The organism is Planomonospora alba, from assembly GCF_039534085.1.
In the GTDB taxonomy this organism is placed as follows: Bacteria; Actinomycetota; Actinomycetes; order Streptosporangiales; family Streptosporangiaceae; genus Planomonospora_B; species Planomonospora_B alba.
On the sequence record NZ_BAAAUT010000048.1, the window covers coordinates 1 to 55,016 of the forward strand.

A 55,016-nucleotide genomic window follows, 5' to 3' on the forward strand; every position below is an offset into this window, starting at 1 on the left:
GGCCGTCCCGGCGTCCGCGAGCCCGGCCGCGGCCAGGACGACGCCGGCGGGCCGGACCGCGGCGGCGGGCCCGGCCGTGGCGGTGCCGATCCGGCGGTCGGAGGCGACGCCCGCGACGGCGGGGTCCCCGGCGAGCTCCTCGACGAAGCGGTCACCGGGCCCCGCCGCGACGACGTAGCCCAGCCTGGGCTCGGTGGACAGGGCCGTGCCGCCGGCCCCGGTGATGGCCCGCAGCGCCCGCGCCTGGGCGCCCGGCGTGTGGAAGACCAGGTACTCGCGGGAGCCCGCGCCCCGCTCGGCGGCGGCGGGGCCCGCCGCCGCGAGGGCGCCCGCCAGTGCGGCCGCCGCCGCGGCCGTCCGGAGCCCGCTCCCCCGCCTCATCCACCCTCCATGCCCCGGACGACCTCGGATGAGCATCTTCCAGGCATGCATCCCGCAAAGCAACCCGGCCTCCGGGCCCGCGTACGGCGTGCGGGCCCGGGGGCCGGACGGCCCGGCGGGGGCGTCAGACGAGCGGGCGGGCGGTCGGCGGGATCGCCACCGGGAGCGCGGTCCGGCCGGTGAGGTACCGGTCGACGGCCGAGGCGGCGGAGCGGCCCTCGGCGATCGCCCAGACGATCAGCGACTGGCCGCGGCCCATGTCCCCGGCGACGAACACGCCCTCGACGGCCGACATGTAGCCCTTGTCCCGGGCGACGTTGCCGCGGGCGTCGTAGAAGCCCTCCCCGGCCTCGGCGGCCAGGTCGGTCAGGAGCGGGCCCTTCTCCGGGCCGGTGAAGCCCATCGCCAGGGTGACCAGCTCGGCCGGGATCTCCCGCTCGGTGCCGGGGACCGGCGCGAAGCCGCTCGCCGGGCCCTCCACCTCGACCAGGCGCAGCGCCCGGACGTTGCCGTCGGCGTCGCCGACGAACTCGGTGGTGGAGACGGCGTAGACGCGCTCGCCCCGCTTGTCGGCCAGCTCCTCGTGGGCGCTCTCCATCTTGAACAGGATGGGGAACGTGGGCCACGGCTGGCCCGCCGGGCGGGACGCCGGGGGCCGCGGCATGATCTCCAGCTGGGTCACCGAGGCGGCGCCCTGGCGGATCGCCGTGCCGATGCAGTCGGCGCCGGTGTCGCCGCCGCCGATCACCACGACGTGCTTGCCCGCCGCGGAGATCGGCGAGTCGGCGAGGTCGCCCTCCTGCACCTTGTTGGCCAGGGGCAGGTACTCCATCGCCTGGTGGACGCCGTTCAGCTCGCGCCCGGCGACGGGCAGGTCCCGCCACTGGGTCGCGCCGCCGGCCAGGACGACCGCGTCGAACTCCTCGCGCAGCTGCGCGGCGGTGACGTCCACGCCGACGTTGACGCCGGTGCGGAACTCGGTGCCCTCGGCCCGCATCTGCGCGAGCCGCCGGTCGATGTGCCGCTTCTCCATCTTGAACTCGGGGATGCCGTAGCGGAGCAGGCCGCCGATCCGGTCGGCCCGCTCGAACACCACCACGTCGTGCCCGGCGCGGGTCAGCTGCTGGGCGGCGGCCAGGCCCGCGGGGCCCGAGCCGACGACCGCGACACGCCTGCCGCTGCGGACCGCCGGGGCCTGCGGGGTGACCCAGCCCTCGGCGAAGGCGCGGTCGATGATCTCCACCTCGACGCGCTTGATGGTGACCGGGTCGGAGTTGATGCCGAGCACGCACGCCGCCTCGCACGGGGCCGGGCACAGGCGCCCGGTGAACTCCGGGAAGTTGTTCGTGGCGTGCAGCCGCTCGGCCGCCTCGCGCCAGCCGTCGCGGTAGACCAGGTCGTTCCACTCGGGGATGAGGTTCCCCAGCGGGCAGCCGTTGTGGCAGAACGGGATGCCGCAGTCCATGCAGCGGGACGCCTGCGTGGTCAGCTTGGCCGCCGGGAAGTCCTCGTAGACCTCCCGCCAGTCGCGGATGCGCACGTCCACCGGGCGGCGCGCCGGCAGCTCGCGCCCGTGGTTCAGGAAACCCTTCGGGTCAGCCATCGGTGTTACCCCCCTCATCCCTGGACCGCGGCCGTCATGACCGCCTCGTCGATGTCCCGGCCCTCCAGCCGCGCCGCCTCGGCGGCGCGCAGGACCCGCTTGTAGTCGGTCGGCATGATCTTGCTGAAGCGCGCCGGGTCCCAGTCGGCCAGCAGTTCGGCGGCCTTCACCGAGCCGGTCTCCGCCAGGTGCGACTCGATCATCTTGCGCAGCTCGGCGGAGTCGCCGGAGCTCAGCGGCTCGATCTCCACCATCTCGCGGTTGACCCGCGCGGGGTCGAGGTCGAGCAGGTAGGCGATGCCGCCGGACATGCCGGCCGCGAAGTTGCGCCCCGTCGGGCCGAGCACGGCGACCCGGCCTCCGGTCATGTACTCGCAGCCGTGGTCGCCGACGCCCTCGACGACCGCGGTGGCGCCGGAGTTGCGGACGCAGAACCGCTCGCCCACCACGCCGCGGACGTAGAGCTCGCCGGAGGTCGCGCCGTACAGGGCGACGTTGCCGGCGATGATGTGGCCGTCCAGCGGGGCGCTGTCGTGCGGCCGCACGGTGATGCGGCCGCCGGACAGGCCCTTGCCGAGGTAGTCGTTGGCGTCCCCGGTCAGGCGCAGCGTGATGCCGCGCGGGACGAAGGCGCCGAACGAGTTGCCCGCCGAGCCGGTGAACCGGACGTCGATGGTGTCGTCGGGCAGGCCGGTCCCGCCGTACCGCTTGGTCACCTCGTGGCCGAGCATGGTGCCGACCGTGCGGTTGACGTTGCGGATGGGCAGGTCCAGGGTGACCGGGGCGCCGTCCGCCAGCGCGCCCTCGGCCAGCTGGATGAGGGTGTTGTCCAGGGCGGCGTCCAGGCCGTGGTCCTGCTCGCGCACCTTGCGCACCGCCGTGCCCGCGGGCAGCTGCGGCCGGTGCAGGATCGGGGCGAGGTCCAGGCCCGCGGCCTTCCAGTGGTGCTCGGCGCGGGCGGTGTCGAGCAGCTCGGCGTGGCCGATGGCCTCGTCCAGGGAGCGGAAGCCCAGCTGCGCGAGGTACTCGCGGATCTCCTCGGCGACGAACTCGAAGAAGTTCACCACGAACTCCGGCTTGCCGCTGAAGCGCCGGCGCAGCTCGGGGTTCTGGGTGGCGACGCCGACCGGGCAGGTGTCGAGGTGGCAGACCCGCATCATGACGCAGCCGGAGACGACCAGCGGCGCGGTGGCGAAGCCGTACTCCTCGGCGCCGAGCAGCGCGGCGATCACCACGTCGCGGCCGGTCTTGAGCTGGCCGTCGACCTGGACGGTGATGCGGTCGCGCAGGCCGTTGAGGAGCAGCGTCTGCTGCGTCTCGGCCAGGCCCAGCTCCCAGGGGGCGCCGGCGTGCTTGAGCGAGGTCAGCGGGGAGGCGCCGGTGCCGCCGTCGTGGCCGGAGATGAGCACGACGTCGGCGTGGGCCTTGCTGACGCCCGCCGCGACCGTGCCGACGCCCACCTCGGCCACGAGCTTGACGTGCACGCGGGCGGCCGGGTTGGCGTTCTTCAGGTCGTGGATGAGCTGGGCGAGGTCCTCGATGGAGTAGATGTCGTGGTGCGGCGGCGGCGAGATGAGGCCGACGCCCGGGGTGGAGTGCCGCGTCTTGGCGACCCACGGGTAGACCTTGTGGCCGGGCAGCTGGCCGCCCTCGCCGGGCTTGGCGCCCTGAGCCATCTTGATCTGGATGTCGTCGGCGTTGACCAGGTACTCGCTGGTGACGCCGAACCGGCCGGAGGCCACCTGCTTGATCGCCGAGCGGCGCTCGGGGTCGTGGAGCCGCTCGGGGTCCTCGCCGCCCTCGCCGGTGTTGGACTTGCCGCCCAGCCGGTTCATCGCGATCGCGAGGGTCTCGTGCGCCTCGGCGGAGATCGAGCCGTAGGACATCGCGCCGGTGGAGAAGCGCTTGACGATCTCGCTGACCGGCTCGACCTCCTCGATCGGGACCGGCTCGCGCACGCCCTCCTTGAACCTGAACAGGCCCCGCAGCGTCATCAGCCGCTCCGCCTGGGAGTCCACGAGGTCCGTGTACTCCTTGAAGATCTCGTAGCGGCGGGTGCGGGTGGCGTGCTGCAGCTTGAAGACGGTCTCGGGGCTGAACAGGTGCGGCTCGCCCTCGCGGCGCCACTGGTACTCGCCGCCGACCTCCAGGCGGCGGTGGGCGTTGGCCACCCGGGGGTAGGCTCGGCGGTGCCGCTCGGCGGTCTCGCGCGCCAGCACGTCGAAGCCGACGCCGCCCAGGCGGGAGACGGTCCCGGTGAAGCAGGCGTCGACGACCTCCTGCCCGAGGCCGAGCGCCTCGAAGATCTGCGCGCCGGTGTAGGAGGCGACCGTGGACACGCCCATCTTGGACATGATCTTCAACACGCCCTTGCCGTACGCCTTGATGAGGTTGCGCACGGCCTTGTGCCGGTCGACGTCCAGCACGCCGGCGTCGACCATCTCCTCGACGGTCTCGATGGCGAGGTAGGGGTTGACCGCGCCGGCGCCGTACCCGATGAGCAGCGCCATGTGGTGGCACTCGCGCGCCTCGCCGGTCTCGACGACCAGGCCCACCCGGGTGCGGGTCTTCTCGTTGATGAGGTGGTGGTGGACCGCGCCGGTGAGCATCAGCGACGGGATCGGCGCGAGCGCGGCGGAGGAGCCGCGGTCGGACAGCACGATGATCCGCGCGCCGCCGGCGATGGCGGCGGAGACCTCGGCGCGGATCTCCTCCAGGCGGTGCACCAGCGCCTCGCCGCCGCCGGCGACCTCGTACAGGCCGGAGACGACGTACGGCTGGAAGCCGGGCAGGGCACCCTCGTCGTTGATGTGGACGATCTTCGCGAGCTCGTCGTTGTCGATCACCGGGTACGGCAGGACCAGCTGGCGGCAGGAGGCCGGGCCGGGGTCGAGCAGGTTGCCCTCGGGGCCGATGGTGCTGGCCAGGGAGGTGACGAGCTCCTCCCGGATGGCGTCCAGCGGCGGGTTGGTGACCTGGGCGAACAGCTGGCTGAAGTAGTCGAACAGCAGCCGGGGCTTCTCGCTGAGCACGGCGACGGGCGTGTCGGTGCCCATCGAGCCGATCGGCTCGGCGCCGGTCCTCGCCATCGGCGCCAGGATGACCCGCAGCTCCTCCTCGGTGTAGCCGAAGGTCTGCTGCCGCCTGACGAGCGCCTCGTGGCTCGGGACCTCCCGGGACCGGGCGGGCAGCTCCTCGAAGCGGACCAGCCCGGCGTGGAGCCACTCGGCGTAGGGCCGCTCGGCGGCGAGCTCCGCCTTGATCTCGTCGTCCTCGATGATCTTGCCGCGGGCGGTGTCGACCAGGAACATCCGGCCGGGCTGCAGGCGGCCCTTGCGGATCACCCGCTCGGGGTCGATGTCGAGCACGCCGGCCTCGGAGGCCAGCACGACCAGGCCGTCGTCGGTGACCCAGAACCGGCCCGGGCGCAGGCCGTTGCGGTCGAGGACCGCGCCGACCAGGGTGCCGTCGGAGAAGCTGATCGAGGCGGGGCCGTCCCATGCCTCCATCAGCGAGGCGTGGAACTCGTAGAACGCCCGCCGCGCGGGGTCCATCTCGGTGTGGTTCTCCCACGCCTCGGGGATCATCATCAGCACCGCGTGCGGCAGCGGCCGCCCGGCGAGGTGGAGCAGTTCCAGCGCCTCGTCGAAGGAGGCGGTGTCGGAGCCGTCGGGGTCGCAGATCGGGAAGAGCCGCGACAGGTCGCCGGGGATGTTCGCGGTGGCCAGCATGGCCTCGCGGGCGCGCATCCAGTTGCGGTTGCCCTTGACCGTGTTGATCTCGCCGTTGTGGGCGACGTAGCGGTACGGGTGGGCCAGCGGCCACGACGGGAACGTGTTGGTGGAGAAGCGCGAGTGGACCAGCGCGATCGCGGTCTCGTAGCGCTCGTCGGTCAGGTCGGGGAAGAAGAGCTCGACCTGGCCGGGGGTGAGCATGCCCTTGTAGACGATGGTCCGCGACGACAGCGAGGGGAAGTAGACGTCCGCCTCGTGCTCGGCCCGCTTGCGCAGGCAGAAGGCCAGCCGGTCCAGCTCCAGGCCGGCCTGGCCGCCCGGGGAGGAGACGAACAGCTGGCGGAAGAACGGCATGACGGCGCGGGCGCTCGGGCCCGGCAGGCCCGGGTCCACCGGGACGTCGCGCCAGCCGAGGACGGTCAGGCCCTCCTCGGCGGCGATCTCCTCGATGCGCCGCACGGCGGCGGCGCGGGCCTCGGGGCCGGCCGGCAGGAAGGCCGCGCCGGCGGCGTAGGAACCCGCCGGGGGCAGCTCGAAGCCGGCCACCGCGCGCAGGAACCTGTCGGGGATCTGCGTGAGGATGCCGGCACCGTCACCGGTGTCCGGCTCGCTACCCTGGGCTCCCCGGTGGTCGAGGTTGCACAGCGCCGTCAGGGCCTTGGCGACGATGTCGTGGCTGCGGCGACCGGCCACGTCCGCGACCATGGCGACACCGCAGGCGTCGTGCTCGTGCGCGGGGTGGTACAGGCCCTGGGGCTCGGGAAAGCCGAGGCGGGCAGCAGGCATTGAATCCCTCCCGTCGTCTTCGTCTGCTTCGTTGGAATAAGCAAAGGGACGACGTTGGCCCTGCTGCGTGGTGCGTAAAGGTTACCGTACCCTGCCGGAAACCTCCCTACCCGCCCTCTAACACCGTGTTTTCCTGCGGGTCCGCCGTTTTCGTCAACGGAGAAAACGAGCACTCCATTCCTGCCGTGCCGTCCGCCCGCCCGGCGCCCGCACGAGCCGCCGCCGGCCCCGGCGGTCCGCCCCTCCCGGCGGGACGGGCGCCGCCCGCGGGCCTCTAGGGTGGTGACCATGGAGGCGATCGAGGAGCTGCTCCGGAGCGCGGGCGTGGACGGCAGGCGGTTGCGCACGGCGCTGGCGCTGCTCGCTGACGGCGGCTGGTGGACCCTGGCCGACCTGGTCCGCGAGACCGCCACGTCCCGGCGGGCGGTCGAGGCCCTGCTCCGCGCGGCCGACCTGGAGCGCTCCGGTGACCGGTTCCGGCTCCGCGAGCCGCTCCCCGGACTCGCCGCCGTGCCCGCCGCGCCCGCCGACCCGGTGGCGCACCTGCTCGGCGGGCACGCCGGGCTGCTGGCCCGCATGGAGGAGCTGGTCGCCGCGGCCCCCCGGGGCCGGCAGGCGCTGGACCACGTGGCCGCGACCGCCGAGACCGTGGTGCGGCGCGCGCTGCTGATGGACACCCGGTTCTGGCTGCCCGGGGCCCGGCTGCTGTTCGTCGGCGACCACGACCTGACCTCGCTGGCCACGGCGCTGCTGCGCCCGGACGCGGAGGTCGCCGTGGTGGACCTCGACGAGCGCGTCCTGGCCTACATCGCCGAGCAGGCCGACCGGCTCGGGGTGAGCGTCCGCACCCGCTGGGCCGACCTGCGGCTGGGGCTGCCCGCCTCCGTGCGCGACTGGGCCGACCTGGCCTTCACCGACCCGCCGTACACGCCGGAGGGCATCGGGCTGTTCGCGGCCCGCGCGGTGGAGGGCCTCGGCGACCGCGAGCGCGGCCGCGTCCTGCTGGCGTACGGCGCCGGCGAGCACACCCCGGCGCTGGCGCTGAAGGTGCAGCACGCGCTGGGCGCCCTCAACCTGGTCAGCGAGGCGATCTACCCGGACTTCAACCGCTACCACGGCGCCGAGGCCATCGGCTCGGCCGCCGACCTGTACGTCCTGCGCCCCACGACGAAGACCTGGCCCGCCGTCGCCGCCCGGGTGGACGGCCTCGGCGCCGCCATCTACACCCACGGCCCCCAGTCCGTCGAGTCCCGCCCCGCCGGCGTGGTCCCCGACCCGCTCCCCGCGGACTTCGCCCCCGGTGTGCTGGTGGGCGAGTGGCCGCGCGACGTGCTGCCGAAGACGCCGCGGGCCCGCCTGTCGACCTGGCTCGCCAAGCCGTACGCCGCCGAGGCCGCCGAGGTCGCGATCGCCGTGCCGGCCGGCATGGAGGCCGTGCTCCCCCGGCTCCTGCTCGCCACCCGGGCCCGCCGCGTCCGGGCCTGGACGGCCGCGCCCGCCGACCCTCCCGCCGGGCCGCTGACGGCCGTCTACGAGGTGACCGCGCGGGGCCGCAGCGTCGAGGCGGTACGGCGGCCGCTCCCCGAGGGGCAGCGGGAGCGGGTCCTGCGCGGCATCCTCGACAACGCCCACGGCAAGCTCGCCAACACCTGGCGCGAGGCCCTCATCCGGGCCCGGGGCGACCTGACCAAGCGGCAGGCCAGGGCCCTCGTCGCGCAGGCCGCGCCCTGGGCGGGGGACGCCACCGTGCTGGAGCTGCCCGCCCACCGGCTGGCGGAGCTGCCCGCCGCGGTGGCCGCCTCCCTCGCTACACCAGCCGCCGCTGGATCGCCAGGCTGAGACCGTCGACGGCCAGCTGCGGGTGGGTCAGGTCCACCCGGCCCCCTCCCACGGGGGCGACCCAGCTCACCGTGACGTAGTGGCCCAGCGCCCGCGCCTGCGCCCAGCCGCGGGCGCCGTCGAACGCCTCGGGCAGCCCTGCCGCCGGCCGTACGAAGCCGTCGCGGGACAGGGCGGTGACGAGCCGGTCGGCGGCGGCGGAGTCGGGCAGGTTGAAGATGACGAACTGCCCTGCGGTCCGGCCGTCCGCACTCGTGTATCCGGCCCGCAGCGCCTGGGTGCAGCCGGCCACGGCCGCCTCGGCGCTCCCCCACACGGCCGAGGCGCAGTCGGCCAGCGACTCCGGGCGCGCGCCCGTCAGGACGGCCTGTTCGGAGGAGACCCGGTCCCCGGGGAAGATCTCGGCGGCGGTCAGCGGCTCCGGGTCGAGCGCGCGGGTGGCGATCGGGTCGTAGTGCGCGGTGTTCAGCTCGCTCCTGACGGTCGCCGGCCGCACCCCGTCCGGCTCGCGCAGCAGCCACCAGGACGCCGCTCCCCCGGCGGCGAGCACGGCTGCGGCGGCGACGGCGATCCACTTGCGCATGGTCACCGAGCTTACTGCGGCGCCGGGGCGCGCGGCGGCGGTCCGCACGGACGCCCCGGTGTCCCGCCGGGCGGCTACGGGGCCGGAGCGGCCTCGACGACCCGGCGGAACACGGCCTTCTCCGCACCCCGGACGGCCAGGGACAGGGAGACGAAGTCGTCCTGCGCGCCCGGCTCGGCGCCGTCGGCGCGGGCGAGCCAGACCAGGCCGGCGTAGTGCCCCATGGCGTGGCCGCTGCCCTCGGTGTGCCCGTCCGCCCCGGGGAAGACCGCCTGCGCCGAGTCCAGCGTCCGGACCCAGCCGCCCCGGTGCAGGGAGGCCAGCGACTGCACGAGCCCGTCGGCGGCGGCCTTGTCCCGCAGGTTGAACAGGGTGTACTGGGCGACGTGGCGCCGGTCGGCGCTGACGTAGGAGCCGCGGACGGCCTGGGTGCAGCCGGCCTCGGCGAGCCGCTCGGCCAGCGCCTGCCCCCACACCGCGGCCGCGCAGTCGGCGTCGATCCCGGTGTCCGCCAGCCTCAGCGTGATCCGCCCCTCCTTGAGGGTCTTCTCGGCGAAGACCTCCTTGACGGTCAGCGGCCGGGGGTCGGCGGTGCGCTGCGCGATCGGCTCGAACACCTTCGAGGAGGGCCAGCCGCGGTAGACGGCGGGCCGGGGCTGGGTGCCGACGGCCGAAGAGGCGGCCCGCTCCGGCACGTAGTCGCCGCCGATGGACTGGACCGTCAGCACGAACGCGCCGAGCGCGGCCAGCGCGCCCACCGCGGAGGCGGCGACCACCAGCCGCCGCTGCCGTGCGGCGCTCCATCCCCGCTCCGCCAGCCAGGGGATGCTCGCCTCCTCCTCCGGGCCCGCCGGGGCGTCGGAGCGCCTGCCCGCCCGCGCCTTCCCGGCCTTCCCGGACCTCGGGGTCTTCCCGGCCCGCCCGGCCCCGGCCGTCTCCCGGGCCTCCTCGCCGGGGGTCCCGGACGGACCGGGAGCCTCGGACGGGCCGGGGTCCCGTTTCGCGGAGCGCCGCGCCGCGCGCCTGCCCGCGGAGCGTCCGCCCGGCTCCGGTCCGGCCGGTTCCGGTCCGGCCGGTTCCCGCTCGGTGGCCGGCCCGGTGGCGGGTGGACGCCCGGGGAAGGCGGACCCGGCGGTCCCCGGACCGGGGAAGCCGGGCCCGGCCGCCGGCGCGCCGGTGAAGGCCCGCTCACCGGGGGCCGCGTACCCCGCGTGCTCCGGGGGGGCCGCGGGCTGCCCGGCCGCGAACCACCCGGCCGGGGGCTGCTCGGGGAAGGCGTGCCCGGCGGGCGCGGGTCCGGGGGCGGGGCCCTGCTCCGCGCCGGACGGGCGCTGCTCCGCGGCGGGCCGTTCGGCGGGGGCGCGCCGGGCGGAGGCCCGGCGGCGTTTGCGGCCGCCGGGAGGAGGCGTCGTCACAGCGCGGCTCCTCCCACGAGGCTGCCCAGCCCGTACGTCAGGGCCGCGGCGCCCCCGCCCACGGCGAGCTGGCGCAGCCCGCTGTACCACCAGCTCCGCGCGGTGACCAGGGAGACCAGGACGCCCGCGCCGAACAGGGACGCGCAGGAGAGCAGCGCCGAGGCCGCCAGTCCGGCGATCCCCAGCAGGTACGGCACGAGCGGCAGGGCCGCGCCGACGGTGAAGGAGGCGAACGAGGAGCCCGCGGCGAGCCACGGCGAGGGCAGGTCGCCCGGGACGACGCCCAGCTCGGCCCGGGCGTGCACCTCCAGGGCCGTGCCGGGATCGCGCGAGATCTGCCGGGCGACCTCGGCGGCGAGCTCCGGCTCGACGCCCTGCGCCTCGTACATCCGCGCGAGTTCCTCCTGCTCGGCCCGGGGGTGGCGCTGGAGCTCGCGGCGCTCGACGTCGATCTCGGCGAGGGCGAGTTCCCGCTGGCTGGCCACCGAGACGTACTCGCCGCCGGCCATGGAGAACGCGCCCGCCGCCAGTCCGGCCATCCCGGCCAGGACGATGACGTCGGTGTCGCCGGTGCCTCCGGCGACACCGGCGATGAGGGCGAAGTTCGAGACGAGCCCGTCCATCACGCCGAACACCGACGGCCGGAGCCAGCCTCCGCTGACGTCGCGGTGCTCATGGTGGATCTCGGCGCGCCGGCGCGAGCCGTCCCCGCTCATGACTTCTCTTTCCCCCTGCCGGCGACGGCGCCGTCCGCCGTCCCGGAGGAGGAGCCGCCGTCCGCGGCCGGGCCGTCGCTCCCGGCGTCCCCGGCCTCCTCGGCCGCGTCGGCCTCCCCGGCCGGATGCGCCGGGTCCACCGGCTCCTCCGGGTCCGCGGGATCCGCCGGGTCGCCGGACCGCTCCGCCCGCTCCCCGGCCGCTCCGGCGTCCGCGGCCGTGCTCCCGGCGGCCGTGTCATCGGCCCCGGCGCCCCCGTCCCCTGCGGTCTCACCGGTCCCACCGGTCCCCCGCGCGGGTTCCGCCGGCTCGTCGCCGTCCCCGCCGCCCGCGGTCCCCGGACCGCTCCCGTCCGCGGCGGCCGTGCCCAGCGCCTCCTCGGCGGTCTTGTTCCGGGTCCACCAGAAGTACGCGAGCGCGGCGGCGAACAGGACGATCGAGGTCCACTGGTTGAGCCGCAGGCCCAGGATGTGGTGGGCGGTGTCCACCCGCAGGCCCTCGATCCAGAACCGGCCCAGGGTGTAGCCCGCGACGTAGAGCGCGAACAGCCGGCCGTGGCGGAGCGCGAACCTCCGGCCCGCCCAGACCAGCACGAAGGCCAGGCCGAGGTCCCAGACCGACTCGTACAGGAACGTCGGGTGGTAGGTGTCCTCGTCCGGCACCGTGCCCGGGCGGCCGGGATCGATCTCCAGGCCCCACGGCAGGTCCGTCGGGGAGCCGAACAGCTCCTGGTTGAAGTAGTTGCCCCAGCGGCCGATGGCCTGGGCCACCGCGATGCCGGGGGCGACGGTGTCGGCCACCGCGGACAGGGAGATCCCCCGGCTGCGGCAGCCGAACCACACGCCCAGCGCGCCGAGCGCGATGGCGCCCCAGATGCCCAGCCCGCCCTGCCAGATGAACAGCGCCTCGATCGGCTCGTTGGGCGCGTCCTCGGCGAAGTAGAGCTGCCAGTCGGTGATGACGTGGTACAGGCGCCCGCCGACCAGGCCGAACGGCACGGCCCAGACGGCGAGGTCCACGATCGTGCCCGGCGCGCCGCCGCGGGCGCGCCAGCGGCGCTCGCCGATGACGACGGCGACGATGACGCCGAGCACGATGCACAGTGCGTAGGCCCGGATGGGGACCACGCCGAAGAGGTGCCAGACCCCCTGGGAGGGGCTGGGAATCGAGGCGAGGGGCATGTCAGGTGACGTTACCGTGTCCCGGCTGTCCCGGCCTACTTGGCGGCGTCGAGGATCGCCTGCCGGAGCTCCGCCGGGGTGAAGGCCACGTTGTTGTCGACCTCGGTGCCGTTGATCTTCAAGGTCGGGGTGCCCTGGATCCCGGCGGCCTCCAGTGTCTTGTCGCTCGCGGCGAGGTGCTCGGCGGCCTTCGCCTGGCTGGTCACGCACTCGGCAAAGCCGGGGTCGGTGACGCCGGCCTCCTCGCCCCAGGCGACGAGGTCATCGATCTTGAAGCCCTCGGCGGTCTCCGAGGGCTGCTCCTCGAACAGCTTGTCGTGGTAGGCCATCCACGCGGGCCCGGCGGGCACGCAGCGGGCCGCGGCCGCTGCCCGGACGGAGTTGGCGCGGGTGACGCCGTTGTTCATCTGCTCGGGGAAGATCGTGACCGTGTGGAAGACCACCTTGGCCTTGCCCTCGGCCGCCAGGTTCTTCAGCGTGGCGGCGCTGGTCTCCTCCAGCGCCTTGCACGCCGGGCACTGGAAGTCCTCGTAGACGTCCACCACCGGCTTGTCGACGCCGGCCTTGGCCATCACGACCGTGCCGTCGGCGGCCCGGCTGATCGGCGCGAGCGCGGCGGTGGCCTCCTCGGGCTTGCTGCTCTGGGCGGAGAACCACCACCCCGCGCCGACGGCGGCGATCGCGACGACCGCCACGGTCACGATGGTCGCGACGCGCTTGCGCTGCTCCTGCCTGCGCTCCGCCTCGCGCTGCGCCTTGATCCGGTCACGGGCTGACTGGTCCCGTGCGGCCTTGCCCATCAGCGGCTCTCCTTCTCCAGGGGCGCCTCGCCGCCCGCTGCCTCGTCGATGTCATCGTCGTCGTACGCCTCGGCCTCCCGGGCGGCGGTCACCCCGAGCACGGAGTCCAGCGCGAACCGGCCGGGCGGGGCCCAGGCGACCAGCACGCCGAGCGCGAAGAACCCGAAGTCCCGCAGGATGTCCACCAGGTAGCTGGGCTCCTGGCCCGCCGCGAGCTGACCGCCGCCGCCGAAGCAGCCGCAGTCGATCCGCAGGCCGCGCGCCCAGGCGGAGGCGATGCCGATGACGAACGCCAGCATGAGCAGCGCGGAGACGACGCCCGCGACCCGGGTGAGCAGGCCGACGATCAGCAGCACCCCGATGACGATCTCCGCGATGGGCAGGCCGTAGCCGACCGCCGTGGCGACCGATTCGGGGAGCAGCTCGTACGCCTTGACCGCCTGGACGGAGAGGACGGGCGCGCCGATCTTCCCCCAGCCCGCGGCGATCAGCACCCCGCCCAGCACCAGCCGGGAGACGGTCGTCACCCAGGGTAGCGCCGTCCGCAGGACGTGCGGCCGCGGCGGCGCGGTCTTGTCAGAAGTCACGGGCACCATCGTCTCCTATACGGGTTCCGGTCGTGACAGGTCCCCCCCGGCGGGAAGCACCGGGCATCCACGGAAAACCCCATCATGGCCTGAATAAGCGCCGAATAAGAGCGGAGAGGGTGCCGGACGGGGGCGGGACGGGTGTCCCCTCCCCGGGTACGCCGCCGTCGCCGTGACGGAACGTGATGGACGTACGGCGGGCCCCGGAGGCACCGCCGATCCGGTCAGGAACGGAAAAACGGCCGCCCGATGGGCGGCCGTTCCCGGGCGCGGAGCGCCGCGCCCGCAGGCTCAGGCGCGCACGCCCGCCGCGAGCTCGGCCCCGAGCGCGCGGACCGCGGCCAGGCCGGAGGTCTCGTCGGCGGCGTCCAGCAGGCGGCGGATGAACGCCGACCCCACGATCACCCCGTCGGCGTAGCCCGCGACCTCGGCGGCCTGCCTGCCGGTGCCGACCCCCAGGCCGACGCAGACCGGCAGGTCGGTGTGGGCGCGGGTCCGCTCGACCAGGCCCCGCGCGGCCGAGCTGACCGTCTCGCGGGCACCGGTGACGCCCATCAGCGAGGCTGCGTAGACGAACCCGGTGCAGCACTCGACGACGGCCTCGATGCGCTCGTCCGTGGAGCTGGGGGCGACCAGGAAGACGGTGTCGATGCCCGCCGCGGCGCTGGCCTCGCGCCAGGGGCCGGCCTCCTCCGGGGTCAGGTCCGGGGTGATGGTGCCCACGCCGCCCGCGTTCGCCAGATCGCGGGCGAAGCGCTCGGCCCCGTAGCGGTCGATCGGGTTCCAGTAGGTCATGACCAGGGTGGCCGCGCCCGTCTTCGCCACACCCTCGACCGTGCGCAGCACGTCGGCGATGCGGGTGCCGTTGGTCAGCGCCCGGTGCACGGCGTCCTGGATGGTCGGGCCGTCCATGAGCGGGTCGGAGTACGGCAGGCCGATCTCGATCACGTCGCAGCCCGCCTCCACCATGGCGGTGGCGGCCGCGATCGCGCCGTCCTTCGTCGGGAATCCGGCGGGCAGGTATCCGACGAGGGCGGCGCGGTCGTCCGCCTTCGCCTTGGCGAACACCGTCTGGAGAGTCGTCATGGTTCGGTTCCGTTGCGGATCGGGGCCTCGGGGCCCCTCCGGCGCGGGCCGGAGGGGCGGCGGGTCGGCCGTCAGGGTTTCGTCAGAGGTTGAAGTACTTCATCGCGGTGCCCATGTCCTTGTCGCCGCGGCCCGAGAGGTTGACCAGGATGGTCGCCTCGGGGCCCAGCTCGCGGCCGAGCCTGAGGGCGCCGGCCAGGGCGTGGGAGGACTCGATCGCCGGGATGATGCCCTCGGTGCGGGCCAGCAGCGCGAACGCCTCCATCGCCTCGGCGTCGGTGACGCCGTGGTAGGTGGCGCGGCCGGTGTCCTTCAGCCAGGCGTGCTCGGGACCGACGCCGGGGTAGTCGAGGCCGGCGGAGATCGAGTGCGACTCGATCGTCTGCCCCTCCTCGTCCTGCAGGACGTAGGTGCGCGAGCCGTGCAGCACGCCGACCGAGCCCGCGGTGAGGGTCAGCGCGTGCTCGCCGGTCTCCAGGCCCCGGCCGCCGGCCTCGTAGCCGTGCAGCGCCACGCCCTCGTCCTCGATGAAGGCGTGGAAGATCCCGATCGCGTTCGACCCGCCGCCGACCGCCGCGCAGACGGCGTCCGGCAGGGCACCGGTCAGCTCCAGCATCTGACGGCGGGCCTCGACGCCGATGATGCGGGCGAAGTCGCGGACGATCTCGGGGAACGGGTGCGGGCCGGCGATCGTGCCGAACAGGTAGTGCGTGGTGTCGACGTTGGTGACCCAGTCGCGGAAGGCCTCGTTGATGGCGTCCTTGAGGGTCTTGCTGCCGTTGTGCACCGGGACCACGGTCGCGCCGAGCAGCTTCATCCGCGCCACGTTCAGCGCCTGGCGCTCGCAGTCGACGGCGCCCATGTAGATGACGCACTCCAGGCCCATCAGGGCGGCGGCGGTCGCGGTGGCGACGCCGTGCTGGCCGGCGCCGGTCTCGGCGATCACCCGCTTCTTGCCCAGGCGCTTGGTGAGCAGGGCCTGGCCCAGCACATTGTTGATCTTGTGGGCGCCGGTGTGGGTCAGGTCCTCGCGCTTGAGGACGATCCGGGCGCCGCCCGCGTGCTCGGAGAAGCGCGGCACCTCGGTGAGCGTGGTCGGCCGCCCGGCGTAGGTGCGCAGCAGGTGGTCGAACTCGCGGAGGAACTCCGGGTCGTTCCTGGCCCGGTCGTACTCGGCGGCGACCTCGTCCAGCGCCGGGATCAGCGCCTCGGGCACGAACCGGCCGCCGAAGACGCCGAACTTGCCGTGCGGGTCCGGGTCGTCGCCGTGCACGCCGTGCCCGGCCAGGTCGGCCGCGGTGAGGATGGTCTCGTGCGTCGCTGTCACTTGTCCTACTGCCCCTCGGGTCGGGATGCGGGGTGGGCTCCGGCGGTGACCAGGTCCACCACGGCGGCCCGCGGGTCCCTGCCGGTCACCAGGCTCTCGCCGACCAGGACGGCGTCGGCGCCGGCCCTGGCATAGGCGAGCAGGTCGTGGGGGCCGCGCACGCCGGACTCGGCGATCTTGATGATGCCGTCGGGGATCTTCGGCGCCAGCTTGGCGAACACCTCGCGGTCGACCTCCAGGGTCTTGAGGTTGCGCGCGTTGACACCGATGATCCTGGCTCCGGCGTCCAGCGCCCGGTCGAGCTCCTCGGCGGTGTGCACCTCCACCAGCGGGGCCAGCCCGATCGACTCGGCCCGCTCGATGAGCGAGACGAGGGCGTTCTGGTCCAGCGCGGCCACGATCAGCAGCGCCAGGTCGGCGCCGTGGGCGCGGGCCTCCCACAGCTGGTAGGAGGTGACGATGAAGTCCTTGCGCAGCACCGGGATGTCGACGACGGCGCGCACCGCGGCCAGGTCGTCGAGGCTGCCGCCGAAGCGGCGCTGCTCGGTCAGCACGCTGATGACGTGGGCGCCGCCGGCCTCGTAGTCGGCGGCCAGCGCCGCCGGGTCGGCGATCGCGGCCAGCGCGCCCTTGGACGGGCTGGAGCGCTTGACCTCGGCGATGACGGCCACCTGGTCGCCGCCGAGCGCCTTGTAGGCGTCGCGGGGCGCGGGCGCCCGCTCGGCGCGCTCCTTGAGCTCCGCCAGCGACACGGTCCGCTGCCGCTCGGCCAGGTCGGCCCTGACCCCTTCGATGATCTCGTCCAGCACGCTCATGCGGCCTCCCCCCGGTGCCCGCAGGCCGCTCCCGCGACCGTCGCCGTGCCCGTGGTCCGCCCGCTCCGCTCGCTCACGAGACCTCCCCGGGTCTCCTCCGCCGCCCTCGTCCGCAACCTGCTGCGTCCGACGGCTCGCTCGCTCCGCTCGCTCACGGGTCAGGTCCCTCCCGATCGGTTGCCTTGTCCTGCCGATGCTATCGGCCTGGCCGAGGTCGCACCGCCACAGGGGCGGACGTGTGTTCCCCCGCGGAGCGGACCGCGGACCGCTATGGGGCCAGGAATTCCCCCATGGGCAGGTTTCGCCCTATCCAGAACGTCACCATCGATACGAGAAACGCCCATGCGTACCCGGGACGCGCGATCTTTACCGGGAAGCCCGTCCCCCGCCAGGCCGTGACGGCCCACCATCCCCAGAGCACGACCAGCACCGCGGCCGCCGGGACCAGGGCCGGGTTGAGGTCGAACGCGGCGGCCACGTCCCCCCGGGTGAGGGCGTGCACGGCCCGCAGCCCGCCGCAGCCGGGGCAGTAGAGCCCGGTCAGCGCCAGGAACGGGCAGGCCGGATAGCGGCCCGGCTCGTTCGGGTCCACCGCGCCCACGAGGGCGACCCCCGCGACCGCGGCCGCCGCGACGCCCGCGGGCAGCGGCAGGGCGCGCCATCCGCGCCGCTCCGGCCGCCGCGCCCCGCCGTCCGTCCCCGTCATCCCGCTCACCCCGTTCCCGCCGCCGCCTCGCCCGGCCTGCCGCCCCGCCGGCCGCCTCCGGGCCCGCGCCGTCCGGGCGGGCCGTCCGCCGCTCCGCGGCGGGTCAGACCCCGGAGTACGCCGCGCCGAAGACGAGCCCCAGCATCCCCAGGTAGAGCAGGGCCACGAGCACCCAGGCGGCCACCCCGAAGTAGGACAGGACCAGGCCGGCCACGGCCATGCCCCGGCCCTCCTCACCCGTCCTCTTGATCTGGCTCATCGAGACGTGCCCGAGGATGATGCCCACGACCGAGGTGACGCCGCACGTGAACAGCCCCACGATGCCCAGCACGAGGGAGGCGATGGCCATCCCGTTGCTGGGCCGGGCCGGGGGCGGCGGGGCGCCGTAGCCGTAGGGGTCGTACCCGTAGGGGTCGTAGCCTCCGGCGGGCGGCCCGCCGTACCCGCCGTTCCCTCCGGGAGGACCGTAGCCCCCGCCCTTCGGCGGCCCGTACCCGCCGGACTGGTTCCCGTAGCTCATGGAATTCCCCTTATCGCACGTTGCGGGCGCAAAGCTTAGTGACAACGTATCCGTCCCCGGAGGTCCGGGACCGCGCCGTGGGCAAGTTGTGACCGGGCGCCCGCAGCCCTCCCGGTGCGCGGCGCCCGGGCCCGCGCTCCCCGGGCGTCCGGTTCCCGGCGCCCGCCGCGGGCGCGGGGAACCGGCGCTCAGCGCCCGGGGTCCCCGAGGTCCACCGCGGGGTCCGCGGTGGGGTCCGCGCCGCTGTCGATCGCGTCCCACATCGCCCGTTCGGTGGCCCGGCCCCCCGCGGGGGCGCCCCCGTCCCGGCCCCCGCGCTCGTAGCGGCCGGACATGCCGGGCCATCGGGGCCCCCTCAGCATCGCGGCCGCCCCGGCGGCCAGCAGCACCAGCCCGCCCGCCGCCGCGGCGGCGGGCCAGGCCCAGCGGACCGTGACGGCGACGGCGTCCGGGCCCGCGGCCACGGCCGCGTTCAGGTGCGCCTGCGCGGCCTCGGCCGGCGCGCCGTCCCCGGTCCCGTACCAGACGCCGGCGAGCAGGCCCAGCCCGCACAGCGCGATCACCGCGCCGACCGCGCGGCGCACCGCCCCGCCCGTGGCGAGCACGGCGACCACCGCGGCGAGGGCCGCCAGGGCCACCGGGCTCAGGAAGGGCACGATCTGCGAACCCGTCAGCACGGGCGGCTCGGCCCCGCCGGCCCAGGCCGCGCCGGGGTGGGGCACGGCCCATCCGCGCCCGGCGGCCAGCAGCACCAGTCCGGCTCCGGCCGCGCAGACCGGCACCCAGGTCCACAGCTCCCGGCGGGCGTTCACGCCGGCGTCACCGTCAGCACGTCCGCGTCGAAGCAGGTCCGGTCACCGGTGTGGCAGGCCGCGCCCACCTGGTCGACCTTGACCAGGAGCGTGTCGCCGTCGCAGTCGAGGGCGACGGACTTGACGTGCTGGGCGTGGCCGGAGGTCGCACCCTTCACCCAGTAGGAGCGGCGGCTGCGCGACCAGTAGGTGGCCCGGCCGGTGGTGAGCGTGCGGTGCAGGGCCTCGTCGTCCATCCAGGCGAGCATCAGCACCTCGCCGGTGTCGTACTGCTGGACGACGGCGGGCACCAGCCCGTCGGCGGTGCGCTTCAGCCGCGCCGCGATCGCGGGGTCGAGGGACATGCGGTCATTCTGCCGCACCCTTCGCCCTGCTCGTCCTCCTCGTCCCGCCCCCGCTCCCCGCCGGGCGGGTCCGTCTCCCGTCCGGCCCGTCCCCGCCCGGGCCCGCTCCGCCGCCCGGCGGTCCGTCCCCGGCCTCCTGCGCGGCGGGCCCGGCGCTCTGCCCGGCCCAGGCGTCGAGGGCGGCGAAGTCCTCGGGCAGCAGGCCGACGGCGGGGTCGACCCGGTGCAGCAGCGCGGGCGCCGGATGGCAGGCGGCGACGTACTCGCGGTCGGCCTCGCCGATCTCGTCGTCCACCCAGGCGAAGGCCCGCCCGTCCGCCCAGTCCACCAGCCGCCGGGTCTTCCAGTGCACGCCGTCGCCGCGGTCCGCCAGGTACGGCTCGTGCCAGTCGACGAACGGCAGGCGCGGCAGGCCCAGCCGCGGCGCGATCCAGACGTTGGCCTCGTGCCGCCAGGTGCTCGCCCAGACCAGTTCGTACGGGAGCGCGAGCAGGGCGGGCCCGTGCCCGGGGTTGAGCAGGACGCGCAGCGAGCGGGGGCGGTCGTCCCAGCCCCGCGGCCTCATCCGGTGGACGGTGTAGCCGGCGGGACCCGGCTCGGCCGCGTACGGGTTCAGGGGCCCGTCCACGTCGAGCATGAGCAGGGGCCGGGCGTCTCGCACGCCTCGACCTTAGCGGACCCTAACGTGTGCGGTCGTCCACCAGCACGTCGGCGGCCTTCACCACGATCCGCGGATCGGGGGTGCCGACGACGGCGTCGTCCTTGTTCTCGTACTCGAACAGGTTCAGCACGTGCCGCATGGCCTCCACCCTGGCCCGCTTCTTGTCGTTGCTCTTGACCACCGTCCACGGCGCCTCCGCCGTGTCGGTGTGCAGGAACATGTCCTCCTTCGCCTCGGTGTACTCGTCCCACTTGTCCAGCGACTGCAGGTCCATCGGGGAGAGCTTCCACTGCCGCACCGGGTCGACCTGGCGGATCAGGAAGCGGGTCCGCTGCTCCTTGCGCGACACCGAGAACCAGAACTTCACCAGGTGGATGCCGTCGCGCACCAGCATGCGCTCCAGCTCGGGGGCCTGCCGCATGAACTCCAGGTACTGCTCCGGGGTGGCGAAGCCCATCACCCGCTCCACCCCGGCGCGGTTGTACCAGGAGCGGTCGAAGAAGACCATCTCCCCCGCGGCGGGCAGGTGGGCGATGTAGCGCTGGAAGTACCACTGGGTGCTCTCGCGCTCGCTGGGCTTCTCCAGCGCCACCACGCGCGCGCCGCGCGGGTTGAGGTGCTCCATGAACCGCTTGATCGTGCCGCCCTTGCCCGCCGCGTCGCGCCCCTCGAACAGGATCACCAGCCGGCCGCCGGTGTCCTTGATCCAGTACTGCAGCTTGAGCAGCTCGATCTGGAGCAGCCGTTTGACCCGGTCGTACTCGTCGCGCGACATGCGCTCGGCGTACGGGTAGTGCTCCCGCCAGGTGTCCACCGGGCGGCCGTCCTTCCGGAGCAGGACCGGGTCGTCGTCATCGTCGTCGTCGACCAGGAAGTCGTCCAGGTCGTCCATCAGCTCGCTCTGGGCCACGGCAGAGCGCATTCCCGGCGGCATCAGGCTGACGTCCACATCCGGCCTGTCGAGGTTCCCGTCCATACAGGGCCACTGCCACCAGGGACCGGCTTTAATCCAGAGAAATGTCCCTTTTGTCGGAGTTTTCCGATCTTGTCATCTCCCGTCCCCGGCCGCTCACGAGCGGGCGGCCGCCACCCAGGAGGCGTACAGGTCGGCGTAGACGCCGGGCACCGCGACGAGCTCGGCGTGCGGGCCGCGCTGGACGATCCGGCCCCGGTCGAAGACCAGCACCTCGTCGGCCGCCTCCGCGGTGGAGAGCCGGTGCGCGATGGAGACCGCGGTACGGCCCCGCGTGACGCCCTCCAGGGCGCGGGCCAGCCGCACCTCCGTGGCCGGGTCCACCGCGGAGGTCGCCTCGTCCAGCAGGAGCAGGTCGGGATCGGCCAGGTAGGCGCGGGCCAGCGCGACGAGCTGGCGCTCGCCCGCCGACAGCGACTCCCCGCGCTGGCCGACCTCGGTGGCCAGCCCGGCGGGCAGCCCCTCCAGCCAGTCGGCCAGGCCCAGCTCGGTCATGGCCAGCTCGATCTGCGCGTCGGTCGCCGACGGGCGGCCGAACCGGATGTTCTCCGCCAGCGTGCCGTCGAACAGGAACCCGTCCTGCGGCACCATGACGATCCGCTCGCGCAGCGAGGAGAAGCGCACCCGGCGCAGGTCCACGCCGTCCACCGTGATCCGGCCGGAGACCGGGTCCATCAGCCGGGTGAGCAGCTTGGCGAAGGTCGTCTTGCCCGAGCCGGTCTCGCCCACCACCGCGATCCGCGAGCGCGGCGGGATGTCGACCGAGACGTCGTGCAGCACCGGCTCCCCGCCGGGGTAGGCGAAGCCGACGTGCTCGAAGGAGACGGAGATGGGGCCGCGCGGCAGCTCCGCGCCCTCCGGGCCGGGGTCGGCCACGTCGGGCGGCGTGTCGAGCACGCCCAGGACGCGCCGCCACCCGGCGATGGCGTTCTGCGCCTCGTTGAGCACCTCGGTGGCGATCTGCATCGGGGAGATGAACAGGGTGATCAGGAAGAGGAAGGCCACCAGGCCCCCCTCCTTGATCCCGCCGCCGACGCCCAGGTGCACGCCGAGCAGCACCACCCCGGCGACGGCGACCGCCGCCACGACCTCGGTGAGCGGGAAGACCGTCGCGACGATCTTCTGGGTGCGGGCCTGCGCCGCCTTGGTCGCCTCGATCGTGGTGTCCAGCCGCTCGGCCGTGCGCGCCTCGGCGCCGTAGGCCCGGATCACGGCCGCTCCGACGACCGACTCGCCGATCGCCGAGAGCATGTCGCCCGTCCGCTCCCTGACCCGGGTGTAGGCGGCCGACAGCCACCGCTGGAAGCGCGGCAGTGCGATCATCAGCGGCAGGAAGCAGAGCCAGACCAGCAGGGCGAGCCGCCAGGAGTAGACGAACATCAGCACGCTGGCGACCAGCAGCTGGCCCACCGCGACGATGACCATCAGCCCGCCCCACTGCATGAAGGCGCTGATCTGGTCGACGTCGCCGGTGACCCGCGAGACCAGCGCGCCGCGCCGCTCGGAGTTCTGGGTGAGCACCGACAGGTCGTGCACGTGCCGGAAGGCCCGCACCCGGAGCGTGGCCAGCGACGTCTCGGTCGACCGGTAGAGGCGGACGTTCATCAGGTAGCCGCAGGCCGCGGTGACCACCACGGCCGCCGCGCACAGCAGCACGACGGTGCGGATGAACGGCAGGTCGGGCACCGGGCCCGCCAGGCCCGTGTCGATGATCTGCTGGATCGCGACCGGGATGATCACCTTGCCCAGCGTGGCGAACACGGCCAGCGCGAACGTCCCGGCCAGTCCCCTGCGGAACTCGGGCGTGAAGGACAGGCCGTGCAGGACGGTCGCCAGCGCGGACCGCTCGATGCCCTGGAGCCCCTGGGCCGCCGGGGGCGTCTGGAGTGCCGTCACGCGCTCACTTCCTCATCCGTGCCGATGCCGTCGATGTCCCCGGCGCCGTCGATCCCGTCGATCCCGCCGATGCCGCCCGGTTCCTCGTCCGCCCCCAGCGCCTCGCGCTCGGCCTCCTCGCGCTCGTAGGCGGTCACCAGGTTGCGGTAGCCCGCGCAGCGCGCGAGCAGCTCCTCGTGCGGGCCCCGGTCCACGACGCGGCCGTGCTCGAGGTAGACGACCTCGTCGGCCAGGGCGATGGTGGCCATCCGGTAGGCGACGACCACCACGGTCGCGGCCGCCGGCGAGGCGGCCGCGTCCCGCAGACCGGCCAGGATCTTCGCCTCGACCTGCGGGTCCACGCTGGAGGTCGCGTCGTCCAGCACGAGCAGCCGGGGGCGGCGCACCAGCGCGCGGGCCAGGGCCAGGCGCTGGCGCTGGCCGCCGGACAGGCTGGTGCCGCGCTCGCCGACCCTGGTGTCGAGCCCCGACGGCAGCGCGCTGACGAAGCCCTCGGCCTGGGCCAGGCGGAGCGCCGCCCAGACCTCCTGGTCGTCGACCGGCAGCCCGAGGGTGACGTTGCCGCGCACCGTGTCGTCGAACAGGAACGCCTGCTGGGGCACCAGCGCCACCGCGCCGCTGACCCCGCCGCGCGCGACCTCGCGCAGGTCCGTCCCGTCGATCAGCACGGCCCCCTCCGCCGGATCGACCAGCCGGACGAAGGTCTGCACGAGCGTGGACTTGCCGGAGCCGGTGGGCCCGACCAGGGCCACGGTGCGGCCCGGCCCGACCTCGAAGTCCACCCCCGACAGGACCGGGAAGTCGCCGTAGGAGTAGCCGAGGCCGCGCACCTCCAGGCGCGCCGGGCCCTCGCCGTCCAGCGCGGCGGTGCCGTACTCCATGGAGCCGGTGGCCTCCAGCACCGCCCGCACCCGCTCGTGGCCGACGACCGCGCGGGGCAGCTCGGCCAGCACCCAGCCGAGCGCGCGGATCGGGAAGGAGAGCAGCGTGAACAGGTAGGCGACCTCGACCAGGGTGCCGGCGCTGATCGCACCGCCCTCCAGCCGGACCGCGCCGACCAGCAGCACGGCGAGCACGCCGAGCGTGGGCAGGGCCTCCAGCACCGGGTCGAACAGGCCGCGCACACGCCCGACCGCGATGTTGGCGTCGCGCAGCTCGTGGGCCTTGGCCTGGAAACGGGCGGCCTCGGTGTCCTCGCGGCCGAGCGTCTTGACGACCAGGGCACCGTCGAAGCTCTCGTGCGCGATCTCGCTGACCTCGGCGCGGAGCTGCTGGGCGCGGGTGGCCAGCGGACTGAGCCGGCGCTGGTAGACGAGGTTCAGCAGGGCGATGGCCGGGAAGATCAGGAAGCCGACGAGGGCCAGCATCAGGTCCGTGAGCAGCAGCGCGACCGCGGCGGTGACCAGCATGACGACCACGCCGACGGCCATCGGCAGCGGAGCCAGCGGCGCCCAGGCGGCCTCGGCGTCGGCGCTGGCGTTGGAGAGCAGCTGGCCGGTCGGGTGCCGGTGGTGCCAGGCCAGCGGGAGCCTGAGGTACTGCCGGGTGACGCCCCGGCGGGAGCGGGCCTGCATGCGGTACTGCATGACGCCGGCGAAGAACCTCCGGCCGGCCACGCCCAGCGCCTTGAGCACCGCGGTGCCCAGGATGAACAGCGCGCCCGCGGCGAGCGCGCCCCCGGCCGCCTCGCCGGCGGCGAAGGCCGGCAGCACGGCGTTGTCGGTGGCCCAGCCCAGCGCCCACGACGACGCGACCGTCATCGCGCCGTAGAGGGAGCTGAACAGCACGGCGAGCGTGAAGACGGCCTTCTCCGTCCGGATGGCCACCCCCAGCACGCGGAGCCCTTGGCGCATGACGGCGGACGTCACCTTGCTCGCCACTTGTGGGGGTGTCCTTTCGACGGGGGATCTCGTCTCTAAGTGACTATCACGCCGGACCGACACGTTATTCCCGCCGGCCCCGCCGCGGCCCCCGGCCGGTCCCGCCGCGGATCCCCCCGCGGGCCTCAGCGCGCACCCCGGGCGGGCCCCGGACGGGCCTTCACCGCGCGTCCCCGGGCGGGCCCCGCCGCGGACCCCGGGGCTCCTCCCCGTGCGGTTGCCCGCGCAACGGCGTTGTTAGGATCACAGGATGACGCACGCCCGCGCCGAACGCGCCGAGCTCAGCGATCTGTTCCTGCGGCTCGGCCCGGACGTCCCCACGCTCTGCGAAGGCTGGACGGCCTTCGACCTCGCCGCCCACCTCGTCCTGCGGGAGCGCCGCCTCGACGCCCTCCCCGGCATCGCCCTGGCCCCGCTGGCCGGCCACACCGCCAAGGTGCAGGAGTCCCTCAAGGCCCGGCACGGCTTCGCCGGGCTGGTGGAGCTCCTGCGTTCCGGTCCGGCCGGGATCTACGGCCTGGTCCCCGGCATGGACGCGGCCGTCAACACCATGGAGCTCTTCGTCCACCACGAGGACCTGCGCCGGGCCCAGCGCGCGTGGGAGCCCCGCGTGCTCCCCACCGACCTGGAGGAGCTGTTCTGGAGGCGCGTGCGGGCGGGCAGGGGACTGCTGCTGCGCAGGGCCCCGGTCGGCGTGGTGCTGCACCGGATCGGTGGCGGCGTCGCCCTCGGCGGGCCCCGGGACGGCGCCCGGGTCGAGGTGACCGGCCCGGCGAGCGAGCTGCTGCTGTTCTGCTTCGGGCGGCAGGCCCACGCCCGGGTCGACCTCAGCGGCGAGGAGAGCGCCGTGGCCCGCCTGATGGACGCCCCGCTCGGGGTCTGAGCACCGCCCGCGGGGCCTCGCGGAGCCGCGCCGGACGGACCTCATCGTCTGAGCACCGCCCGCGGGGCCTCGCGGAGCCTCACCGCGCGGGCCTCATCGCGCCCGCCGGCGGCCCTCCTCCGCACGGCCCCCGGGCCCGGGCGGAGCGCCGCGCCGTACGGCCCGCCGCTCCCGAGCCTCCCGGAGCCCTTCAGCACCCCTCCTCCCCCTTGCCGCCCTCCTCGCCGAACAGCCGGCCCGAGATGCTGCTCTGCGCGATGCGGCGCAGGGCGGCGACCAGGGTGTCGCCGAGCGGGGTGCAGGCCACCACGATCTCGACCATCCTCTCCACCTCCGGAGCGGACGCCACGGCCTCCACGTCGGCCTGCGCGATCCGCCCCGCCGCCTCCGCGTAGGCGTCCAGCCGCGTGAGCATCTCCTCGTAGCCCAGCTCGTCGAGGCTGGCCAGCACCCCGGTGACGGCCCGCATGGCGGGGCTGTCCGGGTGCTGGCGCCAGCCGTGCCGGGCGATCAGCTCCTGCGCCCGGCGCGCCGCCGCCTCCCAGCGCTCGCCCTCGCCCGGCTCGCGGTGGGGCATCACGGTCCGCTGCGCGGCGCCGAGGCGCTCGTGCAGACCGCCGCCCGGCTCGTCGAGGCGGGCGAGCAGCGCGCGGATGTCGGCGAGCGACAGGCCGCCGTACTCCGCCATGGCCCGCAGCAGCTTGATCCGGCGCACGTGGGCCGCGCCGTACCGGGCCTGGTTGGGGCTGGTCCGCTCGCCGCCGGGGAGCAGGCCCTCCCGGAGATAGAACTTGATCATCGGCACGGAGACACCCGTCTCCCGGCTCAGCTCCGCCATCCGCACGCCGGCCTCCCTCTTGTGGTCCCCGACGAGTTTAGCTATAGATAATGGATATATCTGTTATCCACTTAGGAGAGCGTCATGCTCCGATGGCACCGTCCCCTCCTGCTGTGCTCCGGTCTCCTGGCCGTCCTGGCCCTCGCCTGCCTCGGCGGCCTCCTCCTCGACGACCGCACCCTGGACGGCGTGCCCGTCTGGGCCAAACCGCTGAAGTTCGCCGTCTCGTTCGCGGTCTACACGCTCACCTGGGCGTGGCTGCTCTCCCTGCTGCGGCGGACACCGCGCGGCGGCCGCCGGCTGGGCACCGTACTGGCCGCCGCGAGCGCCTTCGAGACGGCCCTCATCACCTTCCAGGCCGCCCGGGGCACGCGCAGCCACTTCAACGTCGCGACCGAGGCGGACACCGCGATCTACACCCTCATGGGTGCGACCGCCACCGTCCTCATGGCCGCCAACATGTTCGCGGCCCTGCTGGTGCTGCGCGAACGCCGCGCCGATCCGGTCGCCACCCGGGCGCTGCGATGGGGACTGGCGCTGTCGGCGGCAGGCATCGCCCTGGGCTACCTGATGGTCCTGCCGACCCCGCAGCAGCTGGCCGACCCCGCCGCCGTCATCGGCGCGCACGGCGTCGGCGTGCCCGACGGCGGGCCCGGCCTGCCCCTGCTCGGCTGGAGCACCACCGGCGGCGACCTGCGCGTCCCCCACTTCGTGGGCATGCACGCCGTACAGGTCCTCCCGCTGCTCGCCCTGGCGCTGTCCCCGCTGCGGGACCGGGGCGCCGCGCTCCGGCTGGTGACCGCGGCGGGCGCCGGCTACGCCGGGCTGCTCGCCCTGGTGACCTGGCAGGCGCTGCGCGGCCAGCCGCTGCTGCGCCCCGACGGCGCCACCCTCACGGCGGCGGCCCTGCTCCTGGTCGCGGTGACGGCCGGCGCGCTGAGCGCCCGGCGCTCCCCGCACCACCCGACCCCTGAACACCCGGCCCCTGACCGCCCGGGCCCGGCCCGCCCGGGCCCGGCCGTCCCCGCCGAGACGGAGGCCCGGTGACCGAGCTGCTGTTCCAGCTGAGCTTCCTGGCCGCGGCGCCCTTCTGGGCCCTGATGATCGCGGCTCCGACCTGGGCGCGCACCCGGAGGATCGCCGGCTCCCCGCTGATCGTGCTGCCCTCCCTGGCGGTCTGCCTGGTCCTGCTCGCGCCCGTCCTGGGGGAGGTCTGGCCGGTGGTCACCCGGCCCACCCTCGCCGGGCTCACCGCACTGGTGGCCGACCCCCGGGCGCTGGCCGCGCTGTGGGCCCAGGTCATCTCCTGGGACCTGCTCGTGGGGCGGTGGATCTATCTCGACGGCAGGCACCGGCGCGTCCACCCGCTGCTCATGGCGCCGATCCTCGTCCTGACGATCTTCCTGTCGCCGCTCGCCCTTCCGATATACCTTGCAGTCCGGGGTTGGACAACCGCCCCGCTCCCTGCGCACCATGACTGATGAGGGGGAACGCCCATGCCAATCCCGCGATCCGGCCATGGCCGACCCCTGCCCGCCAGGTATGATCTTCGAGATCCGGGAGCCACCCGGGCCGAAGATGCCAAAGATCCTTAAAATCAGGGTATATACGGCTGGGAACGGAACTGCAGGAGGCCCCCATGCAGGTCAAGAAGATCGCCACCTATGCCGCGGTGGCGTTCGTGGCCTTTTATCTGTTCAGCAGACCCGCCGACGCCGCCGCCGCGGTCAACGGCGTCTTCGACGGCATCCTCCGGGGAGCCGACCAACTGGCCCTGTTCTTCACCAACGTACTGACCTGATCGCCGCCGGTCCGCGCACCCTTCCCCGCTCCATCTCCTCTCCCCGTGCTCCCGCCCCTGCGAGCGGGAGCGCGGCACCCCCGATCCGTACGGCGTCAGTCGCCGTCGCCGTCGTTGTCGACCTCCCCGTCGTTCTCGACGCCGGGCGAGCCGGTCTCGACCACGTCCGGGGTCTCGGCATCCTCGTCACCGCCGCCGCCACAGCCGCCGAGAGCCCCGGCGAAGGCCGCCATCAGGGCGGCGATCGCGGCCGTCCTCTTCACCGGCGTTCTGAGCATTCCCGACCTCCTGGTCTCCTCGCGGGGCGCGACCCTCGCGCCGCGCACCACCCACTCCCCCGCAGATCCGGGATCTAACCCGTCCCGCCCGTGCGCGGCCCCCGGAGGATCCCCGGAGGGCCGCGCCGGTCACCGGTCCGCCCGGCCCGTCAGCCGGACCGCCACCTCCATGCCCACCGGCTCGCCCTCCTCGTCGAGCAGGCCGATCTGCCGCAGCCGGTCGAGCGACACCTCCGCGCCGCTCCGCTCCGCGGCGGCCACCAGCTCCAGCACCGCGGGGTGCGCGGCACCGTCGACGACGGGGACGTCCTCCTCGAAGCGCCAGCGGACCACCATCTCCTCGCCCGCCTCGAGCGTGCCGGACTCCACGTCCCAGTCGGCCGGCGGGAGTTCCGCGACCGGCCAGCAGTACAGCACCCGGACCTCGGTCTCGCTGCCCGGCACGGCCCTGAAAGTGGTCCAGAAGGCGCCGGTGGGCGGGTTGCCCGCCTCCGCCAGCCTGCGCCACAGCCCGCCGAAGAGCTCGTTGGCCCGCTCGTCGGCGGCCTGCGCGTCCTCGGCCCCCGTCAGGGGGAGGACCGCCCCGGCCCAGTGCTGCGCCTGCGTCCGCCGGATCTCCGTCCGCCACCGCACCGGCTCCGCCAGCAGCCCGGCGAGCACGTCCAGCGCGGCGTCCTGGCGCCTGCGCTCGGCGGCCAGCCTGGCGCGGTGCTCCGCCAGCACCGCGGCGGCGCTCTCGTCGTCGGCCAGCAGCCCGGGCGCCTCGGCCAGCGGCAGGCCGGCGGAGCGGGCGGCCTTCAGCCTGAGCGCGTGCCCGAACTGCGCGGCGCTGTAGCGGCGGTGCCGTGACCACGGGTCGACCGCGACGGGCGACAGGAGCCCCTGCTCGTCGTAGAGGCGCAGGGCCTTCACGCTCAGGCCCGTCAGTTCCGCGAATTCACCGATGCTCATCATGCGTCCAGGATGGGACCTCCCCCAGGGGCGGGTTCCACCCGTCCGCGCCCGTACCTCCCCGGCAGGCGGCGCAGGACGGGCCGGCGTCGCCGATGGCCGGCGACCGGAGCCCCCACCGCCACAACGCACACGCCCGGACGGGAGGCTCCACCGGAGCACCCGGCCGGCCTCCGCACCGGAGGCGACCGGAGGACGGCTCAGGAAGCAGCCGGATAGGCGCCGGTGTCGATCGTCAGCAGCAGGGGTCCTCGTCATCGGCGAGGCTCCCCGCCGGGATGGCCACGATGTCCGGCTGCGGCCCGCGGTGGTCGCCCGGCGTGCCGACCCCCCATGCCGGGCAGCGCCCACCACCGCTCGGACGGGATCCGGCGGACCGTCTCACTGACGATCAGGCTGTGGAGGGCCGAGGCGGACGCCCGCATGACGATCTTCCCGGCGTACCACTCGGCCTTGCAACCGTCGCGCTCCGCCGCCAGGGCGAGGAGTTCGCTGGGCGCCTTGGGACCATCCGGCGGCACGCCGCCTCCTCACCCGCCCCGGACGGACATCCCGACCTGAATCGCAGGCGTTCCAGGCCCGCCGGGGAGTCAGCGGACCGGGTGCCCCGCGGCGCGCAGCGCGTCCTTCACCTCAGCGATCTTGAGCTGGCCGAAGTGGAACACCGACGCCGCCAGGACCGCGTCCGCGCCCGCCTCGACCGCGGGGGCGAAGTGCTCCACGGCTCCGGCGCCGCCGCTGGCGATGACCGGGACGCCGACCGCGGCCCGCACGGCCCGGATCATCTCCAGGTCGTAGCCGTCGCGGGTGCCGTCGCCGTCCATCGAGTTGAGCAGAATCTCCCCCACGCCCAGTTCCTCGCCCCTGCGCGCCCACTCGACCGCGTCGATGCCGGTGCCGCGCCGGCCGCCGTGCGTGGTCACCTCGAACCCGGACGGGGTCGGCGGGCCGTCGACCACCCGGCGGGCGTCCACCGAGAGCACGACGCACTGGGCGCCGAACCGCTGGGATGCCTCGGTGAGCAGCTCGGGCCGGGCGATGGCCGCGGTGTTCAGCGAGACCTTGTCGGCCCCGGCCCGCAGCAGCCGGTCCACGTCCTCGACCGAGCGCACCCCTCCGCCGACGGTCAGCGGGATGAACACCTGCTCGGCCGTGCGGCGCACCACGTCGTACATGGTGGAGCGGTCGGAACTGGAGGCGGTGATGTCGAGGAACGTCAGCTCGTCGGCGCCCTCGGCGTCGTAGCGCCGGGCCAGCTCGACCGGGTCGCCGGCGTCGCGCAGGTTCTCGAAGTTGACGCCCTTGACCACCCGCCCGGCGTCCACGTCCAGGCAGGGGATCACTCGTACCGCGACGGTCACGTGCTCTTCCTTCTCTTCACGGGCTCTGCCGAGTCCTTCTCTTCACGGGCTCTGCTGAGCCCTCTACGAGCCCTCTGGAGCTCTCCGCGGGCTCCCCGCGGCCCCCGGCGGGTCTCCCGCCCCCTCACGGCGGGTCCGCGCGCCGGGGTGCGTCAGGCGACCGCGGCCAGGGCCTGCTGGAGGGTGAACGCCCCCGCGTACAGCGCCTTCCCGACGATCGCGCCCTCGACTCCGAGCGGGACCAGCGACGCCAGCGCGCGCAGGTCGTCGAGGGAGGAGACGCCGCCGCTGGCGACGACCGGCTTGTCGGTGCGGGAGCAGACCTCGCGCAGCAGGGCGAGGTTGGGTCCGGTCAGCGTGCCGTCCTTGGTGACGTCGGTGACGACGTAGCGGGCGCAGCCGTCGGCCTCCAGCCGCTCCAGCACCTCCCACAGGTCGCCGCCCTCCTCGGTCCAGCCCCGGGTGGCCACCGTGGTGCCGCGCACGTCCAGGCCGATCGCGATGCGGTCGCCGTACTCCGCGATGATCTTCGAGCACCACGCCGGGTCCTCCAGCGCCGCGGTGCCGATGTTGACCCGGCGGCAGCCGGTCGCCAGCGCGGCCTCCAGCGAGGCGTCGTCGCGGATGCCGCCGGACATCTCGACCTTGATGTCCAGGGCGCCGACCACGGAGGCGAGCAGCTCCCGGTTGGAGCCCCGGCCGAAGGCGGCGTCGAGGTCGACGAGGTGGAGCCACTCGGCCCCGGCCTCCTGCCAGGCGAGCGCGGCCGCCAGCGGGTCGCCGTACGACGTCTCGGTTCCGGCCTCGCCCTGGACCAGGCGGACGGCCTGCCCGTCGACCACGTCCACGGCGGGCAGCAGCTCTAGCGACATCTGATCAAGACCTCCGGTCGAATGCGACGGTGACGAGCACCGGGACGAGCAGCAGGGACAGCACGAGCACGCCGAACCTCGCCGCCCACGAGGACACCAGCAGCCAGGCGATCACCTGGACGACGAGGAACAGCACCGCCACCGCACCGTTCTGCGCGCGGCGGCGGCGGGCGAGGATGCCGCGCTGCCCGGCGATCCGCACCCCCCGGCGGGGCAGGACGGCGGCGATCGGGGCGGTGAGCCGGTCCAGCCGCTCCCGCCGCCGGGCGGACCGGGCCCGCCGCTCGGCGCGGAGCGCGGCCTGCCGGGCCTGCTCGGCCTCCCGCGCCGCCCGGCGCCGCGCCCGCTCCTTGCTCACCGCTCCCCCGCCGGTGCCCGCCGTCCCGGCCTGCGGGCCGGGACGGCGGGCACCCGGACGGCCAGCGCCCCCGCCCGCCGCGGCGCGCGCGGCGGGGGCGGTGGGACGGTCACCCGAGGGTTCCGAGCCAGTTGGCCAGCAGCCGGGCCCCGGCGTCACCCGACTTCTCGGGGTGGAACTGGGTCGCCGTCAGCGGCCCGTTCTCCACCGCCGCGACGAACGGCACGCCGTGCTCGGCCCAGGTGACCAGCGGGGCGGTGAAGCCGGGGCCCGCCGTCAGCTCCCAGGCGCGCACGCCGTAGGAGTGCACGAAGTAGAACCGCTCGTCGGCGCCGATGCCGTCGAACAGCACCGTGCCCTCGGGGGCCTTGACCGTGTTCCAGCCCATGTGCGGCAGGACCGGGGCCTCGAGGCGCTCGACCGTGCCGGGCCACTCGCCGCAGCCGGCGGTCGTCACCCCGTGCTCCACGCCCGTCTCGAACAGGATCTGCATGCCGACGCAGATGCCGAGCACCGGCCGGCCCGCGGCCAGGCGGCGCCCGACGATGCGGTCGCCGTGCACCGACTTCAGCCCGCGCATGCAGGCGGCGAACGCGCCGACCCCCGGCACGACGAGGCCGTCGGCCTCCATCGCCGCCTCGGGGTCGGAGGTCACCGTGACGTTCGCGCCGACCCGCGCCAGCGCGCGCTCCGCGGAGCGCAGGTTGCCCGAACCGTAGTCCAGGACCGTGACGTTCTTGCCCATCAGAGCTTCACCACCAGAGCACCGCCGCTGTGGTCGCCAGGGCCGCGAGGACGGCGAGCACGAGCGCGCCGGCCTTGATGCCCTGTTTGAGGAAGGAGACGACGCCGCCCGCCAGGAAGAGGGCGGCGAAGGCCATCGCGATGGCCGTCCAGTTGTCGGTCAGCACCGGTCGCCCGCGGTCACAGCACACCCTTGGTGCTGGGCACGCCGCTGGCGCGCGGGTCGGGCTCCGACGCCTCGCGCAGCGCCCGCGCCAGCGCCTTGAACTGCGCCTCCACGATGTGGTGGGCGTTGCGGCCGTACGGCACGTGCACGTGCAGGCAGATCGCGGCCTGCGCGACGAACGACTCCAGGATGTGCCGGGTCAGCGTCGTGTCGTAGTCGGGCCCGATCATGGGGGCCATGTTCTCCGGCTCGCTGTGCACGAGGTACGGCCGGCCGGACAGGTCGACGGTCACCTGGGCCAGGGACTCGTCCAGCGGGCAGGACGCGCTGCCGAACCGCCGGATGCCCGACTTGTCGCCCAGCGCCTCGCGGAACGCCGCGCCCAGCGCGAGCGCGGTGTCCTCGATCGTGTGGTGGGAGTCGATGTGCAGGTCGCCCTCGGTCTTCACGGTCAGGTCGAACAGGCCGTGCTTGCCGAGCTGGTTCAGCATGTGGTCGTAGAAGCCGACGCCGGTGGCGACGTCGACGGTCCCGGTGCCGTCGAGGTTGACCTCGACCAGCACCGAGGTCTCCTTGGTGGCGCGCTCGACGCGACCGATCCGCGCGGGGCGGCCTTCAAGACTCATCACAGGATCCCTTCCAGCGCGGCGCGGAACGCCGCCATCTCCTCGGCCGTTCCGATGGACACCCTCAGCCACCCGGGCGGGCCGACCTCCCGGATCAGCACCCCCCGCTCCAGCAGGCCCTCCCAGACCGCGCGCCGGTCGCCGAAGACGCCGAACAGCACGAAGTTGGCGTCCGAGTCGGCGACGGTCAGCCCCTTGGCGCGCAGCCACTCCACCGTGGCGTCCCGCTCGGCGCGCAGCTCGTCGACGGTGCCGAGCAGCTCCGCCCGGTGCGCGAGCGCGACGCGCGCGGCCGCCTGGGTGAGCGTGGACAGGTGGTACGGCAGGCGCACCAGCAGCAGCGCCTCGATCACCGCCGGGTGGGCGGCGAGGTAGCCGAGCCGGGTGCCGGCCATGGCGAACGCCTTGGACATGGTCCGGGTGACGATCAGCCGCGGGTGGTCCGGGAGCAGGGTCAGCGCCGACGGGGTTCCGGTGCGGGCGAACTCGAAGTAGGCCTCGTCCACCACGACCATGCCGGGCGCCGCCGCGACGATGCGGGCGATCACCGCCGGGTCGAGGGCGGTGCCGGTGGGGTTGTTGGGCGAGGTGAGGAAGACCAGGTCGGGCCGGTGCTCCTCGATCGCGGCGACGGCCTTGTCCGGGTCGATCCCGAAGTCCTCCTCGCGCGCGCCCGCGATCCACTCGGTCGAGGCGCCGGTGGCGATGATCGGGTGCATCGAGTAGGACGGCTCGAAGCCGAGCGCGGTGCGGCCGGGCCCGCCGAAGGCCTGCAGGATCTGCTGGAGCACCTCGTTGGAGCCGTTGGCGGCCCAGACCCGCTCGGCCGTCAGGCCGTGGCCGAGGTAGGCGGCCAGGTCCTCGCGCAGCGCGGTCGCGTCGCGGTCGGGGTAGCGGTTGAGCTCGCCCGCGCCGCGCCGTACCGCCTCGGCGAGGTCGGCGACCAGCGCCGCGGAGGGGCCGTGCGGGTTCTCGTTGGTGTTCAGCCGCACCGGCACGTCGATCTGCGGCGCGCCGTACGGCGTGCGGCCCCGCAGGTCGTCGCGGATGGGCAGGTCGTCCAGGGTCACGCGGGGCCGTCCCTCCGGTCTCGGGGCGGGTGCGCCGTCCGCCGTGCGCGGTCCGTCCTGGCGCCCGGCGGGCGCGGTGTCCGTCATGCGGGCCGCTCCCAGTCGGCGAGGTCGGCCAGCTCGCCGGGGGCGAAGCGGGCGCGCACGGCGGCGCCGTGCGCGGGCAGGTCCTCGGCGTCGGCGAGGACGGAGACGTGGGCGGCGGCCCCGGCCAGCGCCTGGCGGTCGTACTCCACGACGTGGATGCCGCGCAGGAAGGTCTGCACCGACAGCCCCGAGGAGTGGCAGGCGCAGCCGCCGGTGGGCAGCACGTGGTTGGAGCCGGCGAGGTAGTCGCCGAGCGAGACCGGCGCGTAGGGGCCGACGAAGACCGCCCCGGCGTTGCGGACCCGGGCGGCGAGCGCGGCGGCGTCGGCGGTGTGGATCTCCAGGTGCTCGGCGGCGTAGGCGTCCACGACGCGCAGCCCGGCCTCCATGTCGTCGACGAGGAGGATGCCGGACTGGCGGCCGGACAGGGCCGCGGTGATGCGCTCGGCGTGCTTGGTCGCGGCGACCTGACCGGGCAGCTCCTTCTCCACCGCGTCGGCCAGCTCGACGGAGTCGGTGACCAGGACGGCGGCGGCGATCTGGTCGTGCTCGGCCTGGCTGATCAGGTCGGCGGCGACGTGCACCGGGTCGGCGGTGGCGTCGGCGAGGATGGCGATCTCGGTGGGACCGGCCTCGGAGTCGATGCCGATGCGCCCCTTGAGCAGGCGCTTGGCCGCGGTGACCCAGATGTTGCCGGGACCGGTGACCATGGTCACCGGGGCGCACTCCTCGGTGCCGTAGGCGAACATCGCCACGGCCTGCGCGCCGCCGACGGCGTAGACCTCGTCGACGCCGAGGAGGGCGCAGGCGGCCAGGATGGCCGGGTGCGGCAGCCCGCCGAACTCCCGCTGCGCGGGCGAGGTGACCGCCAGCGAGGCGACCCCGGCCTCCTGGGCGGGCACGACGTTCATCACGACGCTGGACGGGTAGACCGCCTGGCCGCCGGGGACGTAGAGGCCGACGCGCTCGACGGGCACCCAGCGCTCGGTGACGGTGCCGCCGGGCACGACGCGGGTGGTGACGTCGGTGCGGCGCTGGTCGCGGTGGACCAGGCGGGCGCGGCGGATCGACTCCTCCAGGGCCGCGCGGACCCGCGGGTCGAGCTCCTCCAGCGCGCGGGCGATCGCCTCGGCGGGCACCCGGGTGGAGGCCAGCTCCACGCCGTCGAAGCGGGCGGTCAGCTCCCGTACGGCGGCGGCCCCGCGATGATGCACGTCCTCGCAGATCGCCCGGACCTTCTCCAGGGCGGCTTCGACGTCGAGCTCGGCACGGGGCAGCACGTCGCGCAGGTTCCCGGGGAGGGCTCCGCGCAGGTCGGTACGGGAAATCACCCGTACAGTCTACGGAGCCCGCGGACCGCCCTCTCTCCGCATTCCACGATGCGGACCCCCGCGGGCCGCCATGCGGACCGCCTTTACGCTGTAGATTCACATCTGGGGGCCGCGTCGCGGGTCCGCGCCCGGCCGCTACGCTGCCGACCATGGGCAAGTCGAAGAGCGCCGGGGGCCAGGGCACCCCCGCGACGGTGGCGCTGAGCCGGGCGAAGGTGGACTTCACGCTCCACCCCTACGAGCACGACCCGAACGCGCAGGCCTACGGCGAGGAGGCGGCCGACGCGCTCGGCGTGCCGTACGAGCGGATCTTCAAGACGCTGGTGGCCGAGGTCGAGGGCGCCCTGGCGGTCGCGGTGGTGCCGGTGGCGGGCAGGCTGGACCTCAAGGCGCTGGCCGCGGCGCTGGGCGCCAAGCGCGCCGCGATGGCCGAGGCGGCCAAGGTCGAGCGGGTCACCGGCTACGTGGTGGGCGGCATCAGTCCCCTGGGGCAGCGCAAGCGGCTGCCGACCGTGGTGGACTCCTCCGCCCTGTCCTTCGAGACGGTCTACTTCTCCGCCGGCCGGCGCGGGCTGCAGATCGAGACCGCCCCGGCCGAGCTGGTCCGGCTGACGGGGGCGGTCACGGCGCCCATCGCCAAGACCGGGTAGCCCCCGCGTCCGCCGCGCTCCCCCGCGGTCCCACCGCCCCGCCGCGGCCCCGCCCCGGGGAGCGGGCGGCGGGAGCGGGTAGTTCTGTCGAAGGTTGCCGACGCGCGCCGCGGCGGCCGCAGGCCAGACTGCGCCGGAGACCGTGGCCCGCGCGCCGCCCGCCCCGCCGGCCGGGCGCGCGACGACTCCCTGGGGGACGCATGCACTACCTGACCGCCGTCGAGATGCTCCGGCTGCTGCGCGACCGGCAGGTCGGCGCGGTGGAGCTGCTCGAGACCCACCTGCGGCGGATCGAGGAGGTCAACCCGGCGGTCAACGCGATCGTCACGCTGACGGCCGAGCGCGCCCTCGACGAGGCCGGGCGGGCCGACCGGGACCTGGCGCGCGGCGTCTGGCGCGGGCCGCTGCACGGGCTGCCGGTGGCGCACAAGGACCTGACCGAGACCGCGGGCGTGCGCACCACGTACGGCTCGCCGCTCTTCGCCGACCACGTGCCGGAGCACGACGCGCTGATCGTGCGCCGGATGCGCGCGGCGGGGGCGATCACGCTCGGCAAGACCAACACCCCCGAGTTCGGCACCGGCTCGCACACGGTGAACGCGCTCTTCGGCGCCACCCGCAACCCCTACGACCTGTCGCGGTCGGCCGGCGGGAGCAGCGGCGGGTCCGCCGCGGCGCTGGCCTCGGGGATGGTCCCGCTGGCCGACGGCACCGACGTGGGCGGCTCGCTGCGCAACCCGGCCTCGTTCTGCAACGTGGTGGGCCTGCGGCCGACCCCGGGGCGGGTCCCGGCGCCGTCCGGGACGGCCGCCTGGTTCACCCTCGGCGTGCCGGGGCCGATGGCCAGGACGGTCGCCGACCTGACGCTGCTGATGAGCGTGATCGCCGGGTTCGACCCCGCCTCCCCGTTCGCGATCGCCGAGAGCGGCGCGGTCTTCACCGAGCCGCTGGACCTGCTGGACCTGGGCGGGCTGCGCATCGCCTGGAGCCCCGACCTGGGCGGCCTGCCGGTGGACGCCGCCACGGCCGCGGCCACCGCGGCCGCCCCGGCCGTGCTGGAGGGGCTGGGCGCGCGCGTCGAGCGGGTCGACCTCGACCTGTCCGACGCCGAGGACGCCTTCCGCACCTGGCGGGCCTGGTACTACCTGCTCTCCTACGGCGACCTGCCGCCGCAGGCGCTGGGCGCGAACACGCGGTGGAACGTCGAGCGGGGCCGCGAGGTGACCGGGGCCGACCTGGCCCGCGCCGAACGGCTGCGCAGCGGCCTGTACCGGCGGATGAACGCCTTCTTCGAGGTCTACGACTTCCTGCTGGCGCCGGTGAGCCAGGTGCCGCCGTTCCCGGTGGACGCGCCGTACGTCACGGAGATCGGCGGCGAGCCGCTCCCCGACTACCTGGCGTGGATGCGCTCGGCCTACTGGATCAGCGTGCTGCACGCCCCGGCCGCGTCGGTGCCGTGCGGGTTCACCCCGGACGGGCTCCCGGTGGGCGTGCAGATCGTCGGGCGGCCCTTCGCCGACCTGCGGGTGCTCCGGCTGGCCCACGCCTTCGAGCAGGCCACGGGGCACGGGCTGCGCAGGCCGGAGTTCCGCTGAGGCCGCCCGCGGGCCCTACCGGTCCCCGCCGCTGATGTCGTAGGAGGAGATCGGCCCGTAGGGGTCGTGCCCGCCGAACGGGCGGCGCAGCGGCGAGTCCCGGTAGGCCGCGACGCCCTCCAGCACGGCGAAGGCGCCGGCGGCGAGCATCGGCCAGGCCACGAGCACGCCCTGCGCGGTCAGCTTCAGCGGCCCGGCGACCGCCGGGACGTCCCGGCCCGCGGCGGCCACGCTCACCGCGCCCAGGTTCAGCGCCCCGCCGACCACCGTGGTGAGGTACCCGGCGAGCAGCCCGCCCGCGGCCAGGCCGAGCACGACGGCCAGCGGGCGGCCCCGGCGGGACAGCAGGTAGCCGGCGGCGCCGCAGGCCAGCCCCAGGGCCCCGGTGACGACGGCGAACCAGCCGTCGGCGGCGATCAGCGCCTGGGTGGAGGCGTCGGCGAGCACCGGTCCGCGCTCGGTCACCACGTACGGCGGGCGCGGCGCGAGGTACGACCAGAGGGTGCCGGCGGCGACTCCGAGCGCCGCCAGGGCGAGCACGGTGACGGCGAAGTCACGCACGTGGCGCAATAGCGGCCTCCCCACCCCGGCGCTCCACCCACTTATGGCGCTCTGCCCGATGTTACCGAGTCATCCGGTTGTCTATACCAATGCGGTGGTTCGGATCCCGTTACGCTGTCCAGGTGAACGAAGAGGTATGGCTGATCGAACCCTCCGGCCCGCTCCGCGGTGACGTCGAGGTGCGCGGCTCCAAGAACGGCGTCTCCAAGCACATGGTGGCCGCCATGCTGGGCGACGGCGAGAGCATGATCCAGAACGCCCCGGACGTCGGCGAGGTCGGGATCACCGCGGAGATGCTGCGGGCGCTCGGCATCAACGTGGAGATCACCCCCCGCGAGATCCTCGTCGAGCGCGGCCCCGAGATCAACCCGCGCGTGCCCGAGGCGTTCACCGGCCTCAACCGCATCCCCATCCTGATGCTCGGCCCGCTGCTGCACCTGGCGGGCGAGGCCTTCGTGCCGCTGGTCGGCGGCGACCCGATCGGGCGGCGGCCGGTCGACTTCCACGTCGAGGCGCTGCGCGCGATGGGCGCCGAGGTCGAGGTGAGCGACACCGGCATCCACGCCAAGGCCAAGCGGCTGCGCGGCACCCGGATAGAGCTCCCGTACCCGAGCGTCGGCGCCACCGAGACCATCCTGATGTCGGCCGTGCTGGCCGAGGGCAAGACCGTGCTCAAGGGCGCGGCCACCGAGCCCGAGGTCGTCGAGCTCGCCCTGTTCCTGCAGCGCATGGGCGCGCTCATCGAGCTCAGCCCGGACCGGCGCATCGTGATCGAGGGCGTGGACAGGCTGCACGGCGCCTCCACCTGGCTGAACGGCGACCGGATCGAGGCGTTCTCCTACCTCGCGGCCGGCCTGATCACCGGCGGCCAGGTCCGGGTGCACGGCTGCCCGCAGGACCGCCTGGTCACCGCGATCACCACGCTGGCCAGGATGGGCGCGCAGCTGGACATCACCGACGACTACCTGTCGGCCTCGGCCCCCGGCGGGCTGCGCGCCGCCGCGGTGCAGACCGACACCCACCCGGGGTTCATGACCGACTGGCAGACGCCGCTGATGGTGCTGTTCACGCAGGCCCAGGGCATGTCGGTGCTGCACGAGACGGTCTTCGAGAACCGGCTGGTCTACGTGCCCGCGCTGCAGAAGATGGGCTGCGAGATCGAGGTCTTCGACGTGTGCCTGGGCGGCCCCGCCTGCCGCTACCACGACACCAACGCCAAGCACTCGGCGGTGGTGCGCGGGGTCTCCAAGCTCCGCGGCGCCGACGTGACGCTGCCCGACATCCGGGCCGGCTTCTCCGCCGTCCTGGCCGCCGCGGCGGCGGAGGGCACCTCGACGCTGCGCGGCGTGCACCACATCGAGCGCGGCTACCACCGGCCGTTCGAGCAGTTCGCCTCGCTCGGGCTGGACATCCGTCGAGAGAAGGTGCAGGGCGAGTAAGGATTCACAATCGGGCGTTTACCGGTGATCGCCCGGCCGCACGTTACCCTGTGTGACATCACGACGCGACAGACGCGACAAGGGACGTGACCGGGGGGACCGCGGCAGGCGCGGTCCCGTCGTCTGCCTGTGCGTCCTGCTCGTCTGCGGGATGCTCGGAGGCCTGCTGGCGACGGTGGCCGCGCTGCCGCTGGTCGGCGCCACCGACCTCGCGGTGCGGCAGGTCAGGGGCACCTTCCTCGACCTGCCCCCCAGCCCGCGCGAGGACCCGCTCCCGGAGCGCACCGTGCTCCTGGACGCCCGCGGCCGCCCGTTCGCCCAGTTCTACTCGGAGAACCGGCTGATCGTGGGCCTCGACCGGGTCGCGCCCGTCATGCGCGACGCGATCGTGGCGGTCGAGGACGCCCGGTTCTTCCAGCACGGCGGCCTGGACGTCAAGGGCACGCTCCGCGCGCTGATCACCAACACCCAGGCGGGCGGAGTGCGGCAGGGCGGCTCCTCCCTCACCCAGCAGCTGGTGAAGAACATCCTGGTCGCCGGCGCCGAGACCGACGCCGAGCGCGCCCGGGCCCAGGCGCCGAACCTGCGGCGCAAGATCACCGAACTGCGGTACGCGCTGGCGATGGAGAAGAAGTACACCAAGCCGCAGATCCTGGAGCGCTACCTCAACATCGCCTACTTCGGCGCCGGCGCGTTCGGGGTGGAGGCCGCGGCCCAGCGCTTCTTCTCGGTCCCGGCCTCCCGGCTCTCCCTGGCGCAGGCGGCGACGCTGGCCGGGGCGGTGCGCACGCCGTACGGGACGGACCCGACGCTGGGCAGGAAGCAGCAGCAGCGGCTCAAGCAGCGCAGGAACCTCGTGCTCGACCGGATGGCCGACGTCGGGTCCGTCACCCGTGACCAGGCCGAGGCCGCGCGGCGCAGCCCGCTGAACCTCCGCCTCAGGCCCGCGCCGGGCGGCTGCAGCGAGAGCGCCTACCCCTACTTCTGCGTCTACGTCCACCGGGAGCTGCTGACCAACCCGGTCTTCGGGCACACCCGCGCCGAGCGCGAGCGTCACCTGGCCCGGGGCGGCCTGGTGATCCGCACCACCCTGGACCCCGCCGCCCAGCGCGCCGCGGACCGGGCCATCCGGGCGCGGGTCTCCCCGCACGACACCGAGGTCGCGGCCGAGGCCATGGTCGAGCCCGGAACCGGGTGGATCCGGGCGCTGGCGGCGAGCAAGCGGTACGGGCGCAACCCCGGCAACCGCAGGCACGGTCCGCGCACCACCTTCAACCTGCCCGCCGACGCCGCCCACGGCGGCGGGATGGGCTTCCAGGCCGGCTCGACGTTCAAGGTGTTCACCCTGGCCACCGCGCTGCGCCAGGGCTGGCGGTTCGGCAAGGGCTTCGCCACCCCCGGCCTGTTCGTGCCCGCCCGGGGGTTCACCGACTGCCGGGGCCGCGCGGTCAACGACCCCCGCGCCAGGATCTTCAACGCCGACGGCGGCCGCCGGGGCGGCGCCTACAGCATCTCCACCGGCACCTGGAAGTCGGTGAACATCTTCTTCATGATGCTGGAGCAGCGGGTCGGCCTCTGCCGGGTGGTGCGCACCGCCAAGGCGCTCGGCATCGCCCGGGCGGACGGCACCCCGCTGAAGGAGGTCCCGACCTTCACCCTCGGGATCAACGAGATGGACCCGCTGACGGTCGCCGCGGCGTACGCCGCCTTCGCCGCGCGGGGCCGCTACTGCCGCCCGATGGCGATCACCGCGGTCACCGACCGGAACGGCCGGCGCGTGCCGATCGCGCCCAGCTGCCACCAGGCGATCGACCGGGGCGTGGCCGACGCGGTGAACCGCGTGCTGAGCGGGGTGTTCAGCAGGGGGACCATGCGGGGCCAGGGCATCGGCCGCCCGGCCGCGGGCAAGACCGGCACCAACAACGGCTACACCTCCGCCTGGTTCGCCGGGTACACCCCCCAGCTGGCCGCGGCGGTCAGCGTGGGCGACATCCGCGGCTCCTACCGGCACCCGCTCCGGAACGTGGAGATCGGCGGCCGGTACTACGGCAGCGTCCAGGGGGCCTCGCTGCCCGGCCCGATCTGGACCGCCTCCATGTCCGCCGCGCTGCGCGGCGTGCGGGCCGCCTCCTTCCACCCCCCGGACGTCAAGCGCTTCGGCGGCGGCTCGACCCCCCGCCCGGCCAAGGCGGCCAAGGCCGGGCGCCCCGGGGCGGGCGGCGAGGGGCGCGGCCGGGCCCGCGGCCGCACCTGGCGGCTCCCCGACCGCTCCTGGCAGCACGACCGCAGATGGCAGCGCCCCGGCCGGCAGTGGAAGCGCGACCGCAGATGGCAGCGCCCGGGACGCGGGTGGCGGCCCGGGCGGAGCTGGCGGCCCGGCCGGGGCTGGAAGCGCGACCGGCCCGGGCGCGACCCCGACCGCTGAGCGGCCCGCGGGCGCCACTGTGACCGTCCGTGAAGTGCAGAGGCCCGTTTTCCGGGCAAAGAGCGGTGAGTCCCGTTAGGCAGGCGCACTTCATGAGGTGGTCACAGTGGCGGATGGCGCGAGGCCGATCACAGTCGGCGTCGAGGAGGAGTTCCACGTCGTGGACGCCGAGACCCGGCGGCTGGTTCCGCGCGGCGGTCTGCTGCTGCAGCAGCTGCCGGAGGACAGCTTCACCCACGAGCTGCAGCGGTCGGTGGTGGAGGCCAACAGCAGGCCCCTGACCGCCCTGGAGGACCTGGGACGCGACCTGGCCGCGCTGCGCCGCAGGGTGACCACCGCGGCGGACGGGCTGGGGCTGGGGATCGCGGCCGCCGGGAGCGTGCCGCTGGTGGACGTGGAGGCGCTGAAGATCTCCCCGGACCCGCGCTACGAGCAGATGCTCGACGACTACCAGCTCCTCACCCGCGAGCAGCTGATCTGCGGAACCCAGGTGCACGCCGAGGTCGACAACCGCGACCTGGCCGTCACCGTGGCCCACCGCCTGGCGCCCTGGGCCCCTCCGCTCCTGGCGCTGAGCGCCAGCTCGCCGTACTGGCTGGGCGCCGACACCGGCTACGCCGGCTACCGGCCGCTCATCTGGCAGCGCTGGCCCACCGCCGGGCCCATGGCCGCCTTCGCATCGGCCGCCGAGTACGACCGGGTGGTCGGCGATCTCGTACGCTCCGGTGTCATCACCGACCCCGGCATGATCTACTTCGACATCCGCCCGTCGGCGCACGTGCCCACCGTCGAGCTGCGGATCTGCGACTCCTGTCCCCTGATCGGCGACATCCTGCTGATCGCCGGCCTGTTCCGGGCGCTGGTGGCCCGGGAGCTGCAGGCGGCCCGCGACGGGTCCGGCCGCCCGGTCCGGCTGGAGATGGTGCGGGCCGCGACGTGGCAGGCGGCGCGCTCCGGGCTGGAGGGCGAGCTCGTCGACCCGGTCGAGGGCGTGCCGCTGCCGGCCGCCGAGGTGATCCGGCGGATGGTGGACGGCCTGCGCCCGCAGCTGGAGGAGGCCGGCGACTGGGATCTCGTCACGTCCCTGGCCGGGGAGGCGCTGGCACGGGGCGGTTCCGCGGCCCGCCAGCGCGCGGCGTTCGCCCGCGAGGGCCGGCTGGCCGACGTCGTCGATCTCGTGCTGGCCGAGACCCGCTCCGCGTGCTGAGGCCCGCGTGACGGCGGCGCCCCGCGGGCCCCGGCGCCGGGCGGCGGTCCGCCGACGGGGGTGACGCCGCCCCCGCGCGGGCCGCGGATACGGGGCACCGGACCCATCGGCAGATCTGAGAACACGCGATTTCCAGGAGTGACAGAGAGTGTGCGGACTGAGCGGTGAGATCAGGTTCGACGGCCACGGCGCCGACGTCGGCGCCGTGGACCGGATGACGTGCGCGATGCGCGAGCGCGGCCCCGACGGGTCGGGCCTGTGGTCGCAGGGCCCGGTGGCCTTCGGCCACCGGCGCCTGAAGATCATCGATCTGTCCGGCAAGGCCGCCCAGCCGATGGCCGACGGCGAGCTCGGCCTGGTCGCGGTCTTCAACGGCTGCCTGTACAACTACCGTGAGCTGCGCGAGGAACTGCGCGCCGCCGGCTACCGCTTCTTCTCCGCCTCCGACACCGAGGTGCTGGTCAAGGCCTACCACCGCTGGGGGCCCGGCTGCGTCGAGCACTTCAAGGGCATGTTCGCCTTCGCCGTCGCCGAGCGCGACACCGGCCGGCTGGTCCTCGGCCGCGACCGGCTCGGCATCAAGCCGATGTACCTCGCCCAGGACTCCGCGCGGCTCCGCTTCGCCTCCACCCTGCCCGCGCTGCTGGCCGGCGGCGGCGTCGACACCGGCATCGACCCGGTGGCCCTGCACCACTACATGACCTTCCACTCGCTGGTCCCCGGTGAGCGCACGATCCTGACCGGCGTGCGCAAGCTCCCCGCGGCCACCGTGCGCACCGTCGAGCCCGACGGCACCGTCACCGACCACCGCTACTGGGATCCGCCGTACACCCGCTCGGCCCTGCCCGGGGCCGCCGCCTGGCCGGCCGGCGAGTGGCGCGAGGCCGTGCTGGAGCGCCTGCGCGCGGCCGTGCGCCGGCGCATGGTCGCGGACGTGCCGGTGGGCGTGCTGCTCTCCGGCGGCCTGGACTCCAGCCTGATCGTCGCCCTGCTGGCCGAGGAGGGCCAGACGGACCTGACGACCTTCAGCATCGGCTTCCACGGCGCCGGCGGCGAGCCCGGGGACGAGTTCTTCTACTCCGACCTGGTGGCCCGGGAGTTCGGCACCGACCACCACCGCATCCTCATCGACGACACCCGGCTGCCGCCCGCGCTGGAGCGCACGGTGGCGGCGATGAGCGAGCCGATGGCCAGCCACGACTGCGTCGCCTTCCACCTGCTGTCGGAGGAGGTATCCAAACACGTCTCGGTCGTGCAGTCCGGCCAGGGCGCCGACGAGGTCTTCGCCGGCTACAGCTGGTTCCCGCCGCTGGCCGGCGTGGCGCGCGGGCAGGCGGCCGCCGTCTACGCCCGGGAGTTCTTCGACCGCCCGCACGCGGAGCTGGCCGGGATCCTGGCCCCCGGCCGCCTGGTGGACGAGGACGTCAGCACCGCGTTCGTCGAGCGGTGCCTCGCCGCGCCCGGCGCCGAGACCGCGCTGGACGCGGTGCTGCGTCTGGAGACCACGGTGATGCTCCCCGACGATCCGGCCAAGCGCGTGGACAACATGACGATGGCCTTCGGGCTGGAGGCCCGCACGCCGTTCCTCGACCACGAGCTGGTCGAGCTGGCCGCGGCCTGCCCTCCCGAGCTCAAGCTCGCCTCCGGGGGCAAGGGCGTGCTCAAGGACGCCGCGCGCACGCTGCTGCCCGCCGAGGTCGTCGACCGGCCCAAGGGCTACTTCCCGGTGCCGGCCGTCCGGCACATCGACGGGCCCCTGCTGGAGCTGGTGCGCGACGCGCTGACCGGGCCGACCGCACGCGCCCGCGGCCTGTTCCGCCGGGAGTACGTGGACGGGCTGCTCGCCGCGCCCGGCGAGCACCGCACCCCCCTCGGGGTGAACGTGCTGTGGCAGATCGGGCTCCTGGAACTGTGGCTGCAGGCCAGGGGGATCCGGTGACGGCGATCCGCGGCGCGCCCCCCGGCGTCGTCCTCGGCGCCCGGCCCCACCTGCCGGCGGAGGCGAGCCTGGACGCCTGGCACTGCCGGGCGCCCGCCCTGGCGCCGGACGTGAGCGCCGTCGCCTACGTCAGCGACGAGGGCGGATCACCGCGCGTCTGGATCCGGTCCCTGCGCGGGGAGGCGGCGGCCCTGCCCGTCGGCACCGGCCCGGAGCCGGTCGCCGACGTGAGCTGGGCCCCGACCGGCGCCCGGCTGGCCGTCCTCGTCGTACCGGGCGGCGGGGAGCACACGCAGGTGTGGACGGTGCGCCCCGGCGGGGGCGACCTGCGCCCGCTGGCCGCGCCGGAGGGCGGGTCGGCGTCGTTCGTGCGCTGGACCGGCCGGGGCGAGGACCTCCTCGTCGCCGAGACCGACGCGGCGGGCCGGACCGAGGCGGTGCTGATCGACGCCGCCTCCGGCGAGCGGGAGGTCGTCGCGGCCGGGACGCTGCTCCATCCGGAGGCGATCAGCCGCGACCACGCCCGGCTGCTGCTCCGGCGCGGCCCGCGCGGCCGGCGGCGGATGCACGTGGCGGACCTGGCCTCGGGCCTGCGGACCCTCCCCTCCGGCCCTTCCGGGGGCCCCGCGGGCGACGCGCCGGACGGCGGGCGGACGCCGCTGCTGGCGGGACTTCCCGGCAGCACCGACTACGGCATCCTCTCCGCCGACGGGCGGATCGCCTACCTGCTGTCCGACGCCGGCCGCGACCGGGCCGCGCTGGTCGCGGTGGCCGTCGGCCCCGCGGCGGGCGGGGGCGCCGGGGCCGGCGAGCCCGTCGTGCTGGCCGAGCGCCCCGACGCCGAGCTGGACCGGTTCGCGCTGAGCGCCGACGGCCGCCGGATCGTGCTGGTGTGGAACGCCGGCGGCCTGTCGGAGCTGGAGGTGCTCGAGACGGACACCGGAGCGCTCCGGCCGCTCCCGCCGCCGCCCGCCGAGGTGGTCACCTCCATCAGGGTCTCCCTGGACGACGAGACGGCCGTCCTGGCCGCCGAGGGGCCCGGCCAGCCCTCCCACGTGCTCCTGTGCGACCTGGAGACCGGCCGCTACCGGCGGGTCGCGGGAGCAGGCCCGCTGGCCGGGGCGGCCGGGGCCGAGCCGGTGCGCCTGACCGCCCGCGACGGGCTGGGGCTGTCCGGCTGGCTGTACCGGGTCCCCGGCGCGTCGGGCCCGTCACCTTTCACCGTCTACCTGCACGGCGGTCCCGAGAGCGAGGAGCGGCCCGCCTTCAACCCGCTCTTCCAGAACCTGCTGGCCGCCGGGATCGGGGTGTTCGCGCCGAACGTCCGCGGCTCGTCGGGGTCCGGGCGCGCCTTCCGCGAGGCCGACGACCTCGCGCTCCGCTTCCACGCGATCGACGACGTCGCCGACTGCGCGGCCGAGCTGGTACGGCTCGGCGCCGCCGACCCCGGCCGGATCGCCTGCATGGGGCACTCCTACGGCGGCTACCTGACACTGGCCTCCCTCGTGGCCCACCCCGCCCTCTTCCGGGCGGGGGTCGACGTCTGCGGCATGGCCGACTTCGCGACCTTCTACGAGCGGACCGAGCCGTGGATCGCCGCGGCGGCCGTCAGCGAGTACGGCCATCCCGTCGCCGACCGCGACCTGCTGCGCGCCCTGTCCCCGCTGCACTCCTTCGACCGGCTGACCGCGCCGCTGCTGGTGGTGCACGGGACCCAGGACACCAACGTCCCGCTGTACGAGGCCGAGCAGGCGGTCCGGGCGGCCCGGGCCCGGGGCGTCCCCTGCGACCTGCTGCTCTTCGAGGACGAGGGGCACGAGATCCGGCGGCCCGCCAACCGGGTGTCGTTCGTCCGGACCGTCACCGGGTGGCTCTCCCGGCACCTGGGCGTGCCCGCCCCGGCCTGACGGCGCCCCGGCCCGCTCCCGCGGCTCCAGCGCGCGGGCGGCCGGGTCCCCGATCATCCGCCGACGTACTGCCCGGCGTAGGACGCGGAGGGGGCGATGGGGGTGATGACGTCGATCAGGACGCCGTCGGGGTCGGCCACGATGAAGTGCCGCTGGCCGAAGTCCTCACTGCGCAGTTCCAGCTCGGGCCGGAGCCCTTCGCGGACGACGAGCCGCTCCCACTCCGCGTCCACGTCCTCCACCTCGAAGTTCAGCAGCAGCCCCCGCACCGGGAACCGGTAGGCCTGCGGCAGCGTCGGGTGGCCGTGGTCGAGCAGCGCCAGCTCGTACTGCGGCGTCCGCCGACGCCGCAGGCTCACGTACCAGTCGGCCTCGAACGTCGGCTCGAACCCCAGCAGGCGGGTGTAGAAGTCACGGGACTCCGCCAGCCGCGAGCTGCATATCACCGGATAGAAGCCGGTCAGATCCATGCGCCCCTCCTTCACATACCGTCGGTATGTGAGGGTAACGTATTGGCGTACCATCGGTATGTCAACGGGCGGGAGCACGGCAGATGACGCACGGCGGCAGGGCGCTGCAGCGGGAGCGGACCAGGCAGGCGCTGCTGCGCGAGGGCAGGCGCCTGTTCGCGGCCCGGGGGTACGGCGCGGTGGGGCTGTCGGAGATCGTCCGCGCCGCCGGGGTGACCAAGGGCGCGCTCTACCACCACTTCGAGGGCAAGAGCGACCTGTTCCGCGCCGTCCTGGAGCAGGTGCAGCAGGAGGTGGCCCGGGCGGTGGCCGCGGCCGCCGACGCCCAGGACGATCCCTGGGCGCGGCTCGTCGCCGGATGCCGGGCGTTCCTCGCGGCCGGCGCCGACCCGGAGATCCAGCAGATCATGCTCGTCGACGGGCCCGCCGTACTGGGCTGGAGCGAATGGCGCGCGCTCGACGAGGCCGCCTCGGCCCGCCACCTGGCCGAGGCGCTCACCGCCCTGGTCGAGGCGGGGGTGATCGCCCCGCAGCCGGTCCCGCCCCTGGTGCACCTGCTGTCGGGTGCGATGAACGAGGCCGCGCTGTGGCTGGCGGGCTCGGCGGGACCGGGCGACCTGGCCGACACGCAGGCCGCGCTGGAGCGGATGCTGGAGGCGTTGCGCGGGTGACGGGCCGCGGGCCCGCGGCCCGGCCCGGGACGCCGGTCCCGGGCCGGTGTCCCGCGCTCAGGCAGGCGTCACGCGCTCAGGCAGGCGGGGCCCAGCAGCTCCTTCAGGTCGCCCATCAGCGCCGGGGAGGGCGAGACGCGCAGCCGGTCGTCCAGGCGCACGACGGTGGTCCGCGGCCCGTTGTGGATGTGCAGACGGACCTCGGTGGTGCCGGGGTGGGTGGTCAGGACCTCCTTGAGCCTGCCGACCACCGGCGGGGTGCAGCGGTTCAGCGCCATGCTCACCAGCAGCGGCCCGCCCGCCTCGGCGCTGGTCAGGTCGGGCGCCGTCACCTCCATGGCGATGATCTTGCCGACGTCCTCGCGCTTGTCCAGCCGTCCCTTGACGAAGACGATGGCGTCCTCGGCGAGGATCGTCGAGCAGAGCTGGTACGCCGAGGGGAAGATCATCACCTCGATGGCGCCCTCCAGGTCCTCCAGCGTGGCCAGCACCCACGTGTCGCCCTTCTTGGTGACCTTGCGCTGGACCCCGGACAGGATGCCGCCGACCGTCACGACCTGGCCGTCGGGACGGCCCTCGTCCTGGAGCGCGGCGACCGAGCAGTCGGCCCCGGCGGCGAGGATGTGCTCGACGCCGAAGAGCGGGTGGTCGGAGACGTACAGGCCGAGCATCTCCCGCTCGAACGCCAGCAGGGTGGTCTTGTCCCACTCCCCCGGCGGGATCTGCACGTCGAAGGTCTGGTCCTCGGCCCCGTCCACCGCGCCGAACAGGGAGTCCTGCCCGATCGCCTCGTTCTTCTTGATGTCGATGACCGCGTCCACCGCCTGCTCGTGGACCATCACCAGGCCCTTGCGGACGTGGCCGAAGGAGTCGAACGCGCCCGCCTTGATCAGCGACTCGATGACCCGCTTGTTGCAGACGATCGCCGGGACCTTGCGCAGGAAGTCCTTGAAGTCGGTGAAGCGGCCCTTCTCCCTGCGGGCGGCCAGGATGCCGTCGACGACGTTGCCGCCGACGTTGCGGATCGCCGACAGGCCGAACCGCACGTCGCTGCCGCGCGCGGTGAAGTCGAAGTCGGACTCGTTGACGTCCGGCGGGAGCACCTTGATGCCCATGCGGCGGCACTCGTTGAGGTAGAGCGCCGACTTGTCCTTGTCGTCCTTGACCGAGGTGAGCAGCGCGGCCATGTACTCGGCCGGGTAGTTGGCCTTGAGGTAACCGGTCCAGTACGCGACCAGGCCGTACCCGGCGGTGTGGGCCTTGTTGAAGGCGTAGTCGGAGAACGGCAGCAGGATGTCCCAGAGCGCCTTGATCGCCGCGGCGGAGAACCCGTTCTCCTTCATGCCGGCTTCGAAGGTCTCGTACTGCTTGTCGAGCTCGGCCTTCTTCTTCTTGCCCATCGCGCGGCGGAGCAGGTCCGCGCCGCCCAGGGAGTAGTTGGCGACCTTCTGCGCGATCGCCATGACCTGCTCCTGGTAGACGATCAGGCCGTAGGTCGTGTCGAGGATCTCCCTGAGCGGCTCCTCCAGCTCCGGGTGGATCGGGGTGATCTCCTGCTGGCCGTTCTTGCGCAGCGCGTAGTTGGTGTGCGAGTTGGCGCCCATCGGGCCGGGCCGGTAGAGCGCGAGCGCCGCGGAGATGTCCTCGAAGTTGTCGGGCTTCATCAGGCGCAGCAGCGAGCGCATGCCGCCGCCGTCCAGCTGGAAGACGCCGAGCGTGTCGCCCTTGGCCAGCAGCTCGTAGGTCTTGGTGTCGTCCAGCGGCAGGTCGAGCAGCTCGATCCTGTTGCCGGTGTTGGCCTCGATGGCCTTCAGGCAGTCGTCGATGATCGTCAGGTTGCGCAGGCCCAGGAAGTCCATCTTCAGCAGGCCGAGCGTCTCGCAGGTCGGGTAGTCGAACTGCGTGATGATCGCGCCGTCGGAGTCGCGGCGCATGATCGGGATGTGGTCGGTCAGCACCTCCGACGACATGATGACGCCCGCGGCGTGCACGCCGGTCTGCCGGATCAGGCCCTCCAGGCCGCGCCCGAGGTCGATCGCCGCCTTGACGTCGACGTCCTCCTCGTACAGCTTGCGCAGCTCGCCGGCCTCGTTGTAGCGGGGGTGGTCCTTGTCGAAGATCCCCGAGAGCGGGATGTCCTTGCCCATCACCGCGGGCGGGAACGCCTTGGAGACCTTGTCGCCCAGCGCGTACGGGTAGCCCAGGACGCGGGCCGCGTCCTTGATGGCCGCCTTCGCCTTGATGGTGCCGAAGGTGGCGATCATGGCGACCTTGTCGGAGCCCCACTTCTCCGTCACGTAGCGGATCACGTCGCCGCGCCGGCGCTCGTCGAAGTCGATGTCGACGTCGGGCATGGAGACGCGCTCGGGGTTGAGGAACCGCTCGAAGATCAGGCCGTGCGGGATCGGGTCGAGGTCGGTGATGCCCAGGGCGTAGGCCACCAGGGAGCCCGCCGCCGAGCCTCGGCCCGGCCCCACCCGGATGCCGTTGCGCTTGGCCCACATGATGAAGTCGGCCACCACGAGGAAGTAGGACGGGAAGCCCATCTGGATGATGACGGCCAGTTCCTTCTCGACCCAGGCGCGGTGCTCGTCGTCGACGCCGTCCGGGAAGCGGCGCCGCATGCCCTCCCAGACCTGCTGGCGGAAGAACTCCTCCTCCGTCATCCCGTCGGGGACCGGGAAGGTCGGCATGAGGTTCTTGTAGGTGAACATGCCGGCCGGGTCGACCTTCTCGGCGACCAGCAGCGTGTTGCGGCAGCCCTCGGCCCACAGGTCGGAGGAGTCCAGGGCCCGCATCTCGTCGGCGGTCTTGATGTAGTAGCCGGTGCCGTCGAAGCGGAAGCGGTCGGGGTCCGACAGCTGCTTGCCGGTCTGGATGCACAGCAGAGCGTCGTGGGAGGCCGCGTCGGACTCGTAGGTGTAGTGCGAGTCGTTGGTGACCACCGGCGGGATGCCCAGTTCCCGGCTGATGCGGGTGAGCCCGTCGCGGACCCGGCGCTCGATCTCGAGGCCGTGGTCCATGATCTCCAGGAAGTAGTTCTCCTTGCCGAAGATCTCCTGGTACTTCGCTGCGGCGGCCAGCGCCTCGTCGTACTGGCCCAGGCGCAGGCGGGTCTGCACCTCGCCCGACGGGCAGCCGGTCGTGGCCATCAGGCCCTCGGCGTGCTCGGCGAGGATCTCGGCGTCCATCCGGGCCCACTTGCGCACGAAGCCCTCGGTGTAGGCCCGCGAGCTGAGCTTCATGAGGTTCTTCAGGCCGCGCTCGTTGCGCGCCCAGATGGTCATGTGGGTGTAGTAGCCGCCCGCCGAGACGTCGTCCTTCTTCTGGTGCGGCTCGCCCCACAGCACCGGCTTCTTCTGGTGGCGCGAGGCCGGGGCGACGTAGGCCTCGATGCCGATGATCGGCTTGACCCCGGCCCCGGTGGCCTGCTTGTAGAAGTCGTAGGCGCCGTGCATGTTGCCGTGGTCGGTGATCGCGATGGCGGGCATGCCGAGCTCGCCGACCTGCTTGAACATCTGCTTCAGACGGGCGGCTCCATCGAGCATGGAGTACTCCGTGTGAACGTGAAGATGCACAAACGAGTCGGGCATGCGGCCTCGTCCTTCCCCTTGTCCCACCCCGGCGAGGGGAAGCTTACGCCCGTTTCCCGGCGCGCGGGGTCCGGCCGCCCTCCTCCTCCCCGTGCCCGTCCGCCGCGGCGCACGGGCCGCCCCGCTCCGGCCCCCCGGCCTCGCGGGCGCGGCGCTCCTCCGCCAGGTGCAGCCCCGCCTCGATGACGGCGTTCATGATGGGCGCCAGCCGGGCCTCGCCCAGGGAGGGGGCCCGGCGGGCCATCTCCGCGACCAGGCGGCGCTCGCGCTCCATGTCGCGCCCGGCGAACCCGCCGACCGGCTTGAGCCGCTGGACCGTCCCCGCCAGCTCGGCGCGGCGCTCCAGCAGGACCGCCAGGGCCGCGTCCACCCGGTCGATGGCGCCGCGGGCGGCGAGCACCGAGTCGGGCTCCTCCCTGCGGGTCAGCGCGCCGATGACCCGTACGGCCTCCTGCGCGGCGGCGGTGGTCTCCGGCGCCGGGTCCGGGGCCAGCAGCAGCCCGTCGGCGCCGGCGGCGACCGCGGCGGCGGCGAGGGACGGGTCGCCGCCCAGCCCGGCCAGGACGGGGCGACCGGACCGCTCCCCGGCCGCGCGCATCAGTGCCAGGTCCGGCGGGGCCGCCGCCGCGCCGGGCCTGCCGCGCCCGCCGCCCTCGCAGAGCACCACCTTCTCGCCCGCCTCGGCCGCGCAGTAGTCGGCGACGGCGAGCCACTCCTCCGCGGACGTGGCCGGGCCGCGCTGGACGACCACCGGCAGGCCGAGCCGGGAGACCGCCCGCACCAGCCGCAGGTCCCTCGTCCAGGCCGCCCCGACCAGCACTCCGTCGGCCGTCGCGGCGATGCGCGGCAGGTCGTCGGAGCCGGACGGCTCCACCAGGACCGGCCCGGCCCAGGCGCCCCGGACCGCCGACAGCGCCTCGGCGGTGATCGGCCGCCCGTGCGGCGCGCGCAGGTCGACCAGGCGGGCGTCCGCGCCGGGGCCGCCGATCACCACGGCCGGGCCGCCGCCCAGCTCGAGCGTTCCCAGGCGGACGGTCCCGCGCCGCGCCCGCGCGGCCGGCCGTACGGTCAACGACATCTCGGCTCCAGGTGATCGGCCGGTGCGCGTCCTGCGGACCGGCGGGTGCGGGAAGCAAAAAAGGCAGAGACGGTGTCTCTGCCTTCGCCGGCTCAGGATGGTCGCTGGTTCACACGTCGGGTGACCGGCCCTCCCGAGCCGGCCTGGTAAACACGTGACAGCGGTCCATACGGGCAACCCTATGCCATCACCGCCCGATTCGCCACAGTGCGGGACGGGCGTCTCGAATACCGGACAGCCCTCGCGGTGAGGGCGGCACTCCTGCCAGGTAGGGCGGTACAGCTCCGCGGAGGGTCGGGGCAGATCCCTGTTTATGGGAGGATCTTCTCCACTGTGAGGGAGGTTTGACGCTGGTGATGCAGTCGGAGGGGAACCGGGGAGGGCGACGCGTCGCGGGCCGCTACCACCTCCTGGAGCCCATCGGGCGGGGCGGGATGGGCACGGTCTGGAAGGCCCACGACGAGCTTCTCGACCGGACCGTCGCCATCAAGGAGGTCCGCTACTCCGCGGCCCTCGGCGAGGACGTCCAGACGCTCAACCAGCGCATGATCCGCGAGGCCCGCGCCGCGGCCCGGCTCAGCCACCCGAACGTCGTCATGGTCTACGACGTGATCGAGGAGAACGAGCAGCCCTGGATCGTCATGCAGCTCGTGCCGTCCCGTTCGCTGGGCCAGGTGCTCCGCGAGGACGGGCCGCTCCCGCCCCGGCGGGTGGCGGAGATCGGCCTCGCCCTGCTGGAGGCCCTGCACAGCGCGCACGACGCCGGGGTGCTGCACCGCGACGTCAAGCCGGAGAACGTCCTGCTCGCCCATAACGGCAGGGTCGTGCTCACCGACTTCGGCATCGCCAAGCTGGACTCGGAGAGCACCCTCACCATGACCGGCGTGGCGGGCACCCCCGCGTTCATCGCGCCGGAGCGGCTGCGCGGCCTGCCCGCCCGCCGGGAGTCCGACCTGTGGTCCCTGGGCGCGACGCTGTACGCGGCGGTGGAGGGCAGGTCCCCGCACGACCGCAAGATGCCGCTGGCCACCATGCACTCGGTCATGACCGACCCGCCCGACCCGGCGCGCAACGCGGGCCCGCTGCTGCCGGTGCTGGAGGGGCTGCTCCGCAAGGAGCCCGTCCAGCGCCTCACCTACGCCGAGGCCTCGGCGATGCTGCGGAAGGTGACCGAGGGACGCGCGCCCACGCAACCGTCGTGGCTGGTCCGCCCGTCCTCCTCCGCCCCCGGATCCTCCGCGGCGGGGCCGGCGCCCGACGCCGCCCCGGCCGGGCCCGAGGCGGCCGCCGAGCGGCGCAGGCCGTACGGGCCCGCGGCGCCCCGCAGGGCGGGGGCGGCCGGGCCCGCGGGCAGGGCCGTGCCCCCCGCCCGGGAGAGGTCCGTGACCCCGCCCGAGCGGGAGCGGGCCGCCACCGCCGCCGAGGCCGCCGGCGCCGCCGGTCCGAGGGCCGGCGCCCCGGCCGGGTCCG

Annotated in this window: 48 protein-coding genes and 3 pseudogenes; 14 read left to right on the top strand and 37 right to left on the bottom strand. The window is 74.4% G+C overall.

The window, feature by feature from the left end; translation table 11 throughout:
* The 3 genes and pseudogenes from ABD823_RS25425 to gltB form a co-directional block, all read right to left on the bottom strand.
* Positions 1-381: pseudogene (locus ABD823_RS25425) on the bottom strand (peptidase S8 and S53 subtilisin kexin sedolisin); the annotation flags it as partial.
* A gap of 124 nt (positions 382-505) precedes the next feature.
* Positions 506-1,984 carry a glutamate synthase subunit beta gene (locus tag ABD823_RS25430; RefSeq protein ID WP_344863760.1) on the bottom strand — a complete coding sequence of 493 codons (1,479 nt, stop codon included), beginning with the start codon at positions 1,982-1,984 and terminating at the stop codon, positions 506-508.
* Between the two features lie 14 nt (positions 1,985-1,998).
* Positions 1,999-6,504: a glutamate synthase large subunit gene (gltB, locus tag ABD823_RS25435; protein WP_344863762.1), complete on the bottom strand. Its 4,506-nt coding sequence runs from the start codon at positions 6,502-6,504 to the stop codon at positions 1,999-2,001.
* 288 nt (positions 6,505-6,792) lie between these two features.
* Between gltB and ABD823_RS25440 the strand changes: the two genes are divergently transcribed.
* On the top strand, positions 6,793-8,343 hold the full coding sequence (locus ABD823_RS25440; protein WP_344863764.1) for a bis-aminopropyl spermidine synthase family protein: 1,551 nt from the start codon (positions 6,793-6,795) through the stop codon (positions 8,341-8,343).
* On the opposite strand, the gene ABD823_RS25445 is transcribed toward ABD823_RS25440, so the two are convergent.
* The 17 genes from ABD823_RS25445 to ABD823_RS25525 all read right to left on the bottom strand — a co-directional run bounded on the left by ABD823_RS25445 (position 8,312) and on the right by ABD823_RS25525 (position 24,618).
* The gene (locus ABD823_RS25445) at positions 8,312-8,926 is read right to left on the bottom strand and encodes a hypothetical protein (RefSeq protein WP_344863766.1); all 615 of its coding nucleotides are present in this window, start codon (positions 8,924-8,926) and stop codon (positions 8,312-8,314) included. The two genes, ABD823_RS25440 and ABD823_RS25445, sit on opposite strands and share 32 nt — an antisense overlap.
* Positions 8,927-9,000: 74 nt before the next feature.
* Positions 9,001-10,341, bottom strand: coding sequence for a hypothetical protein (locus ABD823_RS25450; RefSeq protein WP_344863769.1), 1,341 nt, complete (start codon positions 10,339-10,341; stop codon positions 9,001-9,003).
* Positions 10,338-11,057 carry a VIT1/CCC1 transporter family protein gene (locus tag ABD823_RS25455; RefSeq protein WP_344863771.1) on the bottom strand — a complete coding sequence of 240 codons (720 nt, stop codon included), beginning with the start codon at positions 11,055-11,057 and terminating at the stop codon, positions 10,338-10,340. The genes ABD823_RS25450 and ABD823_RS25455 overlap by 4 nt, the downstream gene beginning before the upstream one ends.
* Positions 11,054-12,238 carry a prolipoprotein diacylglyceryl transferase gene (lgt, locus tag ABD823_RS25460; protein ID WP_344863773.1) on the bottom strand — a complete coding sequence of 395 codons (1,185 nt, stop codon included), beginning with the start codon at positions 12,236-12,238 and terminating at the stop codon, positions 11,054-11,056. Before lgt ends, ABD823_RS25455 begins: the two co-directional genes overlap by 4 nt.
* A gap of 35 nt (positions 12,239-12,273) precedes the next feature.
* Positions 12,274-13,038: a DsbA family protein gene (locus ABD823_RS25465; RefSeq protein WP_344863775.1), complete on the bottom strand. Its 765-nt coding sequence runs from the start codon at positions 13,036-13,038 to the stop codon at positions 12,274-12,276.
* Positions 13,038-13,634: a DoxX family protein gene (locus tag ABD823_RS25470; protein ID WP_344863777.1), complete on the bottom strand. Its 597-nt coding sequence runs from the start codon at positions 13,632-13,634 to the stop codon at positions 13,038-13,040. The genes ABD823_RS25465 and ABD823_RS25470 overlap by 1 nt, the downstream gene beginning before the upstream one ends.
* A 282-nt stretch (positions 13,635-13,916) precedes the next feature.
* Positions 13,917-14,711, bottom strand: coding sequence for a tryptophan synthase subunit alpha (trpA, locus tag ABD823_RS25475; RefSeq protein ID WP_344863779.1), 795 nt, complete (start codon positions 14,709-14,711; stop codon positions 13,917-13,919).
* An 82-nt stretch (positions 14,712-14,793) separates the two neighbouring features.
* A complete protein-coding gene (trpB, locus tag ABD823_RS25480; RefSeq protein WP_344863849.1) occupies positions 14,794-15,984 on the bottom strand; it encodes a tryptophan synthase subunit beta in 1,191 nt (396 codons plus the stop codon).
* A 59-nt stretch (positions 15,985-16,043) separates the two neighbouring features.
* Complete coding sequence (gene trpC, locus ABD823_RS25485; protein ID WP_344863781.1) at positions 16,044-16,853, bottom strand: indole-3-glycerol phosphate synthase TrpC; 810 nt, start codon at positions 16,851-16,853, stop codon at positions 16,044-16,046.
* 268 nt (positions 16,854-17,121) lie between these two features.
* Positions 17,122-17,559 carry a DUF2752 domain-containing protein gene (locus ABD823_RS25490; RefSeq protein ID WP_344863783.1) on the bottom strand — a complete coding sequence of 146 codons (438 nt, stop codon included), beginning with the start codon at positions 17,557-17,559 and terminating at the stop codon, positions 17,122-17,124.
* A gap of 103 nt (positions 17,560-17,662) precedes the next feature.
* The gene (locus ABD823_RS25495; RefSeq protein WP_344863785.1) at positions 17,663-18,079 is read right to left on the bottom strand and encodes a DUF4190 domain-containing protein; all 417 of its coding nucleotides are present in this window, start codon (positions 18,077-18,079) and stop codon (positions 17,663-17,665) included.
* Between the two features lie 188 nt (positions 18,080-18,267).
* Positions 18,268-18,891: a Trp biosynthesis-associated membrane protein gene (locus ABD823_RS25500; RefSeq protein ID WP_344863787.1), complete on the bottom strand. Its 624-nt coding sequence runs from the start codon at positions 18,889-18,891 to the stop codon at positions 18,268-18,270.
* Entirely contained in the window at positions 18,888-19,235 is a 348-nt protein-coding gene (hisI, locus tag ABD823_RS25505; RefSeq protein WP_344863789.1) for a phosphoribosyl-AMP cyclohydrolase, read from the bottom strand. Before hisI ends, ABD823_RS25500 begins: the two co-directional genes overlap by 4 nt.
* Before the next feature lie 4 nt (positions 19,236-19,239).
* On the bottom strand, positions 19,240-19,896 hold the full coding sequence (locus tag ABD823_RS25510) for an HAD domain-containing protein (protein WP_344863791.1): 657 nt from the start codon (positions 19,894-19,896) through the stop codon (positions 19,240-19,242).
* A 19-nt stretch (positions 19,897-19,915) separates the two neighbouring features.
* The gene (gene ppk2, locus ABD823_RS25515) at positions 19,916-20,818 is read right to left on the bottom strand and encodes a polyphosphate kinase 2 (protein WP_344863794.1); all 903 of its coding nucleotides are present in this window, start codon (positions 20,816-20,818) and stop codon (positions 19,916-19,918) included.
* A 147-nt stretch (positions 20,819-20,965) separates the two neighbouring features.
* Positions 20,966-22,765: an ABC transporter ATP-binding protein gene (locus ABD823_RS25520; protein WP_344863796.1), complete on the bottom strand. Its 1,800-nt coding sequence runs from the start codon at positions 22,763-22,765 to the stop codon at positions 20,966-20,968.
* Entirely contained in the window at positions 22,762-24,618 is a 1,857-nt protein-coding gene (locus tag ABD823_RS25525; RefSeq protein ID WP_344863851.1) for an ABC transporter ATP-binding protein, read from the bottom strand. Before ABD823_RS25525 ends, ABD823_RS25520 begins: the two co-directional genes overlap by 4 nt.
* A gap of 277 nt (positions 24,619-24,895) precedes the next feature.
* Here ABD823_RS25525 and ABD823_RS25530 point away from each other — a divergent pair, with 277 nt between their 5' ends.
* Complete coding sequence (locus ABD823_RS25530; RefSeq protein ID WP_344863798.1) at positions 24,896-25,528, top strand: TIGR03085 family metal-binding protein; 633 nt, start codon at positions 24,896-24,898, stop codon at positions 25,526-25,528.
* Positions 25,529-25,718: 190 nt separating this feature from the next.
* Here the strand turns inward: ABD823_RS25530 and ABD823_RS25535 are convergent, their stop codons facing one another.
* A complete protein-coding gene (locus ABD823_RS25535) occupies positions 25,719-26,366 on the bottom strand; it encodes a MerR family transcriptional regulator (RefSeq protein ID WP_344863800.1) in 648 nt (215 codons plus the stop codon).
* Positions 26,367-26,450: 84 nt separating this feature from the next.
* Between ABD823_RS25535 and ABD823_RS25540 the strand changes: the two genes are divergently transcribed.
* From ABD823_RS25540 to ABD823_RS25550, 3 genes are all read left to right on the top strand, one after another.
* Entirely contained in the window at positions 26,451-27,413 is a 963-nt protein-coding gene (locus ABD823_RS25540) for a hypothetical protein (RefSeq protein WP_344863802.1), read from the top strand.
* Positions 27,410-27,847: an ABA4-like family protein gene (locus ABD823_RS25545; protein WP_344863804.1), complete on the top strand. Its 438-nt coding sequence runs from the start codon at positions 27,410-27,412 to the stop codon at positions 27,845-27,847. Before ABD823_RS25540 ends, ABD823_RS25545 begins: the two co-directional genes overlap by 4 nt.
* Before the next feature lie 158 nt (positions 27,848-28,005).
* A complete protein-coding gene (locus ABD823_RS25550) occupies positions 28,006-28,167 on the top strand; it encodes a hypothetical protein (protein ID WP_344863806.1) in 162 nt (53 codons plus the stop codon).
* A gap of 95 nt (positions 28,168-28,262) precedes the next feature.
* Here ABD823_RS25550 and ABD823_RS25555 read toward each other — a convergent pair whose 3' ends face one another.
* From ABD823_RS25555 to hisD, 11 genes are all read right to left on the bottom strand, one after another.
* Complete coding sequence (locus ABD823_RS25555) at positions 28,263-28,445, bottom strand: hypothetical protein (RefSeq protein WP_344863808.1); 183 nt, start codon at positions 28,443-28,445, stop codon at positions 28,263-28,265.
* Between the two features lie 129 nt (positions 28,446-28,574).
* A complete protein-coding gene (locus ABD823_RS25560; protein ID WP_344863810.1) occupies positions 28,575-29,399 on the bottom strand; it encodes a MerR family DNA-binding transcriptional regulator in 825 nt (274 codons plus the stop codon).
* Positions 29,400-29,650: 251 nt separating this feature from the next.
* Positions 29,651-29,917: a hypothetical protein gene (locus ABD823_RS25565; RefSeq protein WP_344863812.1), complete on the bottom strand. Its 267-nt coding sequence runs from the start codon at positions 29,915-29,917 to the stop codon at positions 29,651-29,653.
* A gap of 69 nt (positions 29,918-29,986) precedes the next feature.
* Positions 29,987-30,757, bottom strand: coding sequence for an imidazole glycerol phosphate synthase subunit HisF (gene hisF, locus ABD823_RS25570; RefSeq protein ID WP_344863814.1), 771 nt, complete (start codon positions 30,755-30,757; stop codon positions 29,987-29,989).
* Positions 30,758-30,909: 152 nt separating this feature from the next.
* On the bottom strand, positions 30,910-31,629 hold the full coding sequence (priA, locus tag ABD823_RS25575; protein WP_344863816.1) for a bifunctional 1-(5-phosphoribosyl)-5-((5-phosphoribosylamino)methylideneamino)imidazole-4-carboxamide isomerase/phosphoribosylanthranilate isomerase PriA: 720 nt from the start codon (positions 31,627-31,629) through the stop codon (positions 30,910-30,912).
* A gap of 4 nt (positions 31,630-31,633) precedes the next feature.
* Positions 31,634-31,987 carry a hypothetical protein gene (locus ABD823_RS25580; protein ID WP_344863818.1) on the bottom strand — a complete coding sequence of 118 codons (354 nt, stop codon included), beginning with the start codon at positions 31,985-31,987 and terminating at the stop codon, positions 31,634-31,636.
* Between the two features lie 109 nt (positions 31,988-32,096).
* On the bottom strand, positions 32,097-32,732 hold the full coding sequence (gene hisH / locus ABD823_RS25585; protein WP_344863820.1) for an imidazole glycerol phosphate synthase subunit HisH: 636 nt from the start codon (positions 32,730-32,732) through the stop codon (positions 32,097-32,099).
* 7 nt (positions 32,733-32,739) lie between these two features.
* A complete protein-coding gene (locus tag ABD823_RS25590; RefSeq protein ID WP_344863822.1) occupies positions 32,740-32,898 on the bottom strand; it encodes a hypothetical protein in 159 nt (52 codons plus the stop codon).
* Between the two features lie 13 nt (positions 32,899-32,911).
* Positions 32,912-33,523: an imidazoleglycerol-phosphate dehydratase HisB gene (gene hisB / locus ABD823_RS25595; RefSeq protein WP_344863824.1), complete on the bottom strand. Its 612-nt coding sequence runs from the start codon at positions 33,521-33,523 to the stop codon at positions 32,912-32,914.
* Positions 33,523-34,593: a histidinol-phosphate transaminase gene (locus tag ABD823_RS25600; RefSeq protein WP_344863826.1), complete on the bottom strand. Its 1,071-nt coding sequence runs from the start codon at positions 34,591-34,593 to the stop codon at positions 33,523-33,525. The genes hisB and ABD823_RS25600 overlap by 1 nt, the downstream gene beginning before the upstream one ends.
* An 83-nt stretch (positions 34,594-34,676) precedes the next feature.
* Entirely contained in the window at positions 34,677-36,011 is a 1,335-nt protein-coding gene (gene hisD, locus ABD823_RS25605; protein ID WP_344863828.1) for a histidinol dehydrogenase, read from the bottom strand.
* A 149-nt stretch (positions 36,012-36,160) separates the two neighbouring features.
* Here hisD and ybaK point away from each other — a divergent pair, with 149 nt between their 5' ends.
* Both ybaK and ABD823_RS25615 read left to right on the top strand, forming a co-directional pair.
* Complete coding sequence (gene ybaK / locus ABD823_RS25610) at positions 36,161-36,661, top strand: Cys-tRNA(Pro) deacylase (RefSeq protein WP_344863830.1); 501 nt, start codon at positions 36,161-36,163, stop codon at positions 36,659-36,661.
* 200 nt (positions 36,662-36,861) lie between these two features.
* Positions 36,862-38,256, top strand: coding sequence for an amidase (locus ABD823_RS25615; protein WP_344863832.1), 1,395 nt, complete (start codon positions 36,862-36,864; stop codon positions 38,254-38,256).
* 15 nt (positions 38,257-38,271) lie between these two features.
* Here ABD823_RS25615 and ABD823_RS25620 read toward each other — a convergent pair whose 3' ends face one another.
* Positions 38,272-38,817 carry a hypothetical protein gene (locus ABD823_RS25620; protein ID WP_344863853.1) on the bottom strand — a complete coding sequence of 182 codons (546 nt, stop codon included), beginning with the start codon at positions 38,815-38,817 and terminating at the stop codon, positions 38,272-38,274.
* A 122-nt stretch (positions 38,818-38,939) separates the two neighbouring features.
* On the opposite strand from ABD823_RS25620, the gene murA reads away from it, so the two are divergent.
* The 5 genes from murA to ABD823_RS25645 all read left to right on the top strand — a co-directional run bounded on the left by murA (position 38,940) and on the right by ABD823_RS25645 (position 47,734).
* Complete coding sequence (gene murA, locus ABD823_RS25625) at positions 38,940-40,256, top strand: UDP-N-acetylglucosamine 1-carboxyvinyltransferase (RefSeq protein WP_344863834.1); 1,317 nt, start codon at positions 38,940-38,942, stop codon at positions 40,254-40,256.
* A gap of 52 nt (positions 40,257-40,308) precedes the next feature.
* Positions 40,309-42,681: a transglycosylase domain-containing protein gene (locus ABD823_RS25630; protein WP_344863836.1), complete on the top strand. Its 2,373-nt coding sequence runs from the start codon at positions 40,309-40,311 to the stop codon at positions 42,679-42,681.
* 106 nt (positions 42,682-42,787) lie between these two features.
* On the top strand, positions 42,788-43,888 hold the full coding sequence (locus ABD823_RS25635; protein ID WP_344863838.1) for a carboxylate-amine ligase: 1,101 nt from the start codon (positions 42,788-42,790) through the stop codon (positions 43,886-43,888).
* Positions 43,889-44,036: 148 nt separating this feature from the next.
* Entirely contained in the window at positions 44,037-45,827 is a 1,791-nt protein-coding gene (locus tag ABD823_RS25640; RefSeq protein ID WP_344863840.1) for an N-acetylglutaminylglutamine amidotransferase, read from the top strand.
* The gene (locus ABD823_RS25645) at positions 45,824-47,734 is read left to right on the top strand and encodes a S9 family peptidase (protein ID WP_344863842.1); all 1,911 of its coding nucleotides are present in this window, start codon (positions 45,824-45,826) and stop codon (positions 47,732-47,734) included. The genes ABD823_RS25640 and ABD823_RS25645 overlap by 4 nt, the downstream gene beginning before the upstream one ends.
* A gap of 53 nt (positions 47,735-47,787) precedes the next feature.
* On the opposite strand, the gene ABD823_RS25650 is transcribed toward ABD823_RS25645, so the two are convergent.
* The gene (locus tag ABD823_RS25650) at positions 47,788-48,204 is read right to left on the bottom strand and encodes a VOC family protein (protein WP_344863844.1); all 417 of its coding nucleotides are present in this window, start codon (positions 48,202-48,204) and stop codon (positions 47,788-47,790) included.
* Positions 48,205-48,287: 83 nt separating this feature from the next.
* Between ABD823_RS25650 and ABD823_RS25655 the strand changes: the two genes are divergently transcribed.
* Positions 48,288-48,875 carry a TetR/AcrR family transcriptional regulator gene (locus ABD823_RS25655; RefSeq protein ID WP_344863846.1) on the top strand — a complete coding sequence of 196 codons (588 nt, stop codon included), beginning with the start codon at positions 48,288-48,290 and terminating at the stop codon, positions 48,873-48,875.
* Between the two features lie 68 nt (positions 48,876-48,943).
* Here ABD823_RS25655 and dnaE read toward each other — a convergent pair whose 3' ends face one another.
* The 3 genes and pseudogenes from dnaE to ABD823_RS25670 all read right to left on the bottom strand — a co-directional run.
* Positions 48,944-52,468: a DNA polymerase III subunit alpha gene (dnaE, locus tag ABD823_RS25660; RefSeq protein WP_344863847.1), complete on the bottom strand. Its 3,525-nt coding sequence runs from the start codon at positions 52,466-52,468 to the stop codon at positions 48,944-48,946.
* A gap of 142 nt (positions 52,469-52,610) precedes the next feature.
* Positions 52,611-52,904: pseudogene (locus ABD823_RS25665) on the bottom strand (chorismate mutase); the annotation flags it as partial.
* A 198-nt stretch (positions 52,905-53,102) separates the two neighbouring features.
* Positions 53,103-53,546, bottom strand: a pseudogene (locus tag ABD823_RS25670) (hypothetical protein); the annotation flags it as partial.
* Between the two features lie 353 nt (positions 53,547-53,899).
* On the opposite strand from ABD823_RS25670, the gene ABD823_RS25675 reads away from it, so the two are divergent.
* Positions 53,900-55,016: serine/threonine-protein kinase (locus ABD823_RS25675; protein ID WP_344863857.1), on the top strand; the 1,117-nt coding region annotated here is incomplete at its 3' end.

What these genes read in the sequence shown, in the direction of transcription:
- ABD823_RS25430 (WP_344863760.1), bottom strand. Translation starts at nt 1,984, where the DNA reads ATGGCTGACCCGAAGGGTTTCCTGAACCACGGGCGCGAGCTGCCGGCG.
- gltB (WP_344863762.1), bottom strand. Translation starts at nt 6,504, where the DNA reads ATGCCTGCTGCCCGCCTCGGCTTTCCCGAGCCCCAGGGCCTGTACCAC.
- ABD823_RS25440 (WP_344863764.1), top strand. Translation starts at nt 6,793, where the DNA reads ATGGAGGCGATCGAGGAGCTGCTCCGGAGCGCGGGCGTGGACGGCAGG.
- ABD823_RS25445 (WP_344863766.1), bottom strand. Translation starts at nt 8,926, where the DNA reads ATGCGCAAGTGGATCGCCGTCGCCGCCGCAGCCGTGCTCGCCGCCGGG.
- ABD823_RS25455 (WP_344863771.1), bottom strand. Translation starts at nt 11,057, where the DNA reads ATGAGCGGGGACGGCTCGCGCCGGCGCGCCGAGATCCACCATGAGCAC.
- lgt (WP_344863773.1), bottom strand. Translation starts at nt 12,238, where the DNA reads ATGCCCCTCGCCTCGATTCCCAGCCCCTCCCAGGGGGTCTGGCACCTC.
- ABD823_RS25465 (WP_344863775.1), bottom strand. Translation starts at nt 13,038, where the DNA reads ATGGGCAAGGCCGCACGGGACCAGTCAGCCCGTGACCGGATCAAGGCG.
- ABD823_RS25470 (WP_344863777.1), bottom strand. Translation starts at nt 13,634, where the DNA reads ATGGTGCCCGTGACTTCTGACAAGACCGCGCCGCCGCGGCCGCACGTC.
- trpA (WP_344863779.1), bottom strand. Translation starts at nt 14,711, where the DNA reads ATGACGACTCTCCAGACGGTGTTCGCCAAGGCGAAGGCGGACGACCGC.
- trpC (WP_344863781.1), bottom strand. Translation starts at nt 16,853, where the DNA reads ATGAGCGTGCTGGACGAGATCATCGAAGGGGTCAGGGCCGACCTGGCC.
- ABD823_RS25490 (WP_344863783.1), bottom strand. Translation starts at nt 17,559, where the DNA reads ATGACGGGGACGGACGGCGGGGCGCGGCGGCCGGAGCGGCGCGGATGG.
- ABD823_RS25495 (WP_344863785.1), bottom strand. Translation starts at nt 18,079, where the DNA reads ATGAGCTACGGGAACCAGTCCGGCGGGTACGGGCCGCCGAAGGGCGGG.
- hisI (WP_344863789.1), bottom strand. Translation starts at nt 19,235, where the DNA reads ATGTCCCTCGACCCCGCGATCGCGGCGCGGCTGAAGCGCACCGCCGAC.
- ppk2 (WP_344863794.1), bottom strand. Translation starts at nt 20,818, where the DNA reads ATGCGCTCTGCCGTGGCCCAGAGCGAGCTGATGGACGACCTGGACGAC.
- ABD823_RS25525 (WP_344863851.1), bottom strand. Translation starts at nt 24,618, where the DNA reads ATGCGCCAAGGGCTCCGCGTGCTGGGGGTGGCCATCCGGACGGAGAAG.
- ABD823_RS25530 (WP_344863798.1), top strand. Translation starts at nt 24,896, where the DNA reads ATGACGCACGCCCGCGCCGAACGCGCCGAGCTCAGCGATCTGTTCCTG.
- ABD823_RS25535 (WP_344863800.1), bottom strand. Translation starts at nt 26,366, where the DNA reads ATGGCGGAGCTGAGCCGGGAGACGGGTGTCTCCGTGCCGATGATCAAG.
- ABD823_RS25540 (WP_344863802.1), top strand. Translation starts at nt 26,451, where the DNA reads ATGCTCCGATGGCACCGTCCCCTCCTGCTGTGCTCCGGTCTCCTGGCC.
- ABD823_RS25550 (WP_344863806.1), top strand. Translation starts at nt 28,006, where the DNA reads ATGCAGGTCAAGAAGATCGCCACCTATGCCGCGGTGGCGTTCGTGGCC.
- ABD823_RS25555 (WP_344863808.1), bottom strand. Translation starts at nt 28,445, where the DNA reads ATGCTCAGAACGCCGGTGAAGAGGACGGCCGCGATCGCCGCCCTGATG.
- ABD823_RS25560 (WP_344863810.1), bottom strand. Translation starts at nt 29,399, where the DNA reads ATGATGAGCATCGGTGAATTCGCGGAACTGACGGGCCTGAGCGTGAAG.
- priA (WP_344863816.1), bottom strand. Translation starts at nt 31,629, where the DNA reads ATGTCGCTAGAGCTGCTGCCCGCCGTGGACGTGGTCGACGGGCAGGCC.
- hisH (WP_344863820.1), bottom strand. Translation starts at nt 32,732, where the DNA reads ATGGGCAAGAACGTCACGGTCCTGGACTACGGTTCGGGCAACCTGCGC.
- hisB (WP_344863824.1), bottom strand. Translation starts at nt 33,523, where the DNA reads ATGAGTCTTGAAGGCCGCCCCGCGCGGATCGGTCGCGTCGAGCGCGCC.
- ybaK (WP_344863830.1), top strand. Translation starts at nt 36,161, where the DNA reads ATGGGCAAGTCGAAGAGCGCCGGGGGCCAGGGCACCCCCGCGACGGTG.
- ABD823_RS25615 (WP_344863832.1), top strand. Translation starts at nt 36,862, where the DNA reads ATGCACTACCTGACCGCCGTCGAGATGCTCCGGCTGCTGCGCGACCGG.
- ABD823_RS25650 (WP_344863844.1), bottom strand. Translation starts at nt 48,204, where the DNA reads ATGGATCTGACCGGCTTCTATCCGGTGATATGCAGCTCGCGGCTGGCG.
- ABD823_RS25655 (WP_344863846.1), top strand. Translation starts at nt 48,288, where the DNA reads ATGACGCACGGCGGCAGGGCGCTGCAGCGGGAGCGGACCAGGCAGGCG.
- dnaE (WP_344863847.1), bottom strand. Translation starts at nt 52,468, where the DNA reads ATGCCCGACTCGTTTGTGCATCTTCACGTTCACACGGAGTACTCCATG.